Below are 57400 nucleotides of genomic sequence, written 5' to 3'. Positions count from 1 at the left end.
GGGTGCCAATGAAGACCATGTAGAGGATGCCGGCCAGCATGAGCACGAGACCGATCGAGGTCAGCTCAAACATGCCCAGCGGCTCCAGCCCCAGTTTGGTGATGGCACCGCTCACGGCCACGTTGGTGGAGGTGCCGATCAGCGTGCAGGTGCCGCCCATCAGCGAGGCAAAAGCCAGCGGCATCAGCAGGCGTGAGGGTGGGATGCGAAGCTTGCGCGAAAGGCCCATTACCGGGCCGACAAACACCGCCGTGACCGTGGTGTTGTTCATGAAGGCGGATATACCGCCCACGACGGCCATCATGAAGCCCATGAGCCGCTTTGGATGCGTGCCGAAGGTCTGCGCTAGGAAACCGCCCATCGTGTCCAGCACGCCGGTCTCACGCAAAGCAGCACCGATGACAAAAATCGCCGCCAGCAGGATGATCACACGGTCGCCAAATCTGCCAAAGGCCTGCTCCGCATTCAGAATGCCGCACATCACCAGCACACAGAGCAATGACAATGTGACGAGATCCACGGAGATTTTCTCCGTGGCAAAAGCGATGACGGCTACGATGAGCAGTCCGATAACGATCCAAGCATCCATTTTCGCCGCACCAGTGGCGCAGGGACTTACACTGCTCAAGGAACAAGCCGCGCAAACCATGCCTGCCTGCCGCTTTTGTGGAAGCAGCACCTGATCCTATGAGGCGGCAGGGCGTTTGAGGCGCAGGATCATGACGGACGAGACCAAAATCGTGCCGCAGAACACCAGGCGAATGGCGCTGAAGACAAAGCCTTTGCTGAATGCCGCATCGCCATGCAGCACATCGAGCAGAAAACCGCCGATGTGGTAAGTGGCTGCAAGGCTGGCGAGGATCAGCAAGGGGCAGGCGATGTGGAGCGCCCTGGCTCCGCCGACCAGATAGCCACCGCCCGCAAAAGCCGCCGCGCAGAGCGCCGAGACGGTGAATTCGAGCTGGCCTGAACCGTATTTTAGAAAGTTGGGCAGCAGCAAGGAAACCCCGAAAAGGCACCAGAGCGTCATCAGTATGGCTGGAATGAGCAGCCGGGTTTGCCACACACCCAGTTCAGTCTGCCAGCGTTTCTTGTCATTCACAGCGGCGAGCTGCTTCTCGCACGTGGCGATCTGCTCGTCGGTCAGCACCTTTCCCTTGGTGCGGTGGCTCCAGCAGGCGGTGCAGAAGTCATCGTGAAAATCCACGAGTTTCCCGCAGTGGGAACACTTTTGTCGTGGATTCATGAGCCCTTTTTCGAGGTATTGGATAAAGAGTCAAGCAACGCTCTGTCATGGGGAATGGAAAACAGGCGGCATTTTCGTCTCCGCTGCTTTCCACCCTTGCCATCCAGCCTCTGTCTCCATACTCTCGCGCCCACTATGAGCGAAAAATCACCTGTGAACTGGGAAGCCCTCGAGGCGAAACCCGAATTCCGTGCACTGCTGGCGCAAAAAAAAGCCTTCATCATTCCGGCTTTTATCTTCTGCATGCTCTACTACCTCGCGCTGCCGGTGCTGGTGGGTTACTACCCTGAGATGATGAAAACGAAGGTCTGGGGAGAGGTCAATGTGGCCTACGTGTTCGCCCTGTCGCAGTTCATCATGGCCTGGGTCCTGGCCTTTCTCTATGTACGTGTCGCCGCTAAGTGGGACAAAGCTGCCGCCTCAGTGATCCACGGTCTGGAATAAGCCCCCTGCAGTTGCACCTCCCGTCTTAAATTCGACTCCCTTTCCTTTTCGATGAACAATGTACCTTTGATCATGTTCCTGGCCTTCGTCGGCCTCACGCTCCTCATCACCTTCTGGGCGGCCAAGAAGAACACCGGAGCCAGCGCCTACTTCGCTGCTGGCCGCAGCATCACCGGCTGGCAGAACGGCCTCGCCGTAGCTGGTGACTACATGAGCGCCGCGTCCTTCCTCGGTATTTCCGGCATGATCTATGTCGCAGGTTATGACGGCTTCATGTACTCCGTGGGCTTTCTGGTCGCCTACATCACAGTCCTGCTCATCGTCGCCGAACCGCTGCGCAACGCGGGTAAGTACACCATGGCCGATTTGCTGGCCTACCGCCTCAAGCCGCGCCCGGTGCGTGCCCTCGCCTCGCTCAGCACGCTGGTGGTCTCCACCTTTTACATGATCGCGCAGATGGTCGGTGCAGGTGCCATCATCAAGCAGTTGATCGGAGTCAGCTTCGAACCGGCAGTGGTTGGCGTAGGCGTGCTCATGCTCGTGTATGTCGTCTTCGGCGGCATGCTGGCCACCACCTGGGTGCAGATCGTCAAGGCGCTCCTGCTCATGGTCGGCGCGGTGATGCTCAGCTACCTTGTCCTAAAGTTTCACCATTTCAGCTTCACTGAATTCTTCAACTCCGTCGCTCATGCCGACTACGGCGGCACTGAGACGCCGAAAAACCTCATGGAGCCGGGTCTCAAATTCGGTGTCGCTGTGGCGGGGCCATGGGGGCCAATCGATCTCATATCGCTATGCCTCGGCCTCGTGCTCGGCACCGCCGGTCTGCCGCACATCCTCGTGCGCTTTTACACTGTTCCTGACGCGAAAACCGCACGCTCCAGCGTGGTCTGGGCCATGGCCATCATCGGTGCCTTCTACATCATGACGACCCTCTTTGGATTCGGTGCCGCGACCATCATCAAAAAAGCCCTGCTCACCAGCGACGGCAAAATGGATGCCAACTTGGTCGCCCCGGTCCTGGCCCAGGTGCTTGGCGGCGAGTTCTTCTTCGCCTTCATCAGCGCGGTGGCCTTCGCCACCATCCTCGCCGTCGTCGCCGGTCTCACCATGAGCGCCAGTGCGTCGTTTGCGCATGACTTCTATTCCAACGTCATTCATCACGGCAAAGAGAACCGCCCCGGCAAGGAAATCCGCGTCGCCCGCATCACCGCCTTCGTCGTCGGCGCAGTGTCGATCTTTCTCGCGATCAAACTGCAAGACGTGAACGTCGCCTTCCTCGTCGGTCTCGCGTTCTCCGTCGCCGCATCGGCCAATCTGCCCGTCATCGTGATGAGTGTGTTTTGGAAACGCTTCAACACCACCGGAGCCGTCGCCGGTCTGGCGGTCGGTCTGGTGGCTTCCATCGTTCTCATTCTGCTCAGCCCCAGCGGCATCTACGGCAAGGAAGGCGCTCCTTTCCCGTTGAGCAATCCTGGCATCGTCAGCATTCCCATCGGTTTCCTTGCCGCCTGGCTGGGCACGATCTTCAGCGCCCGTGATTCTGAAGGCGAAGCCAAATTTGCCGAGCTCAAAGTCCGCGCCCACACCGGCCTAGGTGCGGAGAAGGCGACTTCGCATTGATGCTTACTTGCGGAAGAGGTCCGCTTGCAATTCGCTTTGCGTGATGATCGATTTCAATGTGCCCACCGCAGTCTCGCGATGGTTGGGGACAGAAACCGTTCGTCCGCTCATGTGAAGATCATTTCACAGGATGTCCCGTTCGACATCGAGTTTTTTACGTGCAGCACGGACAGGGCTGCACGAAATGTCCCGGCGCGATTTCCTTCAGCGTCAGATCCATGCCCACACTTTGCTCCCACTTCGGATGCTTCATGCGGTGGCCGAAGGCGCAGCCGGGGGGCGGGTTGATCGGCGAAGGCACGTCGCCACGCAGAAGCTGACGTTCACGGCGCTGCGTCGGATCAGCGATGGGGATCGCATCGAGCAAGGCTTTCGTGTACGCATGGCGCGGGTTTTGATAGAGCTCTGTGGCAGGCGCGAGTTCGACGATCTTGCCGAGATACATCACTGCCACGCGGTCACTCATGTGTTTTACGACGTTGAGGCCGTGGGCGATGAAGAGGTAGCTGAGGCCCATGTCGCGCTGCAGATCGAGCAGCAGATTGAGCACCTGGCTCTGCACCGAGACATCGAGCGCGGAGACGGGTTCGTCGCAGATGATGAGTTTGGGCTTCAACGCGATGGCGCGTGCAATGCCGATGCGCTGGCGCTGACCGCCGCTGAATTCGAAGGGGAAACGATCGGAAGAAGCCGCGCTGAGACCGACTTTGTCGAGCAGCTCGGCCACCCACTTTTTGCGTTCGGGCGGCGTGCCGATCTTCTGCACGATGAAGGGCTCCTCCAAAATATCGCGCACGGTGTGGCGTGGATTGAGCGACTCGGCCGGATCTTGGAAGATCATCTGAATATGCCGCCGCATAGGCCGCAGAGTTCGCATGCTGGCATGCGTGATGTCCTGGCCTTCAAAATGAATGCTGCCAGCGGTTGGATTGAGCAGACGCACGATGGCTTTGCCGAGCGTGGTCTTGCCGCAGCCGGATTCACCGACGAGGCCGAGCGTCTCGCCTTCACCGAGGGAAAAACTCACGCCGTCCACAGCTTTGCAGGAGGCCACGGAACGCCGCAGCAGACCGCCGCGTACGGGGAAATGCTGCTGGAGGTTTTGGACGGTGAGGAGGCTCATGCGACGCAGATGGGGCAGTTCTCCACCCAGTGGTTGGCGGAAATTTCGACAAAAGGCGGGCGTGTGTTCAGGTGCTCGGCGCTGTGCGCACGACCTGAGCGCTCGCCAAAACGGCAGCCGGGTTTGAAGTCGGCGATGCCGGGTACGTTGCCCGGAATGGCCTTCAATTGGGTCTTCGGCATGCTGTCGATGCGTGGGATGCTTTCCAGCAGGCCCTGGGTGTAGGCGTGGCGCGGCTGTGCGAAGAGTTCAAATACTCCGGCACGCTCAATGATGCGTCCTGCATACATCACCGCCACTTCATCACACACCTGGGCGATGACGCCGAGATCATGGGTGATGAGGATGACGCTCATGCCCATCTCTTGCTGTAAATCAGCGATGAGTTCGAGAATCTGCGCCTGCACGGTGACATCCAGCGCCGTGGTCGGCTCGTCGGCAATGAGGAGCTTCGGCTTGTTGATCAGCGCCATGGCGATCATCACCCGCTGGCGCATGCCGCCGCTGAGCTGATGGGGGTATTCATTCAGGCGCTGAACTGGTGCCGGGATGCGCACCTTCTGCATCATGTCGATGCTGCGGGCCAGCACATCGGCTGTGCTGCATTCCGTGTGCAGCAAAATGGCCTCAGCAAGCTGACGGCCCACAGTCTGCACAGGATTCAATGCCGTCATGGGCTCCTGAAAGATCATGCTGATGTCGTTGCCGCGTACCCGCTGCATTTCCTCGATGGGCAGAGACGCCAGATCACGGCCTTCAAAGTGGATGCTGCCACCGAGAATCTTGCCGTGCGGCTGTGGCAGCAGGCGGGTGATGGAAAAAGCAGTGACGCTTTTGCCGCAGCCTGATTCACCGACGATGCCGAAGGTCTTGCCACGCGGCACATCAAAGCGAATGCCATCGACCGCCGTCATGCGGCCCGCGTCGGTGTCAAACGCGGTGACGAGGTCTCTGACTTCGAGGATGGGGGCGGTGTTGCTCATGGCTTGTCCTGATACTGGTCGAAGACACGACTCGTCTCGCCGAAGCTGCGTCCTACGCGCATGGCCTCAAGGGTTTCCTTCTTGATGTCCTCGTCGATCCACCACACGAAGCTATCCTGTCCCTCGCGGCTGTATTTGCAGTTGCCGTCGGCGGGCCAGCGCAACCATCGGGTGTGGAAGTAGCGATAGAGAGGCACCTCCCAGGTGGGGATCTCAGTGGCGCGCCGTTGCGCCTCCTCCTCAATGATCCAGCTCAGCCGCTGCACCTCGTCCTCATTGGGCGCTTCACGGCACTGGATGATGAGCTTGTCCAGCTCAGGGTCGGCGGTCTGGGTGAAGTTGTTGGTGTCCGTCTTCGGCTTGCGCGTGCCGTCTGGCAGGATCTCATAAGCGTTGTCACTGTGATAGAACTGCCAAAACTCAGGATACGGCGGCCCGGCCCCGAAACCCGCGAGGATCAGGTCGTGCTTTTTCTCGCCGCCTTTCTTGAAAAGCTGCGTGAAGTCCAGCGACTCGATCTGTAGATCCAGCCCGGCTTTCAGCGCGCCTTCTTTCCAGATCAGCCCCGCCTGGGTGTAGAGCGGCATGGCACCAAGCGAGAGCACAAAGGAGAGACGCTTGCCCTCTGCGTTCATCAGCACGCCGTCGCGCCCCGACTTGGTAAAGCCCGCCTTGGCAAACGCCTCCCGCGCCTTGGCCGGGTCATACGTGCGTGCGTGCAGATTGGGGCTGGTGAAACGGCCAAAACCTGCAAAGGCACTTTGCATGCGCAAGGCGTCATCACGCAGCACGACGGCGATGACCTTCTCCATGTCAAAGGCGTGATGCACGCCTACGCGTACGTCCAGATTGTCCAGCAACGGCTTGCCCGTGTTGATGTAAATGCAGCGTGGGTTGCGAGGATATTGGTTGTAGAAAGTGTAGCGTTCGAGGTAGCCGTTTAGCAGCTCGGGGACATCGCCACGATCATACCAGAAAGTCGGCGGCAGCATTTGGGCGCTGCTTGAAAACAGGTCCAGCTTTCCCTGCCGCAGCAGTTCGAAGCTCTTGTCAATCGTGCTGACCATCCGGTACACAAGGCGGTCGGCGTTGAAGCGGTGCTTGTAGTACTTCTTGTCTTTGGCCCACCAGTTTTCCACCCGGTGGAGGGTGATGCTGCGGCCGAATTTCACATCCTCGGGGAGGATGTCGTAGGCACCTGTGGTCGGCATCTTGCGCCACTGGTAGCGGGCTGGGAAGTCCTCGGCAAACTCACGAAAGAAGTGGCGCGGCAGAGGCATGAGCGTCGCGATCAGCACCGGGTCGGGGTTCACCTTGGTCAGCGTGATGGACATCGTGTGCTCGTCGTATTTCGTGACCGCAGCAAACTCACGCGGGAAGTAGTCCGCCTTGTACGGATCCTTCGCGTACTTTGACATCGAGACATAGAAGAACATGAAATAATCCTCCACCGTCACCTTCACGCCGTCGGAATAGGTGGCGTCCGGGTCGAGCCGGAAGAACACCGTCTTGCGATCCTCGCTGATGGCCCACTCCTTGGCCAGGCACGGCATCCACTTGTCCACGTTGGGGTGCCGCACCACGTGGTTCATTTCGATGTTGTCGTAATGCTGGCCGCGGAAGGTGTTGCCGCCCTCCGGTCCGATGAAACGCAGCGTAGGCGGGAAATTCGGCATGTCGTAGTTGAAGGTGCCGCCCTTCTTTGCCGCCGGGTCACCGATCTCCGGCAGGTCCATGCCATTCTCCCACTTCAGGTTCGCCGGCACGTCGGCAAGCGTCTTGAATTGGTAAAAATTCGGCTTCGACTTCCAGTCCGCCTCCACCTCTACGGTGTTGTCATAGGGTGGGAAACGGACGTCTTCGCTGCGCTTGCAGGCGGACAGCACGACACATGCCGCCGTGGCAATCAGCATGAAGGTCGCCGTGCGACGAATGCTGGAACCTGCTGTTCCTTCCACTGTGATCTCTTGCTTCATTCGTAGATGGTGAACTTCTTCGGATCGAACGCCTCACGCACGGCCTCACCGACAAAGGTGATCAGGACCAGCACGGAGGCCATGGCGGCGAAGGCGCTGCTCACGATCCAGGGATAGGAGAAATTATCCACGCCTTCGTGAAGCAGGCGGCCCCAGCTCGGCTCGTCTGGCGGCAGGCCGAAGCCCAAGAAGTCCAGTGCGGCCAATGAAGTGATGACCCCGGACACCTCGAAGGGTGCCAGCGTGACGAGGATGGCGATGACGTTTGGCAGCACCTGGCGGAAGATAATGCGCGGCGTACTGGCACCCAGCAGGCGCGCGGCAGCCACATAGTCACGCGTCTTCTCTTTATAGACCGCTGTGCGCAGGTAGCTCGTGGTGCTCATCCAGCCAAACGCGGCGATCAACATCACCAGCACCGTCAGACTGGGACTGACCAAGGCGCTGACAATGGACACCAAAAAAAGGAACGGCAGAACCGACCACACCTCAATCAGCCGCTGGCCAACAATGTCCACCACACCGCCAAAATAGCCCAGCGCCCCGCCCACGATGATGCCCACACCGAAAACAAGCGTCACAAACAGCACGGACGCCACCAGCACTTGCTGCCAGCCGCCATAAAGCATGGCCAGCACGTCCTGCCCGGTGCCGTTGGTGCCCAGGTAGTGCTTGTGAATGGCGGACGGCTCTGAGGGGGGATAGACCAGCCTCTTCCACTCCGCATGAGCCATCGGCTCCAGGGCTGCCGCCTTGCCCTCGCTGAAGTCGGTGTAAGCCACACGTTTGCCATTTTCATAGCGGCCTTTCTCGACCTGCTCGCCCGCCTCGTTCCAGCCGCGGAAGTCGCCATGCTTCACCCCCTTGCGGAATTGGAACTCCCGGCGCTTCTGCTCCATGTTGCTGGCGAACACCGTGTAGGCTGTGCCGTCCAACGGACGGGAGGAGCCTGGCAGGTACAGCACTTCTCCGCGCAGGTCCAATATTTCGATGGTTGGAGGCGAGTCGAGCTTGGGCGAGTAAGGAACCAGTGGCATCAGCACCCAGTTGCCCTTTTTTTCCAACCGGCAGAGTTCCTGGAGCTCGCGGTAGTCCACCTCGGCGGAGGAGGCGAAGCCGAAGGTTTTGCCCTGGAGGAAGTCGCTGCGGAGGAAGGGAAAATAATAATGACCTGCGTGCTTCACCACGAGCGCGCGTTTGCCCACGATCAGATTGTCCAACGAGGCCAGCCCTGAGAGCACCAACAGCAACACGAAAGACACGTAACCCCGCCGCAGCGAGCGGAAACGCCGCAGCTGCTTCAAGGTCAGCGGGCTGAACTGCCACTCGTTCCGAGCGCGCAATATCAAGCGAAGGCCAAAGGCCCCCACCACTGCCAGCAGGATAAAGCCCAGTACGTCTCCTCCTAAAAACGGCGCTTTGAACACCGGCACCAGCACACGCAACAGCCGGAAGACTGCGGATAAAACCGCGAACACAAGAAGACAGATGCCGGTGGTGCGTGGGGTCATGCGGCGTGTGGGTTCATTCAAAACGGACGCGTGGATCAGTGAGCGCCACCAGGTAGTCAGACAGGATGTTGCCCAGCATGATCAGCACAACGTCGACGGTGAGAATCCCCATCACCAGCGGGTAGTCGCGGTCGGAGATGCTCTGCACCATCAGCAGGCCAAAGCCGTCGATCTGGAAGATTTTCTCGATCAGCATGGAGCCCGCCACAAAAATAGTCGTGATGCTCCCCAACGTGGTGACAATGGGGATGAGCGAGTTCCGCAGCGCGTGGCCAATCACTGCCCGGCGGAAGCTGGCACCCTTCGCAATGGCCGTGCGCACATAATCCGCCGCCAGATTGTCCATGAGGTTGTTCTTCATGAGCATGGTCATGAAGGCAAAGCTCCCGATCATGTAGCAAATGAGCGGTAAAATCGCGTGATGGATGACGTCCCACACCTTTCCGAAAAAACCCAGAGAGGCGAAGTTTTCACCCGTAAAGCCTTCCGTGGGAAACCAGCCATGACGTGCGGCAAGGTACACCACCAGCAGACTGCCCAGCAAGAAGCCCGGAATGGAGTAGCCGATAAAAATCAGCATCGAGGTGACGTTGTCGATCATCGTGCGATGCTTGATGGCCTTCAGCACGCCCAGAGGAATGCAAACCAGATAGCTCAGGATGAAACTGGTCAGGCCGTAAAAGATGGAAACCGGCATCTTGGACAGCATCATCTCCAGCACTGGCTGGTTGTAGCTGGTGGAGAGGTGGAAGTAGCCATGGAACATTCCCTTGAATACCGGCCGGTAAACCACCACATGCTGTTTCTCTGGTTCCACCCTTGTCTTCCAGCCCTCTAATGTCGTGGGGTCTGACGCAGTGAGGTTCCCATCGCGGGAAAGCGTGGCCGGGGTGACCTTGTAAGCATTGGTGGCAGTCCACTGCTCCCGGGGCAGCAGCACCTTCAGGCTGACCGGCATTTCCTTCACGTCCTTTTCAAACTTTACAAACTGCGGTGTGTTCTCACGCGGCAGGACGCCCAGCCACATGCCGTAAGCGTACAGGAAGGATTTGTCGAAGCCATAGTAGGAGGCCAGATCGGCAAGCTGCTCTTCGGAAAGCGAGGCACCTGCGTTTTTGCCCCCGCCCTTCTCATTCATCATCGCCATCTGCATCGTCCGCTCCATCGGACCACCCGGGGTTACCCGTGTGATTCCGAACACCACCAGCGTCGCCCCGATCAATGTCGGAATGATGAGCAAGAAGCGGCGGATGAAGTAGTCGCGCATGAGGCGTTTGGCAGAAAGAAAAAGAAGTCTCCGACAATACGCCGCTGCGCACAAGGTTTTGTGTGTGATTTGAAGGAATCGTCATCTCACTTCGCAAAACCACCGGATGCGTCTGCGTGGAATGGAGGTAGTCATGCTTCAGTCGCATGAAAACACCCTTCGCAGTTCTGATCGTATGTCTGATGTCATCTTGTGGGGTGCCGTTTTTGGCGGTGGCACCGCAGAATCCTATGGCGGATGTGGCGGTGCCCATGCAGCTCCGTGCGGGGACGCCGCATGTCATGGCCAGCATCAACGGCCAGCGCGCCATCCTGCTGCTGTTGGACACCGGCGCTACTCTGAGCGTGTTCGAGCCTGACGTGGCGACCGCCTGCGGTCTTCTCCCCTCCGGTGGGCGCAGACTGCAGATTCGCGGCGTTCATGGGACAGCGGATGCCAGCCAGGCGGTGATGAGCACGCTGGACCTCGGCCAATGGCACACCACCAATGTGCGGTGCCTGGTGCGCGGCATTTCCAACTTTCGACCCGACGGGCTTGGCAGCGCCATCCTTGGCATGGATCATTTGCGCCGGCATTGCAGCTTCATGACTCTTGATTACCAGCGCAACACGGTTGAGCTGGGTTTTTCACGCACGTTTCAACCCACGCGCAGCAGGGTGACGCGCACGCCGCTGCGCTGGTCGATGGGCATGCCCGTCATTCGTGTCAGCTCCGGCGGCATCTCCTGGGACGCGGTGGTGGATTCGGGTTCAACTTGGGGCATCGTGATCAATCAAAGCACCGCCGCACGGCTGGGACATGCCCACGACGGCGTGGGCATGGGCCGAGGTCTGATCCTGAGTGGTGTGGGTGGCAGTGTGCAGGCGGATCAGGTGGGTGCGCGCACGATTCAAGTGCCTGCGGCCACGCTGTGCGGGGAGACTCACCCAAGGGCAACTTTGTACGTCATGCCGGGGCCCATGCGCATCGGGTCACGCTTTTGGCAGGGTACACGTCTGACCGTGGATTTTCGTGGCAATGCGCTCTGGCTGGAGCGTTGACCGCAACTCTTGTGCGCAGCGCCGGTTGACAGTGGCAACCCTTCCATGGATGACTTGCGCATCATGAATCGTACGCACTTCACCATCGTCTTAAGAATGGCTCTGGTGCTCAACGCCTTGATAAGTCTCACGGGATGCGCCGACTCGTTTGCGGTGAAAAATGAGGCGCTGCCAGATGAGATGCAGAAACAGTTGCAGGCCCAGGCGATTTCGGCATCTGAGGTCAAGTTGACAGAAAAGGGCGGCATGAACATCCGAACGCACAGCGTGCCGCCGCCGGAGGGTGTGCTCAAGGTGCCCATGAATTATGAGAATGGCGTTCCGTACCTCAAAGTCAGTCTCAACGGCCACAAACCAAAAAAGTTCATGCTCGACACCGGGGCGGCCAGCAGTGTTTTCGATGCGGAACAGGCGGTGGAATACGGCCTGCGCACCGTGCCGCAGATACGTCCCACCATGGTGGGCGTGTTGGGAAAAGAACCGGGCATGGCGGCGATCATTCCTACCCTGCAGATCGGCACGTGGCGGCTGGAGAACCTCCCCTGCATCATCCGCATGCAGCGCACGGCCATAGGCAGCGGCATGCTGAAGGAGCACTTGGGGATCTCCTTGCTGGGCGTGAACATGCTGGCCAAAAACTGCAAGTACGCGACGCTCGATTTTTTAGAGGAGGAGTTTGAGTTTGGCCTGACCCGCAGTTTTCCCGGTCCTGTTCGCAAGCACATGCACAAGGCCAGCCTGAGCATGAAGCACGGGGTGCCGACGACGCTGCTCAAATGCCGCGGGCTTTCCTGGGAGGGTGTGGTCGATTCCGGTTCTGTTTTCGGTGTGCAGCTGGACCGCCGTGTCGCTGAAGTACTTGGCTATAAAAATGGCGGTTGGGATGTGGGCGGAAACTACCTGATCACGGGTGTCGGCGGTGCGCAGACTCCTAAGGAGGCCAATGTGCGGGTCCTGGAGTTCAGGTCCCTCGGCCTGTTTGGGTCTTATTACCCCTTCGCGCAGGTGGATGTGATGCCTGGTCCGTCACGTCTTGGCACTTACCTGCTTGAGGACTATCGAGTGACCTTGGATTTCGAGCACAATGTGCTCTGGGTCGAATGGGGTTGAAGCACTCCTCAGTATTTTTTTGAGACAGAATCGCAATAGACAAGCATTGCGCATAAAAGTTCAAAAAAATCAAGATGACGGTTGCAAACCTGCTCTCGTCTCCCTATTCTAAAATCCCTTGTGAAATTTTTCACAAGCTCATCTTTCCGACACTTTCTATGGCTAACTTTTTTCCGCGTTGGAGCAACTGGCTGCCGCTCAAGCTCGCCATTGCCGTCGTGTTCATTGCCTTCGGCGTGAGTGTCGGCATTGCCTACTACTTCACACCAAAATACACTCGCGTAGGTTATGAACCGACGCAGCCTGTGCCCTTTTCGCACAAGATCCATGCGGGACAGCTCGCGCTCGACTGCCGGTACTGCCACAGCTTCGTTGAGTCCTCCAGCCACTCGAATGTGCCGACGAATCAGACCTGCTTCAACTGCCATGGCCCGGGCAAAGGCAATATCCGCAGCAACTCTCCCAAGCTGGAGATGGTGATCAAAGCCAACGAAACCGGCAGCTCGATCCCTTGGGTCAAAGTCCACAAGGCGCCTGACTACGTCTATTTCAATCACAGCGCCCATCTCAACCGCGGCATCTCCTGCGTGAACTGCCACGGCAAGATCAACGAGATGGAAGTCGTCCGCCACGATCAGCCCCAGTCCATGGGCTGGTGCCTTGACTGCCACCGCAATCCCGAGAAGAGCCTGCGCCCTCTCGAGTTCGTCACCAAGTTGGACTACAAGCCTGATGATTTGAAGCGTGACGAGTTTTATAAGACTCTCCTCGACAAGAAGGTTCCGGCAGGCGAGATCGCCACTACGATCGGCGGTGAAGGCGCCAAGGCTGACAGCCTTGAACAGATCGTCGCTCTCGCGGAGAAAACTTACGGCAAAAAAGTGACCCAGACTGAAGTGGGCACCCAGATTAAGAAGCACTGGCAGATTCAGCCGCCGGAATCCTGCACCACCTGCCATCGCTAACCCGCCGCCCCTTTTTCTGACACATGAAAAAAATTTGGAAGCATCCTGAGGAGCCGCAGAACGCTAAGCGTTACTGGCGCAGTGTCGCCGAACTGGACCGTCGTGAAGATTTCTTGAAGAATCTGGGCCGTGAATTCCCTGAGGGGGACACCCTGAACGAGGAAGAGCGTGAGAACAGCCGCCGCGAGTTTTTGAAGATCATGGGTGCCAGCGTGGGCATGATGGGTCTGGCCAGCTGCCGCCGTCCGCTCATCAACATCCTGCCTTACACCCAGCACGTCGAATGGATGGTGCCGGGCAAGTCGCTGATGTACGCCACATCCATGCCGCAAAACGGCGGTGCTGTGCCCCTGGTGGTCACTACCCACGAAGGTCGTCCGACTCATCTTTCCCCGAATCCGCTGCACCCGCTGGGTGGCGGTCTTAGCAGTTTTGCACAGGCTTCCGTGCTGGATCTTTACGATCCTGAGCGCTCCCAGAAGCCGATGGGCGCTGGCAAGGAACTCTCCTGGGCCAAGGCGAACGAACTGCTCTCTGCAGCCATTGCTGAAGCGAAAAAGTCCTCAGGTGCCAGCCTTGGCATCGTGATGGGCGGCTCCACTTCTCCGACCTACCAGCGTCTGCTGGGCGAGGTGAAGGCTGCTTTTCCCCAGATTAAACTGTTCCAATACGAAGCAGTGGGTGGCGAAGGCCAGTCCGCAGCGAGCAAGCAAGTGCTGGGCGCTGATGTGAAGTCCTTCGTGAAGCTCGGCTCCGCGATGCGCATTCTCTCACTGGACTGCGATTTCCTCGGGGTGGACCCTGTGGCAGGCGAGCCCATCTCTGCCTTCACCAAGCATCGTGCTAAGGACAAGGCGACGGCGGACATGAACCGTCTCTACGTCTTGGAAAATCGTTACACGCTGACCGGTGGCATGGCCGATCATCGCAAGCCGCTCGCGGCAAGTCTCATCCCTGTGGCCGCAGCCTTGATCGCTGCTCAGCTTGGAGACGCCTCCGCCAAGGCATTGGCTGATACGGCACCCGCAAGCCTCAAAGACTGGATCGCTCCTGCGGTGCGTGATTTGATCGACAACAAAGGCAAGGCCGTCGTGCTCGCTGGTACCCGCTATGGCGCGGAAGTGCATGCACTGGTCGCTTCGATCAACAACGCCTTGGGCGCTTACGGTTCAACCATCGACCTCCTTCAAGCACCTGCGGCTCCTGAGCTCGGCACCTTCGCCGATTTGCAGACTGCAATCGGTGGTGGTCAGGTGAAAACACTCATTTCGCTGACTCCTGCCAGCCTCTACTATGATGCACCGGATGCTGCGGCACTGGCCAAGCTTGTGGCAGACAAAGGCGTGAAGCTCATTCACTTCGGCACTCAGGCAAACGTCACGTCACGTCAGGCTGCGCTGCATATTCCAGCCGCTCATTATCTTGAAGTCTGGGGAGACGTGCGTGCCGCTGATGGTACATACTCGATCGTCCAGCCGATGATCGCACCGTTGTTTGACGGTGCCAGCCGTGTGGAAATCCTGCTGGCTCTCCTCGACCGCAAAAAGCTCGGCCCGGTCGAAGCAGCTGCGCCTGCCGCCGCTGGTGCCGCCGCCGCTCCTGCTGCCCCGGCCGAAGACGCCGCTTACACCGCTGTGCGCGACACTTTCGCCACCGTGGCTGGCAGCCTCGACGAAACGAAATGGAATTTCACCCTGCGTGACGGTTTCCTCAAAGGTTCCGCCTACGCCAAGGCCGCCGGAGCCCCGAATGTCGCCGCAGTCGCTGACTTCGTCGCGAAAGCCACGCCAGTCGTCGCTCCGACGGACGATGCTCTCGAAGTCGTCCTCGTGCCTGACTCCAGCGTCTATGATGGCCGCTACGTCAACAACGCCTGGCTTCAAGAAGCGCCCGATCCAGTGACGAAACTCACCTGGGAAAATGCGGCTTGGATTGGCTCCTTCACCTTCCGTCGTCTGGGTCTCAAAGAAGGCCAGCACGTCAAAATCACCGTCGGCGGCGCCGAAATTGAAATCCCCGCCATCGAAGCTCCCGGGCATGTCTCCAATTCCATCACCCTGCCTCTCGGCTACGGTCAGATTGGCGTTGGCATGGTCAGTGGCGACCGCGGTGTGAACGCCTATGCCCTGCGCAAGCAGCCCGGCACGTTCGTCCTGAGCGGTGCCAAGATCGAAGTCCTCTCCACCGTCGCTGAACTCGCCATCACGCAGTCGCAGAACACGATGGAAGGCCGCGCTGTGTACCGTGAAGGTACGCTCGACACCTTCAACAAGGATGTCGCCTTTGCCCAGAAGACCGGCATGGACGGCCATATCCCGGAAAATATTTCCCTCTACAAAGGGCAGGTCGGTGTCAAATCCGAGACGAATCCAGACGGCTTCGACTACGAGAAGCAGCACCAGTGGGGCATGACGATCGATCTCAGCAAGTGCCTTGGTTGCACGGCTTGCATCATCGCCTGCCAGAGCGAAAACAACATTCCAGTTGTCGGTAAAGATCAGGTGCGCAAAGGCCGTGTGATGCATTGGATCCGCATGGACCGCTACTTCGCCGTGTCCAAATGGGGCACGCACAAGAATGAAGACGGCTCCGTGGGTGTGGATCAGGAAAGTACCTTCGCTGAAGACAACGCCACGCCGGAGCAGCTTGAGAACGCCGAAATGGTGCAGCAGCCTGTGGCCTGCCAGCAGTGTGAATCCGCCCCGTGCGAAACCGTCTGCCCTGTGAACGCTACCGTTCACACCCCCGATGGTCTCAACGCGATGGCCTACAATCGCTGCATCGGCACGCGCTACTGCGCGAACAACTGCCCTTACACCGCCCGCCGCTTCAACTTTTTCGATTACAACAAGCGCAATCCGCTCATCGAAACTTCCGTGCTCGGCCTGAAAGTCGGCAACCTCTACGCCGGCCCTCTGGGCGAGAAGCGCGAGGACGAAAGCCTCCGCCTCCAGCGCAACCCGAACGTCACCGTTCGTATGCGTGGTGTCATCGAGAAGTGCACCTACTGCGTGCAGCGCCTCGAATCCGCCAAAATCCTGCAGAAGCAGGTGCAGCGCGACTCCAAGGACTTCCGCGTGCCGACCGACACTGTGAAAACCGCCTGCCAGCAGTCCTGCTCGGCCGACGCCATCATCTTCGGTGATTTGGCCGATCCGAATTCCGCCGTCACCAAATCGAAGGCATCACCTCGCGATTATCAGGTGCTCAAATACATCGGTACCCGCCCGCGCACGAGTTACCTCGCCCGCCTGCGCAATCCGAACAAGGACATGCCCGGCGCAGAAAACATCGCCGTGTGGAGCAACAACCAATTCTAAACCGGACACATGGACGCCTCCGCTACAGCAAATAACACACCGCGCATCCTCGAACGCGAGCCGTTGGTGTTGAACAACCGCTCCTATTCGTGGATCACGAACCGCATTTGCGGCATCGTTGAAAATAAGCAGCCCGCCCTCTGGTGGGTCCTGTTCGTCCCTTCCGTCTTGCTGACGGGACTGATGGTGTTCTGCTTTACCTACCTCATCTCCACCGGCGTCGGAGTCTGGGGCCAGAAGCAGCCGGTCGCCTGGGCTTGGGATATCACGAACTTCGTGTTCTGGATTGGTATCGGTCACGCGGGCACGCTCATTTCCGCCATCTTGTTCCTCACGCGCCAGCGGTGGCGTACCTCGGTGAACCGTGCTGCGGAAGCCATGACGATCTTCGCCGTGATGTGCGCCGGTTTGTTCCCGGCCTTCCACGTCGGTCGTGTTTGGATGGTGTGGTTCCTCGCTCCGATCCCGAACGCCAACGCCATCTGGCAGAACTTCAAGTCTCCCCTCCTCTGGGACGTGTTCGCTGTTTCGACCTACTTCTCCGTCTCCCTTGTGTTCTGGTTCCTGGGTCTCGTGCCCGACCTTGCCACCCTGCGTGACCGCTGCCGTCCGGGCCTGAAGAAGTTCCTCTACGGCCTGTTTGCACTCGGCTGGCGCGGTGGCAACCGCCACTGGAGCCACTATGAGACTGCCTACCTGCTGCTGGCCGCTCTCTCGACGCCACTGGTGCTCTCCGTGCACTCCGTCGTGTCCTTCGACTTCGCCACTTCCGTCGTTCCCGGCTGGCACACCACGATCTTCCCGCCCTACTTCGTCGCAGGTGCCATCTTCGGTGGTTTCGCGATGGTGCTGACCCTCATGCTTCCCGTGCGCCGCATCTACGGCTTGGATGACCTCATCACAGCGAAGCACATCGACAACATGGCCAAGATCATCCTGCTCACGGGCACGATCGTTGGTTACGCCTACTGCATGGAGCTCTTCGTGGCCTACTACAGCGCCAATCCGTATGAAGCCGCTGCCTTCACGCTGCGTGGTCTCACCGGTCCTTCCACCTGGGCCTACTACTGGATGTTCAGCTGCAACGTGTTTGCCCCGCAGCTCTTCTGGAGCCGCTGGTGCCGCCACAATATCTGGGTCGTCATGATCGTCTGCATGTTCGTGAACGCCGGCATGTGGTTTGAGCGCTACGTCATCATCGCCACCACCTTGGAGCGCCACATGACACCGGGCTCTTGGGGCGTCTATCAGGCCACCTGGGTCGATAAGTACACCTTCCTCGGCACCTTCGGCTTCTTCATGATGCTCTTCCTGCTCTTCCTGCGTTTCCTGCCTGTCATCGCCATTGGTGAAGTCAAAGGAGTCTGCGCCCAGTCGAACCCGCACCAGGACGACCATGCTGAGAAGGGCATCCAGGAGGAAGACCTCATGGACTACGCCGACCGTCATGTCGCCAAACCCGTTGTCGCCTAACATTTTAACTGCACCCCGACTGTGAGCACCACCCTCAAACGAGTCCACGGCTACCTCGCTGAATTTGACAGCGTGAAGGATCTCTACCATGCCGCCGAGCATGTGCGCGATGCCGGCTACCAGCGCTGGGACGTCCATTCGCCCTTCCCGATTCACGGGATGGATGACGCGATGGGCAATCCACGCTCGAAACTCCCCATCCTCGTCTTCTGCGGTGGCATCACCGGCACCATGGTCGCTTTCACCTTGGAAACGATCACGCAGACCAACTTCTGGAGCAGCATCGGCCTCGGCTTCCTGCAAAAGATCGTCGAAACTTACCCGACCGTCGTGCAGGGCAAGCCTACCGACATCTGGACTCTGCCAGCATTCTTCCCGGTGATGTTTGAGCTGACGATTCTCTTCAGCGCCTTCACCACGCTGTTCGGCCTGCTGGCGCTCATCGGCCTGCCCCGTTGGAATCACCCGCTGTTTGTTTCCAAGAACTTCGGCAAATTCTCTGACGACGGTTTCTTCGTCTGCATCGAAGCCCGTGACCCCAAATTCTCCCAGGAAGGCACCAAGAGCCTTCTCGAAAAAGCCGGCGGCAAGAACATCGAACTCGTGGAGGACGAAATCTAAGCCTCGCTTACCCGCACCATGAAGTACTTCTTTCTCAGCTATCTCTTTGTTATCGCGATCGTCGTGAGCGCGTTTGGTTTCCGTGGCAGCAAATCTGAATTGCCGCCGCTCGAAATCATTCCTGACATGGATCAACAGGCCAAGGTGAAATACCAGGCCAGCAGCGAATTCTTTGCGGACGGCCGCGGCGCTCGCCTGCCGGTCAAAGGCACCCTGCCCATGGGTTTTGAAGTCCCCGCGCAACCAGCGTCGGCGACGGAGATTGCCAAGCCTGCCCGTATCGCTTTCACCAGCGGTCTGGGTTACTATGACACCGGTAAAGTCGGCGACTTCTACGGCGACGGTCTGCCAGTCGAAATCACCAACGACAAGACCGTCTTCAACGCTGAATTCATCAAGCGCGGCGAGCAGCGTTATAACATCAACTGCGCCATCTGCCACGGCACCTCCGGCAACGGCAAAGGTGTGACCTCCAAATACGGCATCCTCACCTCCTTCAACTTTCAGCAGGCTGGCAATTTGGACCCTGCCAATGCCGCAGCCTACCGCGCGGATGGTGCCATCTTTGATGTCATCACTCACGGCAAAGGCCTGATGGGCGGCTACGGCGGCAACATCACTTTGCGCGACCGCTGGGCTATTGTGGCCTACATCCGCTCCCTGCAAATCGCCGCTAAAGAGTCTGGCGCCACCCTTCCCCTCCAGTAACGGCACGATCACGCGAATCCCGGCATGAGTCACCACGTCACCTTCAAAGATCTGCCCCAGGGCGGAGAAAAATTCGAACCGGCCAAGGGCGGCAAGCTCATCGGCACATTCGGGCTTTTCGGCCTGATCGGCCTCGCAGCTTCAGCCTTCTTCTTCTTCAAGAACACGGACACTTTCGCCTACTCCTGGCTGTTTGCGGTCTTCTTCAGCTTTACCTTCGTGGCCGGCGGCTGCTTCTGGATCCTGCTCCACAGCGCCTCCAATTCGAGCTGGGGTGTCGCCGTGCGTCGTATCTGGGAAAACATGGCCAACATGGTTATCCCCTTGGCCATCCTTGCCTCCCCGTTGCTGCTGCCAGCCGTGAACCGGCCTCTTTATGAGTGGATGCAGCACCACGACCACGCGAAGACTTTGGCGGAGCATCATCACACTTCGGTCAAGGCAGCGCTTCACCATCTCGTGGTTGAAGGAGATCCTGATCAGCACCTGGCAGCCAACCCACACCTGCACGTGCTGGTCGCCAAGTTTGGCTACATGAACGTGAACGGCTGGTACATCCGCTTCGGGCTTTACTTCCTCATCCTCTGGTTCATCGCCCGCACCCTGCGCGGCAAGTCCGTCAAGCAGGATCAGGATGGCGACATCAAGCACACGATCAAAGCGCGGCAGTTCTCCTGCATTGTGCTGCTCTTCTACGCCCTGACCGTCACCTTCGCTGCCTATGACTGGCTTGTGGGTCTCGACTACACCTGGTTCTCCACCATGTGGGGAGTTTACATCTTCGCAGGCTGCGCCTGGTCCTCCATGGCGGCGTCAATTCTGATCGTCATCTGGCTGCGCAGTCTGGGCTACCTGCAGAAGGTTGTCACGGACGAGCACTACCATCTCATGGGTAAGCTGCTCTTCGCCTTCACGGTGTTCTGGGCTTACATCTCCTTCAGCCAGTATTTCCTGATCTGGTATGCCAACATCACGGAAGAAACCCGCTTCTACCTCACCCGTAACACGGAAGGCTGGCGCGATGTGTCCATCTTCATCCTCATCGGACATTTCGTCGTTCCCTTCCTCTTCCTGCTCTCGCAACAGAAAAAGAAGAACACCACCTACATCAGCATCGGCTGCCTCTGGATTCTGTTCATGCACCTGGTGGACATGTACTGGAATGTCATTCCTGAGCGCGGTCCCTCCCTGGGCCAGGGCGTCTTGGTTCCCTACGCATGGGTGCAGGACATTGCCGCTCTGTGCGCTGTTTTTGGCACTATGGGCTTCCTCTACCTTCGTGGTCTGGCCAAATACAGTCTGTATCCATGGCGTGACCCGCGCCTCATTGAGTCCGTGAACGTCATCAACTGATTCCCCGTTTTTCCATGTCGCAGCCTGATCCATCTAAAAAAGCCGGTGCCACCTTTGTGTGGGTGCTCGGAGCCTTCGCTGGCTTCGCCGTGCTCTTCGTCCTCATCCAAGCCCTCAATGACTCGAAAGAAGGTTTTGACCCACGTGCGCAAGAGCGTAGTGACAACACCGCTGAGATCCTGAAGGCGCAGAATGAAAACATCGCCAAGCTCGGTCTGAACGACGACGCCAAGAAGAAAGCGGTCTTTGAAAAGACGATCGCCGAACTCGGTGCAAAAAAAGCCGGTCTGAGCACTCAGGTTGTCCCCGGATCACCTACCCAGCTCAAACAGGCCGCTGCAGCTACTGCCCCTGCCCCTACCGCTCCTGCACCAGCAGCGCCTGCTGCCCCGGCGGTGCCTGCTACTCAGGCCCCAGCGACCCCCGCACCTGCTGCCCCGGCAGCTCCGATGGCTCCTCCTCCTTCTATTTCTGGAACGCCAGCTCCGCCGATTCCTACCACGTTTGTCCCGACTACTCCCGCAACGCCGGCTCCTCCGATTCCTGCAGTTCCAGCCCCAGCCCCTGCCGCACCCGCTTCGCCCCAGTAAGCCATGCAGACCACTCCCGCTATTCCTGACACAGAGCTTCAGGCCGACAATCTTCGCCGCGCGGCGATCGACAAGTCGGTGAAAGGCCCTGTGCTCTTTCTCTTCACCAACGGAGCCTTCTGGCTCATGCTTTCCACCCTGCTCGGCGTCCTCGCCGCGATCAAGCTGGTGGAACCTGAGTTTCTTGGAGACTGCCAGTATCTCACCTATGGCAGACTGCAGCCTGCGCACATCAATGCCCTCGTTTATGGCTGGGGAGTTCAGGCCGCTCTGGGCGTCATGCTGTGGATCATGGCACGTCGCTCCGGTCAGGAATTGAAGGGTGGCAAGAGCCTCCTCATCACCGCTGGCGTGTTTTGGAACATCACCATCACCTTTGGTATCATCGCCGTTCTCATGGGCAAGAGCACCTCGATCGAGTGGCTGGAGATGCCCAAGTTTGTCTGGCCCGTGCTGCTGGTCTGCTTCCTTTGCTACGCCTGGCCCATCGTCCGCATGTTTAGCCGTGCTTTCCGTCCTGAGGGCTTCATGGTCAGCACCTGGTACATCCTTGGTGCCTGCTTCTGGTTCCCTTGGATCTTCATCACCGCCAACGTCGCTCTGCATTGCCTGCCGGGCCTGGGTGCCATTGGTGCCGGTATTGACGCTTGGTACATCCACGGAGTGATCCTTCTGTTCTTCGTCCCCGTCGGTGTCGGCTCCGCTTATTACTTCATTCCAAAGATCACCGGCCAGCCCATTGCTTCGGCACAGCTTGCATCCGCCGGTTTCTGGAGCCTCGCCATCCTTGGCGGTTGGACGGGTATGCAGAAATACATGGGTGGCCCGCTACCAGCGTGGATGTCCTCGGTAGGCGCATGCGCCGGTGTGCTGCTGCTGATTCCAGTGTGTCTTGTCGGCCTCAATCACCACCTCACGACCCTTGGCAAGCACAGTGCTGTGGCCGCCAGCCCCACCCTTCGCTTCATCTTCTTCGGAGCACTCTTCTACCCCGTGTCGGGCTTGGTTCTCGCCCTGAATTCCGCGTTCTGGACTGGTGCCAATCTGCAGTTCACCCAGTCCTGGTACGCTTTCCAGACAGTCAGCGTGTACGGCTTCTTCAGCATGTGCATCTTTGGTGCCATCTACTACATTGTCCCCCGTCTCTCCGGCTGTGAATGGCTCAGCGTCCGCCTGATCCGCAACCACTTCTGGTTCTCGGTCTATGGCATCGGCACCATTGTCATCATGAGTCTTGTGGCCGGCTGGCAGCAGGGTGTGGATCTGAACGATCCCGACCATTGGGACCAGACCTTCATGAATCACGTCATCAATTCCCGCCCCTACGTGGTCTCTCGTGCGGTGGCCTGGGCGCTCATCAGTTTCTCCAACCTCATGTTCCTTCTTCACCTTCTGCTCATGGTCGCAGGTCTGGGTCGCCGCAGTTCGGCACCCACCTTGCTTGAACACGACCACGACGATCACGCTCTTCCCCACGAAGCCCACGCATGACGAACTTCCGCACATTCATTCTCGGTCTCGCCGCCTCCTTCGGGTTGCCTTGGCTGTGTCTCATCGTTCTCCCGGCGATGCAGTACGAGCAGCTCACCCCTGTCGCTTATGACAAGGACAAGGACGGCGTCGAAGGATTCTTCCCGCCTGCTCCCGTCAATGGCCAGGGCCAGCTCGTTTACATCCGTGAAGGCTGCAATCAGTGCCACACACAGATGATTCGTCCGGTTCAGCTCGGCCTCGACGGCTGGTACAAAGGCTGGGGCCAGGATCAGGAAGCCCGCCCCACCACTCCGGCGCGTCCCAACGTTCTGGGTGACTACCTCGGCGAGAAATACGCCCTGCTCGGCATTCAGCGTGTCGGCCCAGACCTCGCCAATTTCGGCTGGCGTGCTCCTTCCAAGGCCGCTCTCTACCAGCACCTCTACTCACCGCGTTCCGTCCATGACTGGAGCACGATGCCCGCCTACACCGGCCTCTTTAAGCTGCAGAAAATCCAGGGACCCATCTCCGAGGGTGCCGTGAAGCTGCCAAGAAAATTCGCGGCACCTGCCGGTTATGAAGTCGTTCCGACTCAAGAAGCCAAGCAACTCGTCGAATACCTTCTCTCCCTGAAAAAGGATTATCCCGTTCCCGGACAGGCTGCAGCCGTTGCTGCCGCTCCCGCCAAAAAGTAGCCCCCTCTCGCGACCCGCACGCCCCCATGAGCGCCCCCGCCCATCCAGACAGCACCGATCTCGACCGCCTTCACAATGCTGTGAAGCGCGAGAAAGTAGATCTCGCTCCCGAAAGCCAGCCTGCGCCCCTCTGGGCCATGTTTTTGCTCATGATCGTCGCCATCATCGCCGGCGGCCAGCTTGGCCCCATGACCGGCGGCTGGAGCTTCAATGTCAGCAATCCCTTCGCCACCGCGGGTGGTGGTGATCCACGTCCAGGCGGAGCCGGAGTAGGAGATGCGCTGGATCCCTTTGCGCTTGCCATGAAAAAAGGCTCCAGCGGCTATGCCGTTTGCGGTGGTTGCCATCAGGGCAACGGTGGCGGCCTTCCCGGCCAGTTCCCCCCTCTTGCTAAGTCTGAATATGTTGTGGGTGGCACCGAGCGTCTGATCCGCATCGTTCAGCACGGCCTTATCGGACCTGTCACTGTCAATGGCCAGGGCTTCAACACCCCCGGCGGCATGCAGCCCTTTGGTGGCACGATGTCCTCCCAAGACCTTGCCAACGTGCTGACCTTCATCCGCAATTCCTGGGGCAACGAGGCCACCATGATCACCAAAGACATGGTGCAGAAGGTGCGCGATGAAGAGAAACGCACCTCCCAGTGGACCATCTCCGAACTGGAGCCTTTTGCTGACAAGAATGTTCCCGGCGACATCCCCGCTGGTCCCGGCGCTACCGCTGCCGCTGCACCCGCACCTGCCGCCAAGTAATCTTAACTGCAATGACCCGTGTGAAGCAAACCGTCTCCCGCCAGGCACCTTGGGCTGCCTTCGGAGTCGTCATGCTGATCGCGAACGTAAGCTGCGGCAAGTTGCCTGAAGCCGTCGCCGAAGTGAAACTCCCGCCCGCTGTGGAGATCGCTGAAACTCCCAGCATCACTGGCAAAGTGACGCTCAAAGGTGCCGATGCCACCGCACTGCGCAAAGTCGTCAATGTCGGAGGCAATCCATTTTGCACCGGTCATGGCGACATCATTGACTCCACTTGGAAAGTGGCTGCTGACGGCTCCCTTGCTGACGCCGTGATCACCGTGCGTGGCAGCCAGCGCGCCAGCAATCTCTCCAGTGCGCCTTTGGTGGATCAGACAAACTGCGAATTCGTCCCGCACACCGTGGCGATCCAAGCCGGGCAGAATATCCGCTTTCACAACAGCGACCTGACCTTCCACAACATCCGCGTCTCGCGTTACGAAGCTCAGGGCAAAAGCACCAACATTGACAACTTCGGCCAGCCCTCCCGAGGCGACGAAAACCTGAAGACCTTCAACACACCAGGCATCTATCGTCTTGAATGCGACGTACATCGTTGGATGAACGCATGGGTGGTGGTGCATGAAGGTGCCCACGCCGCAGTTTCCACCTCCGATGGCCGTTTCTCCATCTCCCGTGCGCTGGCTGACGGCGACTACGTCGTCGAAGCCTGGCATCCGCAATTTTCGCAAAGCATCACCCACACCGTCACAGTACGTGATGGCAAGGCCACCGCTGATTTCGAGTTCGACTTCGCGAACGCCCACCCCCTCTGACCCTTTTTTGACCCCTAGCCTATGAGCGCCGCCGCCACCACTCACGATCACGCCCACGATCATTCGCATGACGATCATGCACACGGGCATCATGAACAGAGCTTCATCTGGAAGTACTTCTTCTCCAGTGATCACAAAACCATCGGGATCCAGTATGGCATCACCGGCTTGCTCTTTCTGCTCTTTGGTTTCTTCCTCATGCTGCTCATGCGCTGGAGCATCGCCTATCCGGGGGTGCCAGTGCCCGCGCTCGACCTGATCCGTCAGATTCCTGTTATCAACGGTCTTTTTGACAGCATGTTTGGCCGCTGGTTGAACGCTGACGGCTCGCTGAACGGCGAACTGTACAACATGCTCGGTGCCATGCACGGTACGATCATGGTGTTCTTCGGCATTGTGCCGCTCGGTTTCGCCGCCTTCGGCAACTTCGTCATGCCGCTGCAGATTGGCACCATCGACATGGCCTTCCCCCGCCTGAACATGGCGAGCTACTGGCTCTTCTTCATCAGCTGCATTCTGATGATGACCAGCTTCTTCGTCGGCACCGGTCCGGTGCAGACCGGCTGGACGATGTACTCGCCGCTTGCCTCCACTGCGAACATGGGTGTGACGAGCGTCTGGGGCCACGGCCACACTTGGTGGCTCTCGGCGATGGTGTTCAACATCTCCGCTTCCCTCCTCGGTTCCGTCAACTTCATCGCCACTCTCATCAACCTCCGCACCAAAGGCATGTCCTGGATGAAGATGCCCTTCTTCTGCTGGGCGATGTTCGTCATCGGCTTCCTGCTTCTGCTGGCCTTCCCGCCGCTCGAAGTGGCCTCCATCCTGCAGCTCTCAGACCGCTTGTTCGGTTCCTCGTTCTACCTGCCCACGGGCCTGATGGAAGGCGGCAAGCACCTCGACATCTCCGGTGGTGGCAGCCCCCTGCTCTATCAGCATCTGTTCTGGTTCCTCGCCCATCCTGAGGTGTACGTGCTCATCCTGCCAGCGTTTGCCATTCTCACCGAAGTCATTCCCTGCAATGCCCGCCGTCCGCTGTGGGGCTACAAGTCGATGGTGTATTCCGTGCTCACACTCGGCTTCCTGAGCTTCCTCGTCTGGGCGCATCACATGTACCTGACCGGCATGGGCACTATGATGTCCACCTACTTCCAGATCACCACGGTACTCATTTCGGTGCCATCGGTGGTGCTGCTGACCTGCTTGATGGTGTCGCTCTGGGGTGGTTCCATCCGCTTCAATACGCAGATGCTCTTCGCTTCAGCTTTCCTGCCCATGTTCGGCATCGGGGGTCTCACCGGTCTGCCGCTGGCGTTCTCGTTCATCGATCTTGCCATGCACGACACGTATTACGTGATCGGCCATTTCCACTACGTCGTCGCTCCCGGAACGATCTTTGCGCTCTTCGCCGGCATCTATCACTGGTTCCCGAAAATCACGGGTCGTTTCATGAACGACAAGCTCGGCAAGCTGCACTTCTGGCCTTCGCTCATCGGCATGAACCTCGTTTTTGGTCCCATGTTGATCCAGGGCATGGCCGGCTTCCACCGCCGCTGGTATGACGGCGGCAAGTACTTCGAAAACACCAGCAGCATGTCCCATTGGACCACGACGCTGACCCATAAAATCGGTGCCTTCTTCGGCTTGAACATCCCAGACAACATGCTGTCCCTCAACATCGTCATGTCTGTCGGTGCCTTCATCCTCGCGCTCGGCCAGGTCCCCTTCATCATCAATTTCTGGTTCAGCATTAAAGGCGGCAAAAAAGTCACCAACGACAATCCTTGGGACGCCACCACGCTGGACTGGGCCACGCCTACCCCGCCGCCGCATGGCAATTTCCTGTTTGACCCGGTCGCCCATCGTGGCCCCTACGAGTACAGCCTTCCCGGCCACAATACTGACTTCTATCCGCAGTGGGAGTCCGAACCCGGCAAACCCGACCTCAAAGCCCTCGCAGAAAAAGCGCAGGCGCATCACTAATCCGCGAACTTCGAACCGCGCACCGCGACTACTTCAATGGACATCCCCTACACAGTTCACGCCCGTCCAGACACCGGTCTTTACAATGCGAAGATCGGCATCTGGCTCTTCCTCGCCTCGGAAGTCATGCTCTTCGGCGGCTTGTTTTCTGCCTACATCTTCCTTCGCGTCGGCGCCGACTATCCGTGGCCGGTGCATGATCTGGATGTGAGGCTCGGCTTCATCAACACCGTCGTCCTCATTGCCTCCTCGGTGACCGTGCTCATGGCCCTGGCCATGCTCAAGCTGCGCAAGTTCGGCTGGTATCGCATCAACATGGCCCTCACCGTGCTTTGCGCCGGTGTCTTCATGTTCAACAAGACGCTCGAGTACAAGGCCAAGTTCGCCCACTACGCCGTGAAGCTTACAGACGGCACCCTGCTCACCGGCCATCTTCCCCATGGCTACCAAGTGAAGTTCGACGGTGTCACCGAGCTCGCGCTTTCGGTTCCTGTCAAACACACTGCTGTGACCGCGGATCCCGTCGGTTACGTTCTGCCGTTCATCGAAGGCACCGCTCCTAAGTTCAAAACCGAAAGCGGCCAGGAAATCACCTTGGACGAGGCATCAATTGAGGCCCTCATCGCAGAGGCGCTTAAAAAGGCCAAAGCAGAAAACAAGGGCACCGCTTCCATCAAGCTCGTTGCCACCGCACCGATTAAACTTGCAGCCAAGCCTTCCGAGATTTTTGGCTACACCGAAACGACCATCACCTTCCGTGACGGCACCACCGCCACCGGCAAGCTGACCGATGACAAAATGACCCTCGAAGTCGATGGCGTCGATGCACGTGGCGTGGCGCAGTCGGAAAAGTCCCTCGCCTTTGATCACCGCTACCTTGGCGACGCCTGGCAGAAGGCCTTCGTCGAGAATCGTGATCATCACATCAGTGAGTTTGAAAAGGATTACCCGACCCGTGATAAGTCCCGCTCTGCCACGCTGCAGAAAGACGCGCTCTACTTTAAACTGAACTCCGCCGAGCCTCCTGCTGAAGGTGCCGCCCATGGCGATGCTCATGGTGCTGAAGCTCACGCCCCGGCCGCAGGTCATGGCGAAGGACACGCCCATCACCCCACCGTGGTGCTGGAAAAGAAGGATTTCACTTTCTTCTCCAACTTCACGCCAAAGCTGAACACCTACTACGCCATCTACTTCACACTCACCGGTCTTCACGGTTTGCATGTGGTCGCCGGTGCCGGGGTGCTGCTCTACTTCTTGGTGTTTGACGGCAAGCGCCTGCGTCAGGACCCTGAGCATCTCGCCAATCGCGTCGAAGTCGGCGGCCTGTTCTGGCACTTCGTCGATCTCGTCTGGATCTTCCTCTTCCCTCTCCTTTACCTCCTCTAATCCCGCAATCCTTTAACCGTCATGGCTGACAACGTCGAAGCAATCCAAAAATCGATCAAGTGGTACTTCATCATCGGGGGTGCCCTGATGATTCTGAGCGGTGCCACCGTGGGACTTTCCTATGTAGAGCTTCCCACCCACAGCCTGAACATCCTCGTCGGCATGATTCTGGCGACGATCAAAGCCTCGATGGTGGCTCTGATCTTCATGCATCTTAACCATGAGAGCAGTCTGATTTACAAGATCCTCGCCTTCACCGTGGTCTTTGCGATTGTTCTCTTCACACTTTTCATCCTGGCCCACGAAGACCCGCTCGTTTTCCCCGGCTTCTACGCCCCTGTCGAACAGCAGTAGTCCTCCTTACTTCCCTTATGTCTCTCAAGCACTTCCACCTTGTCTTTCTCGTCTTCGCCATCTTGTGCGACGCCGGGTTCTGGCTGTGGATGCATTTCATGCCTGAGGAAGCCGCCAAGGCGGGAGCCGCGCCCCTCAAAAACTACGCTGGGCTGCTCTGTCTTACCCTCTTGGTCTATGCCGTGTGGTACATCGGCAAAAAAATGCGCACCATCATCTGAGTTCATGATTCCTGCACTTCCATCTTCCGTTCTCGCCTGCGCCACCTGCATGGCCGACAAAGGCAGCCTTGTCGGACAGGCCCAAGGATTCGCCATTCTATTCATGCTGGGCATGCTTGCCTTCATGTTCCTCTGCGCCGCCGGCTTCGTTTATTCTTTTGTGCGTCGTCAGCGTGCGCATCAAGACCTCACCACCGTCTCAGCTTGACCTCTCTTTTCTAGCATATGACCCTTAAACTCGATTCTATCAATGTCTGGATGGGCCAGACCGTAAACGCCTCTGAACACGGTGCCCTTGTTGACCACATGCTGGGCTTTGTCCACTGGTTCATGGTCGTGCTGGGCGCGGGCTGGTCCATTTATCTGGCCATCGCCTTCTATCGTTTCCGTCAGAAGAAGACCGCCCGGGCCGACTACTATGGCTTCCGTGGCCATGCGACCACCCACATCGAAATCGGCGTGGTCATCGTGGAAGCCATTCTCCTTCTCGGCTTCGCCTTCCCGCTCTGGTCCCGCCAGGCGGATGACTACCCCACCTCCCCCGACACCATTCGCATGCGCGCCTTGGGCGAGAAGTTCCTCTGGAACTTCCAATATCCCGGGACCGACATGATGCTCAGCACGTGGGACCTGCGCAATGTTGATGGCGCCACCAACACCATGGGTAAAGACCTGCACGACCCGAACGGCAAGGACGACTTCGTCAATCCCGGCACCATGAAACTCCCTGTGGGCCGTCCAGTCATCGTTGACGTCGCCAGCAAGGACGTGATTCACAATCTCGCGCTCGTGCCGATGCGTGCTGCTCAGGATGCCACCCCTGGTGTGAAGAGCCACATGTGGTTCAAGCCGATCAAGGAAGGCAGTTGGGACATCATCTGCGGTCAGCTTTGCGGCCCGGGCCACGCCCAGATGAAAGCCATTCTCGAAGTGGTGCCCGCCGCCGAATATGACGCCTGGGCCAAGGAGCAGTCCGACGCCGCGAAAAAGAAGATCGAGGCCGCCGAAGCCGCCGCGCCGAAGCCTGTTGCTGCTCACTAATTTCCATCCTCTCGGATGGCAGAACCGAAGGGCAAAATAATGACCTCATTATTTTGCCCTTCTGCTTTTACCATACGTTCCTGATCTGTGACATAATGCACTCCCGCGCCTTTCATCGCTATGCCCTGTTCACGCTCGCCGTTGGCGTAGTGCTAATCTGGTGGGGCGCAGCGGTGACCACGGAAGACGTCGGCCTCTCCGTGCCCGACTGGCCGCTGTGTTACGGCAAGCTCAACCCCGAGGGCTGGTACAAGGTGCCTGCGCTGCTGCTTGAGCACGGGCACCGCTGGATCGCCACCACCATTGGTTTTCTGGTGCTGGGCATGTACTTCTGGCAGTTTGCCAAGTTTAAACCCGGCTCCATGGAGGGTGTCGGTATCATTCTCTGTTCCTTCGGCTTTCTGGTGCTGATCTTCATGGGGGCAGTGGGCACCGCTGCATTTATCGGGATTCTCGGTTTATGCTGGCTGGTCTTGAAATGGTACAGTCAGCGCTGGCCCTTGCTGCGCGGCCTGACCACGCTCGCTTTGATGTTGGTCGTGGTGCAGGCCTCCCTCGGTGGTTTGCGGGTCTTGAAAATGTCTGACCCGCTGGGCATCACGCATGGGACGCTCGGTCAGTTGTTCTACTGCCTGCTGGTCTTCATCGCTTTCGCCTCCTCCCGCACTTGGACGGAAGGCCGTCTTGTGCTCAACCTTAAACAAGCCGCTCGCGCACGCTTTTGGTCGCTGGCGTTGTTTCTATGCATCTTCGGCCAGCTCATTCTGGGGGCCAGCCTGCGCCACACACAGCGCACCTATCTCGCCGCCAGTGACATCCTCACCACCAAAGGCCAGTGGTTGCCGCCGGTGCACCCGCCGGATGTGTTTCTGCTCTTCGCGCACAAATACTGGGGCTTCACCGTCGCATTGCTGATCATTTTTGTTGCTGTTCGTGCGCGGCGCTGGCTCATCACGCTGCCGCGGATGCGCCCTGTTGCTACGCTGCTGCTGTTCATGCCCACCGTGCAGGTGGCGCTGGGCATCTTCGTGATCCTGACCGGCAAAAGCTTCTGGGTCACCAACTTCCACGTGCTCAACGGACTGGGACTTCTCGCGCTCAGCAGCCTGCTCGTCGCCACCTTCTGGGGAGACAGGCTGTGCCGTCGGGAAGTGACTGAGGAGTGAGGGAAGTTGACCGCTGTTTGCGGGTCGCCCTTGGAAGGCCATTGGCCTTCAGTCCCTGCTCGTACGACTCGAAGACCCTTGGGCTGCCGCCCTGATGCCCACAACCATCAACCATCGTCAACTTCCTCTACTGCGTGCTCATGCTGAGTGTCGGAGCTTCTGCGACAACGCGCGGCTCATCAAACTCGGTGAGCTTCTGACGCCAATGGGCCGCTTGGCCGGTATTGCCTGTGGCAACGTTGAACTGAGCCAGGCGCTTGATGGCGTCGCGAAGCCGAAAGCGGTCCTGCTGCGCAAGCAAGGCGGCGCGCGCGTTGAGTCCCTCGTAGCCGGATTGCAGCAGGGCTCCTGACTCAGTGTATCTTTTCTGATTCAGCAGAACTCCTCCCAGCAGGCTCTCGGCATTGAAGCGCTGCCAGTGTTCAGGCTGCTGTTGTATGCTCTGTGCCAGACAATCACGGAGCAGCGGCTCGGCCTTGGTCCATTGTCCAGTTTGCAGCAACAAGCCGCCTAGGTCAGCGGCCGCGGCGGCAACCGCTGCCGTGTCTGCAGGCGTGTGCTCGCGTCGCACATCCAGCACCTGCTGGTAGATCGCTTCCGCTTCTTCGACCTTGCCGGCATGCCAGTGGGTCTCGGCCAGTCCGGTCAGAGTTGCCAGGGTCTCGGCATGCTCGGCACCGAGGACGCGCTGCTGAATTTGCAGCAGATTGAGGTACATTTTTTCAGCCCGTGCATGGTCCCCATGGCGGTCATGCATGGCCGCCATCGCAAGCATCTGCGCGAGCACGTCAGGGTCTCCCGGGCCGTAGGCCATCGTCATAGATTCGATGGTTTGGAGCTGCAGCGTGGTGGCCTGCACATGCTGGCCCGCTGCATCCAGCGAGGCGGCCAGTTGCTGCATCGAGCGCAGAGTTTGGGCATGACTGGCACCCAGCACCCGCTGCCGTACCACCAGCGATTCCTTTCGCAGCTTCGTGGCTTTCGAGTAGCAACCGTGGTCGTCATACATCTGGGCGACGGTGTCCATCTGCGCCAGGATTTCAGGATGCTCCGGGGGTAAGGCCACCTTCAAGGTTTCTAGCACTTGCATCTGCGCAGCCTCGGCGTCGGTGCGCCTGCCCTGCGCCTCATACTCGTTCGCCAGATTTTTCAGCGAAAGCAGGGTCTGCGGGTCTCTGGGGCCGAGCACGCGTTGTTTGGCGTCCAGACTTTGATGGTGCAGCTTCAGAGCTTCATCATGCCTGCCCCTCCGCCCCAGCATCAGAGCCACGCGGTCCGCCTGCTTCAGCGTGTCGGGGTGTTCCGCGCCGCGCGATTTTCTCAAAATTTCCAGCGCGCCGAAATACAATTTCTCCGCGTCCGCAGACATGCCAGCCTTTTCGGAGGCTTGGGCGGCGATGTTCATCGTGATGAGCGTGCGTGGATCATTGGCACCCAGCACGCGGCGCAGTCCTTCCAACTGTTCGCCACGTCGTTTCAGGGCGTCGGCATGTCTGCCCTGCACGGTGTCTGAATGCGCCAGATGCCCGAGGGTCTCTAGCGTGTCGAGGTGGTCCGGCCCCAGCACGCGTTTCTGCACGTACCAAAGATTGAGAAACAAGGTCTCCGCCTCCTGGTGCTTCGACTGCGCGGCACAAACGGCCGCCAGAACTGAGATCGTCACAAAGGTGTCCGGGTGGTCTGGACCCAGAGACTTTTGCTGGGCGCTCAGGGTCCGGTGGAGCAGTGTCTCTGCATCCACCAGCCGGCCTTCAGCCTGCATGGCGGTCGCCAGCAGCCGCATGGAGCGCAGGGTATCCCGGTGCCCTCTCCCAAGCACCAGCTTGCGCTTCTGCAGGGAGCCCTGCAGCTGCTTCTGCGCATCCACCGGCTGCGACAGCGCCAGATAGGTCAGGCCGATCGTCTCCTGCATCCGCGCCCCGGCCTCAGGGTTCTCAGCCAGAGTGTCCAAATTTTCGATGCCCACCGCTAGCATGTGCTGCAACAGTGCGGCATCCTTTCCCTTCACTGAATCCGGCGTCAGCGTGGCAAACATGTCCTCTAGAAACCGGGCGCTCATGGAATAGGACTCCGACCTCTGTCTGGCTGAAACGCGGGCCTCTTCGCGCTTATCCTTCAAGAACAGCCAGCCCATGGTCGTCATGCCCCCTGCCAGCAGCAGCACAAGCGCTGCTGCGAGAGAGAACATTCCCCGGTGCTCGCTGATGAATCCGCCCAGCGTCGAACCATGGAGCATCGGCATTTTTTCCGTGGCTGCTGCTTCGGTGAGGTAGCGTAGGAAATCGTTCACCAGCACATCTACCGTCGGGTACCGGCTCTCAGGCCTCTTTTCCAGAGCACGCATCACGACCCAGTCGAAATGCTCCTCCATGAGTTCGACGTAGGTGGCAGCCTCCAGCTTGCGGTTCACAGCCAGTCCGGTGAGTTGTGTCCTGGGCAGCGTGCGAAGCAGGGCGGAGGGCTTCTCCACGAGTGTGTCGCACACGACCCTCTTCACCTCATCCAGATGTCCCGCCGCGTTCTTGGGGGTGGGAATCGGTAGTTGCCCGGTGATCAGCTCATAGAGCAGCATGCCCAGCGCGTAAATATCGCTACGTGCATCGATCCCCTTCTCGGCCACATGCTCTGGAGACAGGTAGGCGGCAGGTGCACGCAACTGTCCCGTGGATGCGACGAGGGAGTGGTTCATCGCCGCAGCGATGCCAAAGTCCGTTACCTTCAGCGTCGGCAGCCCTTGATCACCCCATTTGACGAGCAGGTTCGAAGGTTTGAGATCACCATGCACCACGCCTTTCTGGTGCGCATGATGGATGGCACTGCAGGCTTGGATGAACAACCGGACGCGTAGCAGCAGCGACACTTTCTGCTCCTCACAAAACTGGGTCATGGGTGTCCCGTGCAGCAACTCGGTGACGAGATAGGGCTTGCCCCCCGTGGTCATGCCAGAGGCGTGCGGCCTGGCAATATCGGGGTGGTCCAGCAGCGCCAGCGCATGCTTTTGCGCTTCATAGCGGAACAAAAAGTCGTTGGCGGCTGCCGCCACGATCCTGATTGCCACGAACTCTGCCACTCGCGGGTTTCGCTCGGCCATCCACAAGATGCTGCTCGAACTGTCGTCAATCATTTGCAACAGCCGGTACGGGCCGATCGTGTCTCCCGGCTGCTCTTCCAACGTGCCATGCACTGGGGATTTCGACACGCGGATCCCCCGTGTCCGTCCTTCTTCGCCGGGGTGATTACGCAGCCGCTCCCAGACCTCATTCCACAGCACCTTATCCTTCCCACAGGCAGATGTGAGAAAGACATGGCGCTCAATGTGATTTGCACGTTCGAGCGCTTCAGCGAAGAGCTGCTCGACGCGGGCAGGGTCTCGACTCATAGGAAAAAGGACATACTATTATTTCCATAATAGTAATCCTCCTCCTGTTCTGTGGTAATGAATCAGGCTTCAATCGCTCCTTAACACCGGTTCACGGCACCAGCTCGCCTACTAGTAAAATAGCACCCGGGTAGAAGGCCGTACCATCGAAGCGTTCCGGCTTGTCGATCTTGTTGCTGTTCTTCGCCAGAATGACCGCCTTGTCGGGTTGCTTGGCATCGATCTCGATCATTACGCTGTGCACCTTGTCTTCAAGATCACTGCCAATAACCAATGCGCTGAGGCGGTGGTAGGTGCAGTGCGCATCAAAACGCGGAACGATCTTCGCCGGTTGATCATCCAGCGTGACAATGACCTGCCCGCAGTCTGGGCCGATGATGTCATAGATGGAGCAGCGCGTGCCTTTGAAGTTAAACGTGATCGTGTCACCCGCCTGCGAACCTTTGTGCAGCGTGGTCATGCGGTTGGCCCAGCGTTTGCCGAAGTCATCCGACTTTGGATCAAGCAGCGTGAAGCCTTTTGAGAGTGTAGCGGCGGAGATGGGCAGCAGCTTGGCCTGCTCGTAATTCGTGGCGATGAAAGGTGCGCCCAGTACATGCGGGCCGGGAGTTTTGGAAGCAGCCTTGATCGGCTCCTGCGAGCGCACAATGGCTGCCAGGTACAACTCATGGCCGGTTTCCACATGCGGATGCACGCTGTCAGGCGCGAAGACGAATTTCCCTTCCAGCGCCTTTTTCTCCTCGTCCGTCTTCGGCAGTTTCGCCTTCCACACCAGCTTGCCTTCCTTCGCCAGCTTCGCCACTTCCATGCCCATGTGAATCGTCGGGATGCCATAGTGATCGGCGATCTTTTCCATCGCGCTTGCAGAGCGCTGGAACTTCCCTTCGAGCATCGCGGGCACGAGCGCTTCGGTCACCGTGTATACAAAGCAGATGTCGCACTCCGGCAGCGCTTTCCAGGTCTGGCGCACGATGCCTTCCATGCAGCGGAAGATTTGCTCCGGCGATGCCCCTCCATCATTCACCGCAAACTCCACGAACATCAGGTCCGGCTTGTGATCCAGCACATCCTGCTTCACCCGAAACACCCCAAGGTCTGAGCCCGTGCCACCGATGGCTGCATTGATCTCGCTGAACTTCGCCTTCGGATAAGTCTGCTGGAAATACGCCAGCGTCTTTGGCCGCCACCCAGTCTGCGCCGTGATGGAGCCGCCGAGGTAGCCAATCTTGATCTCGGCACCCGGCGTGTTGGCCTTGGCAAAGAAGTTCGGCAGCCCCTTGCGTGGGTGGCACTCCTGCGCGGGCACGAGCGGGAATTCATCCGCAGCAAAAGTGGCGGTGGCAAAAAGCAGAAAGAGGCAGTGGCGCAGCATAAGGACTCGGTTGAAAGGTTGAGCCGTCAGCATGCGAAGCAAATTTTCATGAACAACTTCGACTTTCGCTCCTCGCTTCAACACGGCCTGGCCATCCCCGCGCATCCGCTCGCACTCACCGCGCAGCGCAAGCTCGACGAACGCCGGCAACGCGCCTTGGCACGCTACTACATCGCCGCAGGTGTCGGCGGGCTCGCCGTCGGAGTGCATACCACGCAGTTTGCTATTCGCGATCCTCAAGTCGGTTTGTTCAAGCCCGTGCTGGAACTCGCGAAGGAGGAAATGGACCGCGCGGCCAAACCCCTCGTCCGCATCGGCGGCATTTGCGGAGTCACAGCGCAGGCCACCGCTGAAGCGGAGATGCTGCACGACCTCGGCTACCACGCCGGCCTCCTCAGCCTAGGCGCGCTGCGCACCGCTACCGAAGATGAACTCATCGCGCACTGTCGCGCCGTGGCGGATGTCCTGCCCATCGTCGGTTTTTATCTCCAACCCAGCGTCGGTGGCCGCGTGCTGCCCTACTCATTCTGGCGTCGCTTTGCCGAAATCGAAAACGTGGTTGCCATCAAGATGGCCCCGTTCAACCGCTATCAAACGATAGATGTCGTGCGCGCCGTCATCGAAGCCGGACGCGACGACATCACCCTCTACACCGGCAACGACGACAGCATCGTGACCGACTTCCTCACGCCCTTCCGCTTCGCAGGAAAAGAACGCCGCATCATCGGCGGCCTCCTCGGCCACTGGTCCGTCTGGACCCAGCGCGCCGTGCAGCTTCTGGAACAATGCCGCAACGCCGAAGCCACCTCCGAGTTGCTGCGCCTCGGCATCGAAGTCACCGACAGCAACGCCGCCTTCTTCGACGCCGCCAACGCCTTCCACGGCTGCATCGCCGGCCTCCACGAAGTCCTCCGCCGCCAGGGCCTCCTCGAAGGTCTCTGGTGCCTCGACGAAAACGAATCACTCAGCCCCGGCCAGCTTGAAGAAATCGACCGCGTATATGCCGCTTACCCGCACTTGAACGATGATGCGTTTGTGGAGACGCATCGGGATGAGTGGTTGAGGTGAGGCAGAGGTTCATGAGCAAGCGTCTCCCCGGCCGGGGTCCCGGAGGGACCAGAGAAATTAGCCGGTGATGAAGCGAAACCGCGGAGCGGTGCAGCGAGAATCACCGGATCGATGGCCCACCCCCCCCACAACAGAAGGTTGCGCCCCGGTAGGGGCACGAGAAGCTGCCGCATGCCCTCTACGCATCTCTCGCTGCATTATCATTTGGTGTTCAGCACCAAGAACCGCGAGCCTTGGCTGGCTCCTACCGCACGAAAGCGCGTGCATAAATACATCGGCGGCATCCTGCGCAACATGAACGGCGTCGCGCATGCCGTGGGTGGCACGGGAGATCACATCCACATTGCAGCGATTTTGCGCGCAACCCATTGCCTGGCGGATGTGATGCGCGAGATCAAAAGCGAATCATCCGGCTGGATTCACGAAGAGCTTCGCCTGGCCGGTTCACGTGGCAGGAAGGCTACGGCGCGTTCACCTTTGCAGCCCCAGACCTGGAGGCGGTGCGCACGTATGTACTGAACCAGGAGGAACACCATCGCGTGAAGACATTTCAGGAGTAATACCTGGGAATGCTGAAGCGCGGCATGGTGGAGCATGACGAACGGTTTCTGTGGTGAATGGGAGCGCAATGGGGTGCGGGTACTTCTCGCGCCCTTCCAGGGCGCAACGAATGACCACGAAGGGTATTCATACAGATCCGGTGATTCCCGGTCGTTACGCTCCCTTCATCACCGGCTAATTTCTTGCGAGCCTCCGGCTCGCGGAGCAGGCATAACAAGCGTGACGTTTAACCACGCGCTACGGCGGAATAAAACCGCCCGTCCCATCACCGCTGAAAAAAACGCTGCACTGAACTGACGGTTCGATCGACTCTTTGCTGGAAGGCGCTTTTCTGTGGAGCTGGAGGCGTGCGGCGTTTGGGCATGCTTGCGACGGTGGCAGTGCGTTTCTTGGTCGCCGTTGTTTTGGGTTTGGAGGAGGTGGTGGATTTGGAGGGGGCGTCAGCCACGACGGTCTTCTTCACTGCAGGTTTTGCATCGTCGTCGGATGCGCTGGTCTTGGCTTCTGCGATGTCGGCTTTGGTGCTCACAGGCTCCGAAGGAGCCACGGTCTCAGCGCCCACGGCTTTGCGCACTTCTTCCTTGGGTGCGGATGATTCTTTGGGGGGGCGGGAATTCTCGGGCGCAGGGGTTTCTTTGGTCACGGATGCTACCGGCTTGGGGGTGGGCGATTTCTTGGCTGCCACCACTTCCTTCACCATCGTCGTTTCCTTCGACGCGGGAGTTTCTTTGGAAACTGCGGATTCTTTCGGCGCAGGCGGCGGTGTCACGGCGGCGATTGCGGGGCGCTCGGGTTCCACAGGCATCAGACCCGGAGTCGGGCCGTAGCCGTAGAAGTGCTTGGTGCTGTCGGGCTTGGGCAGGCTGAAGTCGAAGACGCTGACGCCGCTGCGGCGTTCGCCATTGAAACTGCGGCCGTCGCTGGAGCCGAAGACGACGTGTTTGCCGCTCTTTTTGAGTTTGCCCAGGTAGATCATGACGTGGGTCACGGGCAGCTTGCGGGTGGTCTCGAGGCTGTTGGTCCAGAAGAGCAGGTCGCCGGGTTTGAGGGCGGCGAATTCCTCGCTGTCGAAGCTGGTGGCGGTGGGGGTGAGATAGAGCTGGCTTTTTTTGTCCACCCAGTTGCACATCTCGTCGGACTGACGCGGCACGCCTTTCAGACCCTGAAAGTGCAGCACGTGGTAAATGGTGCCGGAGCAGTCCATACCGCCCTTGCTGGGTTCATGGGAGCCGTAGAGGTAGCCGAGATCCAATCGCGTGAGCGCCATGGAACTCTGCACCAGGCTTTGGATCTGCTTCGGGTACTTGTCGAAGTCACGGATGTCCTCGACGCTGATCGTGGAGACAGCCGCCGGAGTCATCACGGGGGTGGTTGGATGTTCGTCCACGGGCTCGGCAGGCGCTGTCTTTTTGGCCGTGGTTTCAGTGCTGGCAGGGGCGGTCTTTTTCGCGGATGTTTCCGATTTGGAGGACTTTTTCCCCTTGGTCGAAGTCGTGGCTGCAAGCAGCGGAGGGCCGGTGCCTGCTGCCATAAGGATGGCCAGCAGGAGTCGCAGTGAAGTGTGCATGAATTTCGGGGTCTGAGAGTTGATGACGCTTGTTAGACGCCCTAGAGGCCTAAACTGATCAAATCAATTCGGGCACTCCTGTGTATGGAGAATACGGCTGGGCTTGAAAATCAGCCTTGTTGCACTGCAATATACACTCCTGATCCAAAGAAATAGCGCTATTTTGTCACTTCTGCATGCGGGAAATCACCGCGCAGATGACCCCCGCCATAAGGAGGATGGCGGCAAGGATGCGGATGCCGTACGCTTTGCCGGATTCGTGGCGTTCGCGATTTCCCAACAGCGGCCCGAGCAGCGCGACGACGGCGAGGCTCCACATGCCGCGTGTGGCATAGACGACGTTCACCCCCACGGCGTCATTGAAGTAGGCGAGCGAGAGGCCCAGGGTCATCGACTGCGCGGCAATCAAGGTGCTGCCGCCGAGGGACCATCGCGTGGCGCGGTTCCATGGAATCGGCGGGCGGTTGGGCAGCAGCGTCATGGAGATGAGTGAGAGCACCCCGGTGGTCCCGGCTAGGATGGCGAGGAAGGTCTTCGGGCCAAATGAGGGCGCCCACTTTTGCAGAAACACATCCGCAAACGCGTACAGCGCCGCGCTGATGAGCGCCATGACCACCGGGCCCGCGAGCCGTGCGCCCTTCGGGGTTTTGAAATCGGTGACGCTCATGAGGAAGATGCCGCCCGTGGTGATGATGGCGGCGAGCCACATCAGCGGCTTCATGCTGTCCGTGATGAACAAACTGGCCCCCAGAGCGACGAAGACGACCTTGGACCCGAGCACCGGAGTGACGAGCGAGACATCCCCGCGCTGCATGGCGATGAAGGTGAACCAGCCCCCGATGAAAAACAGCACGCCGAGTCCGACTGGCAGGTACCATTGCTGCCAGTTGACGGGCTGGGTCTCAAAGAAAGCGAGCGGGAGAAACGCGAGCGTGCTGGTCCAGTTGTTGATGTGAAAGCAGGCCATCGGCCGCGCTCCTTCCGTGAGCGCTTTTTTCAGCAGCAAGGACGCGATGGCGTAGCCGATGGCGGCGACGAGCGGGAAGAGCAGGTACCAGGGCAGATTCATACGCCGACCAGTTTTAACCCCCAGGCGATAACAAGCGGCGTGGTGATGCAACTCACCACGGTGGTGGCGATCACGACCTGCACGGCAGTGGTGGCATGACCGCCGTAGAGACGTGCGATCATGATGTTAAACACGGCGGAAGGCATGGCCGCCTGAACGACGATCACGCGCTTCAATTCCAAGCTGATCGGCAGATGGTAGGCCACCAGCAGAAAGGCAATGGGGATGATGCCCAGGCGTAAAATGGGACTGACGATGGCGACCTTCCACTGCATGGCTCCCTGCCCCCACAGATCCGCAATGGAGGCACCGATGAGCAGCACGGCCAGCGGCACCGCGCAGGCACCGAGCATGGCAAAGGTGTTGTGCGCGAGCAGCGGCACATGGGCATGCAGACCGGTGAAATTCAGCAGCAGCGAGATCAAAATGGTGATCACCGGCGCATTCAGCGCGAGCCGCCATGGGGCTTTGTCCAGACCTGTCAGCAGTCCCACACCAACGGTCCAGCAGGCCAGCTCCACGCCGAGGGTGAAGGTGAAGAGCACCCCCAGCGTGCCTTGGTCTGGAAACAGCGCGGTGACGATGGGGATGGCCACAAAGCCATAATTTTGCAGGCCGCAGGCCACACTGAAGGTGCGGCGGCCCTCGCCTCGCTTCAGGCCGACCAGCGGTGCCACAAGATATGTGAGCGCGATGCCGAGTGCGACGAGTCCATAGCCCAGCCCGGCGGCAACCAGCACCGGCGGCAGGCTCATCACGGCGGGATTTCCCACCACACGCTCGATGATCAGCGCGGGCGTGAGCATCATCACGGAAAGCTTCATCAGGCTGACGTCCGCCTCGGCTTTCAGCAGTCCCGTCTTCCGCGCCAGCGCCCCGGCACCCATCGTGAGATAGACCGGCACGGCTACGGAGAGGATGCTGAGATAGTCGAGGTTGGCCATGCGCGGGGCTCCCAGCTAGGCGGAGATGGGGGGCTTCGCAAGTACGACGGGGCAGGGGATCGCCTGAGGCACACAATCGTATCTGTACTTTTCTGCGTCTTGCTCTTCCTCCCGGAATTCCGGAGCGGGGAGGTGGAGTAAGGAAGATTGGCAGAGATTGAATCTCCGGCGGCAATGCCGCAGTTCAGAAGTACGACTGGCACTCCTGCCTGTCGATCAGCGCGCCGCCAATACCTATGGCGTGCGCGTCAGTTTTCGCTGTCGCCCCAGCAGGTGGACGTTTTTGTCGGTCAGTGTGGAATTGGGTGTGCGCCAGGGCGGTTGCGGTGACGCTGATCGACGGGCAAGAGTGCCCATCGTACTTCCTTCAGCCGCGCTTCCACACCACCCAGAGCTCGGGCGGAGACGCCGCGCGATTGATCGGGCGCAGGTGCTGCACTTCGTAGCGCCGCGACTCCAACGCTGCTGCCCAGACCGCGATGCTGCGACCCTCTTCGGCCCCGCCTTCGTGGCCGGGATACACCGCGATGGTGAGGAGTCCCCCCGGCCTCAGCAGCTCCAGCGCCGCCTGCACGGCGACCATCGTCGTTTCCGTATGGGTGATGAGCGTTTTGTCCGTGCCCGGCAGGTAGCCGAGATTGAACATGATCGCGCTGATCTTCCCGTGTTGCTCCGCCGGCACCTGCTCGCGCATGGTTTCGTGCCCGGAATGGATCAAGGTCGTCATCTCCGCCGGCACTCGCTTCGCCGTTTCCACCAAGGCAGTGGCCTGGACATCGAAGGCAAACACATGACCGCCGGGGCTCACGCACTGGGTCAGGAAGAGGGTGTCATGGCCGTTCCCCATCGTCGCATCCACCGCGATGTCGCCGGGCCGCAGGCGGTCCTTCAGCATGAGCTGCGCCCACAGCACGGAGGAGGGCAGGCCGCCATTGGGGCTGGCGAGGTGGGGTTGGGGTGGGGGAGTCGTCATGGGTGAAGGGGGGCATCCTTGCGGAGAAATCCGGGGTTTGCATCTGGTGTGTTGGCGGCGGCAGACGTGGCTGCTGGACTTGCCGCTCCGGATGGCGGATGAGGGTCGTATTCCCTGCATGTCTGAATCTGTGATTTCATCCTCTGCTCCCACCACATCCGGCCCCTCCGGCTGGAATTTGGAAAACTCCTATGCGCACCTGCCCGCGATGCTCCATGAGCACCTGGACCCTACGCCGGTAAAAGAGCCGCGCATGGTGGTGTTTAATCACGCGCTGGCGCAGACGCTGGGATTGAACGGTGCCTCATTGGCGGATCAGGCAGCGATCTTTGCCGGCAATGAACTGCCGGACGGTGCCGAGCCCCTGGCCCAGGCCTATGCAGGGCATCAGTACGGAAATTTCACCGGCCTGGGCGATGGTCGGGCGATCCTGCTGGGGGAACAAATCACGCCCACAGGTGAGCGCTTTGACGTGCAGCTCAAAGGCTCGGGCCCCACGCCCTATTCACGTCGCGGAGACGGCCGTGCGGCACTGGGACCAATGCTGCGCGAATACATCATCAGCGAGGCCATGCACGCGCTCGGCATTCCCACCACACGCAGTCTCGCGGTGGTGACGACGGGGGAGAAAGTCTTCCGCCAGGAGTCGCTGCCGGGAGCCGTGCTCACCCGCATCGCCGCCAGCCACATCCGCGTGGGCACGTTTGAGTGGGCGACTGCGCATGGGGATAAGGAGGCGCTGCGGGCGCTGGCGGACTACACGCTGAAGAGACATTATCCCGAGCGCGCCACCGCAGAGGCACCGTATCTGGCGCTGCTCGAAGGCGTGATGGAGCGGCAGGCACGGCTCATCGCCCAATGGCAGTGCGTCGGCTTTATCCACGGCGTCATGAACACGGACAACGTGGCGCTCAGCGGTGAGACCATCGACTATGGCCCCTGCGCGTTCATGGATGCCTTTGACCCGGCCACCGTGTTTAGCTCCATTGATCGCAATGGCCGCTACGCCTATGGCAACCAGCCGCAGATTGCGCAGTGGAATCTCGCCCGTCTGGCGGAGGCCCTGCTGCCGCTGCTTCACGCCGATGAAAAGCAGGCCGTGGAAATCGCGAATGCGGCGATTGAGGGTTTTAAGGTGACGTTTGAGAAGCACTGGCTCGCCGGCATGCGGGCGAAGCTGGGATTGTTCACGGAGGAGGCAGAGGACCGTGCGCTGATTGAAAGTCTGCTGGTGTGGATGCGCGAACAAAAGGCTGATTTCACCAACACCTTCCGCAGTCTGAGTGAGGCTGGTAATACAATGTTTAACGACGATCCCGCTTTCGCTGTCTGGCAGGCCCAGTGGCAGGCACGGTTGAAGCTGCAGCATCAATCGGCGGACGAGGTGCAGGAGCACATGCGTGCGCACAATCCGGCGGTGATTCCGCGCAATCACAAGGTGGAGGAGGCACTGGCGGCAGCGTCGGAGCGCGGAGATTTGAGCGTGATGCAGCGCCTGCTGGAAGCGCTGGCGCAGCCGTATAAGGATCGCGAAGCACAGGCTGCGTACCGTGCGCCCTCGGGTCTGGCACCGGGTGCCTACCAGACGTTTTGCGGGACGTAATGTAGCCTTGTTGCTGTGCAACAAGGGAGGGCTCTCGCGACATCCATGATTCTCGTTGAACGGTGGCTGTAGGCTTCGTTCATGCGCTGGGCTACTTCATATGCCGTTCCGCTGCAGATCGAGCTCCGGGTCCAGCGCGGTACCATCGAGCAAATGCTCGATGAGGTGCTTTGCGAGCCAAGGGCTGCGAAGGGAGCCTTTGGAGCCGAGGCCGTTGAGGAAGGCGACGCGGGGGTGCGCGGGGTGCGTGCCCATGAGGGCCTGCTGGTTCTTGATGATGGGCCGCACGGCGGTCTGCATGCCGGTGACGGTGGCGGGCACTTTGAGCAGGCTGCGCAGATTCGCCTCAAGCTGCGCCACCTGATCGGCGGCGGGTGTGTGGGGTCCGTCAAACTTCCACTCGTAGGTGGAGCCTGCGCGCAGGGTGCCATCGGGGTGGGGGAGGAGCCAGCAGCCCCGGTTGAGGACGCGCTGCTCGCCCCGCATGTCGGCTTCTACGGTGAGGACGGTGCCGCGTGCGGACTGAAAGGGGACCCAGTGCAGTAGCGGGTGTTTTTCTGCACTCCACCCCTGCGCCCAGATGACGTGGGAGAAGCGCTGGCCGTTCCACTCGACGCCTGCGGCATCGTCCCGCACGTCAGCGGGTTGTACATCGGCCTGGGTCCATGTGCCGAGCGTGGCGAAGAAGTCACGGCTGGTCTGCAGGTAGGTGGGGGTGTCCAGCCAGGCGGCGTGGCGTTGCTGGAAGCCGTTGGCGGGTTCGTGAATGACCTCCGCATCCAGCTCCGGCGGCTGCGGGTGCAGGAAGGGCTGCATGTCGGGGTCGCGGCGGCGTTTGTGCCATTTGGCGATTTCCGCCTCGTTTTTGAGCAGGCGCACGTAGCCGCGCGGGAAGAAGCAGCGCTGCCCTAGGCGCTGGCCGCAGCGGCGGTAGAAGCGCAGGGCCTCGCGGTAAAACATTGCATAACGCCAGCTCACTGTAAGCCGCATCCCGGTGATTGGAGTGATCAAACCTGCCGCTACCTTGGAGCAGGTGACGGCTTCGTCGCGGTCTACGATGACAAAGGGCACCCCGCGCTCCCACAAGCGCCAGGCCAGCGCCGTGCCGGCGAGTCCTTGGCCGATGATGAGAATGGGTGTGGCGGGCATGGCGCGGAGGGTGGCAGTTGCCATCTCAGGGCTACTTCTCCTCCAGCGCCTGCAAAATTTCCTGCAGCTTGTCGTGGGTCTTGGTGACCTGCTCTGCGGAGGGAATGATTTGATTGGGGCCTCTCCAGAGGACGCTGATTTCTTCGATGGCGGTGCCGATGTGCTTGATCAGGGGCTCGTCCTTTTTCGGGAGGCTGAGGCGGTTGAAGTCATCGCGGATCTCCTGGAGGATCACGGGGGAGCCGATGCACAGCGGGCGCACATCGACGGTGGCATTTTCCACGACCACGGTGGAGACGATCTCCAGCAGCCGGAGCCAGAGGCCCAGATCGATCAAGACCGCGAGGTCGTCGTCCTTCTGCTCCCGCAGCATGCGGATCAGCACCTGGTGGCTGTCCACGATCTCGTGGCGCAGCTCCTTCCACTCGTTGCTTTCGGCCATTTTTCCCTGCGCCATGAGGCGGGGCAGGAGTTTCTCACCCAGACCCAGCGTGCGGCAGTAGCTGAGCACTTCCTGGTTGTTGTTGCGGAACTGCTGGGAGTCCCCCGCCTGCCAGATGAGGAAGCTGTCTGCCATCAGACTGCCGAGAATCAGAGCGGCACGGCCGCGATCCGTTGGCGGCGTGGGTGGCGGCCCGCGGAACAGCAGACGCCAGCGTGCCTTGGTGCGCTGGCCGATGATGTCGAGAAAATCCGCCGGTGTCTGGTCGCCCCGGATGAGGGATGGCGTGACGTCGCCCAGAGCTTGTTCATCTGCCCCGGCCGTCATCCCACCCAGGCACAACCCCAGCGCTACGAGGCAAATCGTACGGCGGTTGCGTGACGGGGAATCGGACATGGTGGGGAGCGAACGACATTACTTTACTCCACTGTAACACTTTTGGCGAGATTTCTTGGTTTATCGACATCGCACCCCCGCGCCACGGCGGTGTAGTAGGACAGGAGCTGTAGCGGGATGACGTTCAAAATGGGCGTCAGGTAGGACGGACAGTCCGGCACGTAGATGACGTCATCGGTGATGCGCTCCAGCTCGGTGCGGCCTTCGGTGGTCACGGCGATCACGGGGCCTTTGCGGGCACGCACTTCTTCGATGTTGCTGACGTTTTTGTCGAAAACGGCATCCCCAGGGGCGATGAAGACGGAGGGCATGTCCGGCTTCACTAGGGCGATGACGCCGTGCTTTAGTTCCGCGCTGGGGTGGCCGCTGGCGTAGATATAGCTGATTTCCTTCATCTTCAGCGCGCCCTCCAGCGCCACCGGGTAGTTCATCTGGCGGCCCATGAAGAGCATGCCCTCGGCATTGCAGTGCTTTTCGGCGATGGCTTTGATCTTGTCCGCCTGCTTGAGGATCTGCGAGATCTTGTCCGGCATGGCTTCGAGCTGGTCGATCATTTCCAAGCCATCGACGCTGGAAAGATGGTGGATGCGGCCGAGCAGCATGCTCAGCAGGGTAAGGATGGTGACCTGGGAGGTGAAGGTCTTGGTGGCGGCCACGCCAATTTCTGGCCCGGCATGGATGTAAACGCCGCCGTCGCTCTCGCGGGCGATGGTGCTGCCCACGGTGTTGACGATGCCGAGGCAGTGGAGGCCTTTGCGCTGGCCTTCACGCATGGCCGCGAGGGTGTCGATGGTCTCGCCGCTCTGGCTCATGACGAACTGCAGCGTATTCTTGTTCGTGGGTACGTTGCGGTAGCGGAACTCGCTGGCGATCTCCACTTCCGTCGGCACGCGGGCGAGGGATTCAATCAAGTACTCGCCCACCATGGCGGCGTGGTAGGCCGTGCCGCAGCCGGCGAGGATGATGCGGTCAATCTGCACCAGTTCCTTCGGGCTCATGTTTAGCCCGCCCATGATGGCAGTGCATTCATCGCGCGAAAGGCGGCCGCGCATGGCATTGCGCATGGAATTGGGCTGCTCGTAGATTTCCTTGAGCATGAAGTGCGGGAACTCGCCCTTCTCGGCGTCATCTGCGCTGAATTCCACGCGGCTGACCTTCACCTCGGCGGGCACACCTTGGTGGGACTGCACGTCGTAGCGGTCTTTGGTGATGGTGACGATGTCGTAGTCGTTCAGGTAAACGACGTCCCGGGTGTGGGCCACGACGGCTGACACGTCGCTGGCCAGGAAATGCTCGTGGTCTCCGAGACCGATGATCAAGGGGCTGCCCAGACGCGCGCCGACGATGACGCCCGGGAGATCCCCATGCATGACGGCGATGCCGTAGGTACCCTTCACGCGGGCCAGCGCGGCTTTGACCGCATTCACCAGCCGCAGCGTGCCGTCTTTCTCCACGGAAGCGTCAAAGTAGGTGCCGACCAAGTGCGACAGCACCTCAGTGTCCGTTTGCGAATGAAAGGTGTGCCCTTTGGCGATCAATTGATCCCGCAGCGTCTGGTAGTTTTCGATCACCCCATTGTGGACGAGCACCAGCTTGCCGGACTGATCCGGGTGTGGGTGCGCATTCTCGTCCGTGGCTGGGCCGTGGGTGGCCCAGCGGGTGTGGGAAATGCCCATGGTGCCGAGCGGATTCGCCTCGGTGACGGCCACGCGCAGGTTGTCGATGCGACCGGCGCGTTTCACGATCCGGAGTTCTTCGCCACCGCCGTTCAGGGCCATGCCAGCCGAGTCATAGCCGCGATATTCCAGACGACGCAGCCCGTCCAAAAGGATTGAACTGGCCTGACGATTGCCGATGTATCCAACGATTCCGCACATGAGAAGATAAAAAAGGGGGGTAAAAAAAGTCCTGCCGAATTTGGCAAGATAATATGATACCTCCTCGCAGAAACCACGCCAGCAGTTCGTGTCTCCGGCTGTTTTTGTTTATTGGAAGGAAGTCCGCCCCGTGAGGATGTTCGCACCTGCGGCGCGAGGCAGGGTGGCACGCTGCCGCCTGCGTTCAGGCTTGCACGGGTTCGCATCGTGTTTCACATACAGTCTTGTCCAAAGACTTCACAGCGCCTCACACCTTCGCCCCGGCAGCCCCGCGGCACAGTCCCCCGTAGCCGCCAAGGAGCGTTGTTGATGCAACTCGTCGCGAACGAGGCGAAGTCTTCCGCCGGATCACATCCGGCACCTCTCCATGAGTGGTTCTGTACACGGGCAGATTCCACGGCTGTTATCCTTTCCCGTCCCCCCTTTAAAAACAGTGTTTTCCAAAAATCTCTCTCAAGAATGGTTCTCCAATGTCCGTGGCGATCTGCTCGCCGGAATGGTCGTCGCTCTCGCCCTCATACCCGAAGCGATTGCCTTCTCCATCATCGCGGGTGTTGACCCCAAGGTCGGCCTTTACGCCTCCTTCTGCATCGCCGTCGTCACCGCGTTCTTTGGCGGCAGGCCCGGCATGATCTCTGCGGCCACCGGCGCCATGGCCCTGCTGATGGTGACGCTGGTGAAGGAGCATGGCCTGCAGTACTTGCTGGTCGCCACGCTGCTCACCGGAGTCATACAGATCATCGCCGGATTTGCCCGCATCGGCGACGTCATGCGGTTTGTTTCCAAGTCGGTGATGACCGGCTTTGTGAACGCCCTCGCCATTCTCATCTTTATGGCGCAGCTGCCGGAGTTCAAAGGGGCGGGTCTGACCATGTATGCGATGGTGGCAGGGGCGCTGTTCATCATTTATCTGTTTCCGCGCATCACCAAGGCCGTGCCCTCCCCCCTGGTGGCCATCATCGTCATGACGGTGCTCGCCATCGTGTTCAAGCTGGACGTGCGGCGTGTTGGGGATCTCGGCGCGCTGCCGGATGCGCTGCCCATCTTCCTCTGGCCGCAGGTGCCGCTGACTTTGGACACCTTGCTGATCGTGCTGCCCTACTCCGTGGGTCTGGCTGCGGTGGGCCTTTTGGAGTCGTGGATGACGGCGCAGATCGTGGATGAAATGACGGACACCACCAGCGACAAAAACCGCGAGTCCAAAGGCCAGGGAGTGGCCAATATCGTGGCGGGGCTTTTCGGTGGCATGGCTGGCTGCGCCATGATCGGCCAGTCGGTTATCAATGTGAAATCCGGCGGGCGTGGGCGGCTTTCCACCCTGCTGGCGGGGATCTTTCTGCTCATCTTGCTCGTCGTGCTTGGCCCTTGGGTGAAGCAGATCCCCATGCCGGCGCTGGTGGCCGTGATGGTCATGGTTTCCATCGGCACCTTCTCCTGGGCATCCTTCAAGAACCTGCATCTGCACCCGAAGAGCTCCAGCATCGTGATGGTTTCCACGGTGCTCGTCGTCGTCTTCACGCACAACCTCGCCATCGGCGTCGGTGTCGGTGTGCTGCTTAGCGGCATCTTCTTTGCGCGGAAGGTCTCGCAGGTGCTGCGCGTGCAGAGTGTGCTGGAGGGCGAGTGCCGCAGCTACACTGTCACCGGGCAGCTCTTCTTTGCTTCTGCGGATGCCTTTGTGAAGCAGTATGATTTTAAGGAGGTGCTGCCAAAGGTTCGCATCGATGTGACCCATGCGCATTTCTGGGATCTGACCGCCGTGGGCGCGCTGGACAAGGTGGTGCTGAAGTTCCGCCGCGAAGGCACGGAGGTGGAGATCACCGGCCTCAATGAAGCCAGCGCCACGCTGGTGGACCGCCTTGGCATTCACGACAAACCAAACGCTCTGGAGCGCCTGCTCGCCCATTAAAAACCACCCGCCACCATGTCACCCATTCTCACTTGTACCGACGGCTCTCTCTACGCACCCAGCGTCTATGCCCACAGCGCCTGGGCCGCCGGCCGCATGGGCGCAGGCATCCAGGTCCTGCATGTTTTAGACGCCCACCGCGAGCGCGCCCAGGGCGGCGACCTCACCGGGGCCATCGGGTTCGACGCCAGTACTGAACTGACGGAAGAACTCGCCCGGCTTGAAGAAACGCAGGGCCGTGTGGCCCGCATCAAAGGCAAGGCCATTCTCGAAGATGCTGAAAAGCAGCTCCGCGCCGCAGGCGTAGCGCAGGTGGGAACCCTGCAGCGGCATGGCTCCCTGGCAGACACGCTTGAGGAGCTGGAACCCACTGCGAGTCTTGTCGTCATCGGCAAGCGCGGAGAGCACGCCGACTTCGCCAAAGGGCACCTCGGCGGGCAGTTGCAGCGGGTGATCCGCACCAGCGTACGCCCCGTGCTGGTGGCCGCGCGTGCGTTCAAGCCCATTCAGCGTTTCCTCGTGGCGTTTGACGGTGGGCCGAGTGTGATGAAGGCCGTGGAGTTTGCTCTGACCCATCCCTTGTTGCAGGGGCTGGAATGCCACCTCCTGCGAGTGGGGCATCCGGACGATCAAGCGATGGCGGTGATGGACGAAGCCGCCGCCAAACTGCGCGCCAGCGGGTACACGGTGACGTCTTCGGTGCAGCCGGGAGTGCCGGAGGAAGTGATCGCCAGCGTGGTGAATTCCGGCGGGGTGGATCTCCTCGTCATGGGTGCCTACGGGCACAGCCCGGTCCGCCATCTCATCCTTGGCAGCACCACGACCACCATGGCCCGCACCTGCTTGGTGCCGCTGTTGATGTTCCGCTGATCGCATGGACCCATGCGATGGGTTCAGGTGGAAACGTTTTCGTTGGGCTTGTGGCGGTTCGGGGAATGGGTGGCGGGGTCAAGAATTGGCATGGCCATTTTTGCGACAGAAGGGGGCTTTGGTGTGTCGGATTCGGCAATTCTGCACGTTGTTTGCGTTTTGAGAGGTCGTGCTTTGGCTGGCCGGCGATGAATGGGCGATCCCATCGGGTAGGGACTTGGTGGAAAGACCAACTTTCCTGCGAGCAGGGTGGGTGCAGCGGAAGGGGTTGCGGGATTCAGGGGAGTTTGGGGTTGTTGAGCGTGCTTTTTCGCTTTTCCACTAATGGGTTTCGGGAAACGGTGTTGATGCAATGAATTTGCACCGCAGAGGCTGGAACTCCGCAGAGATTTTCTAGAATCGGTTCAGAGCCAATCTGCGATTTAGTTATTCGGGAGGGGCGGAGGGAGCGGAGAAATTGAGCTTGTTGATGATGGGTCTGCTTCATCGGCCTCTTCGGTCAGGCTGACTTCCTCACATCCGCTTTAGCGGTAATGAGTTTTGTGAATCGGTCGAGATGTGGGGTGCTGAGCGATGCGTGATTAGATCGGGCTCGGAGGTAGCGAGTGCGCGGTGGTGGGCTGTAACGCCTGAACACGCGCCCAAGAGCTGTTTTTCAATCTCACACCACCCATTATGGATCAGTAGTTTGTGAAGGTGATGCTCACAAAATGCCTGGCATCTTTTCTTTTCTTTCAAATAAGATCGCCATGGCAGTTCCTTACTGGTTGAAGATGAACTGCCGGGTATTGACCAGTGCGTAGATCAGGTCCTCCACGGTGCTGAGGCCATTGTCCTGGGCCTGAAGGCAAAGGTCTTTTTCCCTGGCGGTGGGCTTGCGGGAAAGCACGGCCATATAAACGGCGTCAATTTTTTCGTCGGAAAACCGGGCCCTGCCCACGGTAAGCATGAGCTGGCTGTAGCGGTCAACGATTTGCGGGAGGAGCTCACTATTCATCAATGCCAGAGCCTGGGGAACCGAGGCTTCACTGTTGCTGTTCTCAATGAATTCCCGGTCGCTCTGGCCAAATTCGCGCAGGAAATGACCGCGCGGGGCGGGGCTTTCGATTTCCGCTGCGCGCAGCCATTGCTTGGACTGCCTGGACCGAGAACGGAAGTAGTCCCGCCACTGCGTCCGGGGGATGGCATAGTACGTGGCCTCTTCGCTCCAAGCCCTTGTCTCAGCTTCGGCGACTTCCGCCTTGGTCATCTTGATCTTGCCATCCCCGGCAGCGGCCATCGCGCGCCCGACGTTGGCTGCGCCGGCCGTCTGCATGCCGGCACTGGGGGCGGCTTCAACCGGAACCTCCCGACTGGGTTCATAAGCGATGGTCTCGAAGGGTTTGCCGGTGACCTTCTCGAACAGCTTTTTTTGGCCGGGAATGATCACTTCCGTCATGACGTTGTGGCGGGCATTGTTATAGAGGGCGGTGATCTCACGGCTGATAGATTTAATTTTCGCATTGCACTCAGCAGCGCGGGTGAGGGCAGCCTTTTTTTCAGGGCCCGTGACTTTGGCGGCGATGGATTGGTATTTTTTGGCCTCATCGCGGGCCTCCGCCATCAGCTTCTGCATGGCCTCCAGACCTTCCGGCTGCTCCTGATACTTCTTGGCGGCCGCTTGCATGCTCTTGAGCGTCTCAGCCGGACCGGCGACCTTTTCCACAGCCAGCCGACGCTGATCCAAGTACTCGAGGGCGGTCATGTTTAGCATGTCGGGATCCGGGTTGATGAGTGTCACAAAGCTGTCCCACAACTGCTCGGCGGTCATGCGGCGCAGCAGCGGGCCGGTGAAGTGGCAGGCAGTCCCGGGCGCCACCTCCTCGTGGGAGGCCTGACGCTGGTAGGTGCTCGTGTTGAAAAGGATGCGCAGATACGCCTTCATGTCGTAATTCAGGCTCACCATCAGCTTTTCAAGATGGCTCAACAATTCGGGATTCACCGCCACGGTATTGTCCGTGAGATCGTCTAGCGGCTCGATCAGGGCGAGGCCGAAGGCCTTTTTCCACAGGCGATTGACCACGACCCTGTTGAAGCGGTCGTTGTCTGGATTCGCCAGCCAGCGTGCGTAAGCCTGGACCCGTGTTTCACCTGGCAGAGGTGTACATGCATGGCCCGTCATGAAAGCCGCTTCCACGACGGATCTGGGCTTCGCATCGTCATACTGGTAATTCGGTGGCAGAGTGATCTTGCGCTTCTCGTCAAAGGTCACCTTGGGATAGTGAGGGTTGCCACGAGGCAGGGCCTGATTGTAGAGACGCTCAGCCTGGTGCAAGGCCTCCTCAGCCTCCCGGCGTGCCCGCCCTACTTTCTCCATCTCCGTCCAGTACGCGAGGCGGTCGGCCTCAGTGGCCGGGTTTTTGGGCCATGCAGGCTGTTTGAACGTGGTGCGAATGGCCATGTCTTGATCACGCACAAGGTCGCTGATGCCGCCGACGATACCGCCGCCGAAGTCTCTGATTTGCACGCCAAAGGTGAAGGCCGCCATCCCGTAGAACTGCTTCTGTGTCCACTTGTCAAAGGGGTGATTGTGGCACTGGGCGCATTCGATGCGGGTGCCCAGGAAGACGCGCACCGTGCTGGCCATGTTGTCCAAGGGCATGCCACGATCACGTGTGTAGTAGCCGATCGCACCATCGGACCAGGCCCTGCCCTCTCCGGCGACCATCTCCCGCACGAACATGTCGTACGGCTTGTTGCTGCGCAGCGCATCCTTGACGAAATGAACATACGCGGGGCCTGTTCGCTGGCCCTTGGATTGCACGCGCAGCACATCGGCCCAGTAATGGAAGTAGTTCTGAACATAGCCCTCGGAATCGAGGAGCTTGTCGATGAGTGCCGCCCGCCATCCCTCTTCTCTGGAGGCCAGAAACTCCTCAGCCTCACGCGTGGTGGGAATGCGGCCCACCACATCCAGATAGATGCGGCGCACGAAAACGCTGTCATCCGCCGGGGCGTTGGGCGTCAAGTTGTTAGCCGCCCAGTCCTTTGCCAGAAGCGCGTCAATTTCAGCGGCGGCGGCGGCGGAAACTTCGGTGTCGGCCCGGGCGAGCGACCCCAGCCAAAACGTGAAGATCATTGAACATGCCAGGAGGCTTTTCATGCGAGGTGAAACGCGGGATCAAGCCCTGCTGTTGCAGACGGACAAAGATGCCCGGCATCTTTTCTGTGGCATCTTTTCGGTGTGTGTTGGTGGGTCGATGAGGCGTTCGATCCATCATCACACGAGGGTACTGAATGCTTGGCAGGAATGGTACTCGGTTAAGGAGTGTTATCGTGGATTTCGGTGGTGCTGGGCGCAGGCGTTCGGCGGGGCTTTTTGCAGACGCTGCTGGCACCCGGCAGACATCAGCGAAGCGATGGGTTTGCTTCCCCGGAATTGCCTGCAAAACCCCGGGTAGCCTCGCCGAGGCTCGGCAACCCGGGGCTCTACTCCGCAGCCCCTTCAGGGCTGATGTGTGGCGGAGTGAAGTGATATAAGTGAGCGGCATTCCGGCAAAAACACGCGGGGTTTCTGGCACCATGAAATAGGCGAGAAGCTGCCTTAACTGCTGAGCAGGTGGTCAATCTCGTCAGACACGAAATTGACGCCGCGGGTCTGATAGACCTCAGCGGGTAGATTGACGCCGTGGAGGTAAATGCCGAAGCCTTCGCGATGGCCGAAGGGAAGCACCTGCTCGGTGCCTTCTAAAAGTCGTTTTCCGGCAACGGCGGGCGCATGAGGTAGAAGAGCGAGGAGGAGAGCAGCTCCTGATGTGTCTCTGGATGGCGCGGCATGTGCAAACCAAAGGCATGCCGGCAGTATCGAAAATTTCAGCCCTGCGCACCGTGGCCCATTGATGGGCCGCGCGGAGACCGGGTGCTGATTAGAGCGTCACCCGAGCTGGAGAATGTTCCAGATGATTCTGGCCGCAGCACGGTGAGTGGGACTCAAACCAAGCCCATAGGGCTGAGCTGTGTCTGAAATCATGCCGGGAAGAGACTGGCGAAGTCCGATGCTGAAGACAATGATAAGCGATAGATGCCCTGAAGGCCGACGGTGGTGGTGAGGCGGCCTTCAGCCACGCCACTGACGGGCCAGTCGGCCTTGTTGAAACGGAAGGTCAGCCGCGTCAGCATCTCGGGTGGAAGGACGGTATCGAGGCTGAACGGAGTGGATCTCTCTGCCAGCAGGACATGATCTGACCCGGTCCAGTTTAAGGCGCGCAGCCATGGGTGTAATTCGACCCCCTTGTCGAGCGTCTCGAAAGCGCGTGGCCCATGACTCTCGGGGGGATAGAGATCGGGATGAGCCGCGATGAAGTCGTCCACCGTCAGGATCGCCCTCACGCGTATCTGCGAGAGAATGTGAACTGCACCGTCTCGAACCGAAACCGGATATACGATCTCTCCCGCCTTCACGCCAGCTTTGATGAAACTTGGCTGCGTGGTGTGAGGGCCGCCAAAGAGAAAGTCAATGCTCCTGCCGATGAGGCCGTGCTTTTTGGCGATCCGGACCCGGTCACTGTTCCAAAGCACTGTGTAGGCATTGCTCATAACATCAAGCCAAGCGGCATCTTTAGATCATGGTTCGCACTTTTGCCAGAGCTTCGCGATACTTCGGCATGAGGAAGGAGAATGGCACATGGGAGATAGCGTCTTCGATCTCGTCGTATGTGACCAGTCCTGCGTGGAGCATCCTGGAGAGATGCTGGAAATCTTTGGGACGCGCAGCATCGAGCTTGTTGATGGCGATATCGACAGGGGCGAGGCAGAGCACGGATACTTCCTCGATGGTGAAGCGTGCAGCCCGCTCGCGCCAGCCGACGGGGAGGAGATCGGTGAGCAGGGATTCGCCGACATGCTCGACGTAGAAGCCGTGAGATTCTACGAATTCGGATTGTTTGCCGAGCTTTGAGTCAAAGTCTTTGACGCCCTGGAGGGTGCCTTCCTGGGTGATGCCGATGTCGAAGTCCACGGTCCGCAGCAAATCACCGGCGCGGGTTCCAAGGGCTACCAAGGCACCGGAGCCGCCTACGACGAGCTCGAGGCATCCCGTCACACGACGGACCTCGCGAACAGCGACGGTCAGATCAGCGATGCCGAGCTGACGATGAGACTGGGACATGGGCTTGATAGAACTGGTTTTCCGGCAGAGGGGGGCGCATGAGATAGAAGGGGGAGGACGAGAGCAGCTCCTGGTGTTCCGCTGGTTGGGCCAGCATCTGCAAAACGAGTGGCAGGCCGCCGGTGTCGAAAATTTCGGCCCATTGAACCATCGCCCAGCGGAGGTCGGGGCGCTCTGCGTGCCTGACGAGCAGCTCTTTGTTTCGGGCTACGGCGGCAGAATAGTAGCCGGGGTGTTTTTGCAGATCGGCGGCGATTGCTGTGGCGGTGGCTGATTCCTGAAGGCGGAGCGACTGGACTTGGGCCTCGTATCGAGCCCGACGCTGCTGGAGGCTGTTGTCGCTGGCGGGGCTTTCTGCGAAGGCAGGAGCCGAGCTGGGATGGTCAGTGATGGGCAGCGCAGAAACCATGGCTGATTTTAGCCTAACTTTAAAAGGCTTGTGGAGGCGAGGGCGGGAATTGAACCCGCGCATAGGTTCACCCATCTTTGCGAGGCTGCAACCGTTGATTTTACAGGGATTGACACACCTTGACACAGGGGGGCACGTTGTTACTCTCGTTGTTACCAAAATCAGTTCTCCATGGCATCCCTCCGCAAGCGTTCGAAAAGTCCTTTTTACGTGGCCTGCTATTATGATGCCAACGGCCAGCGCACGCAACGCAGTACTGCCACCACCAAACGAGCGGAGGCCATGCGAATAGCATTGGAATGGGAGCAGGCAGCACGCGAGGGCAGGGCCGGGACTTTCACCATAGATCGTGCGAGGCGCGTCCTGAATGAGATTCTAGGCGTCACAGGGCAGGGCATCGACAAGGAGAGCGTGGGAGCCTTTGGGAAGCGCTGGCTTGCCACGAAACTGAGCACACGGGCCAAAGGCACATCCAAGACCTACGGCCCCATGATTCAGGGCTTTTTAACCGCACTCGGCAAAAAGGCAGATGTGCCGCTCTCCGCCATCACACCGGCAGACGTGGAAAAGCACCGCGACGCGCTCACAAAGGCAGGGCGCAAGCCTTCCACCATTCGGCAGCATTTGAAGGTTATCGGCGCGATGTTCGCTGGCGCACAAAGGCAGGGAATGATTCAGACGAACCCGGTTAAATCCGTGGAGGTTGACGATGTGAAGCAGGAGACACGCGAACCCTTTGAGCAAAAAGAACTCGCCGCCCTGCTCCATGAAGCCAAGGGCGATTGGAAAACTGCCATCCTGCTAGGCGCATTCGCTGGCGTGCGCATTGGAGACGTGACGGCGCTCCGCTGGGATGCCATCGACCTTGCAGAGGGCACCATCACATTCACGCCGCAAAAGACCTCACGCATGGGGCGCACGCTCAAGCTGCCGTTGCATCCATCCCTGATGGAGCACTTGATGAACATCGCTGGCGACGATGCGCACGGCTTTCTTTGTCCATCACTCGCAGGCCGCAGCACCGGAGGCAAGACGGGTATCTCCCGCCAGTTCATTGCACTCATGGCACAGGCGGGCGTGGATAACCTGCCACGCGCTACGGCACGCGGAGCAGGCCGCACACAGAGCGCCAAGAGCTTCCACAGTCTCCGCCACTACTTCAACACCGCGCTGCTCTCCGCTGGTGTTGATGAAAAATTGCGCATGGCTCTATCCGCTCACACCAGCGCTCAAGTGAACCGCAAATACTCACACGCCGCCGCTGCTTCACTGCGTGATGCAGTCGCCAAACTTCCCGCGCCATGAACATCGAAAATACCCTCGCTAAGGCTTTGGGTTTAGAAGTCTGGGAGTTTCACCTTATGTTACTTATGGAGCAGCTGCAACGCGTCATTGATCGTGACGAAGATAGAGGCGGGCAGGCGGAG

Annotated in this window: 49 protein-coding genes (1 of these 49 cut by a window edge); 28 read left to right on the top strand and 21 right to left on the bottom strand. The window is 59.6% G+C overall.

Annotation, left to right across the window (positions count from 1 at the left end):
- Both PSV43_RS04350 and PSV43_RS04345 read right to left on the bottom strand, forming a co-directional pair.
- On the bottom strand, window positions 1-589 hold the 5' portion of the coding sequence (locus PSV43_RS04350) for an SLC13 family permease (protein ID WP_300194155.1). Its footprint begins 1175 nt before the window's first position; the window shows 589 of its 1764 coding nt (coding positions 1-589); the start codon lies at window positions 587-589; its stop codon lies off the left edge, out of view.
- A 96-nt stretch (window positions 590-685) separates the two neighbouring features.
- Window positions 686-1246: a hypothetical protein gene (locus PSV43_RS04345; protein ID WP_300194153.1), complete on the bottom strand. Its 561-nt coding sequence runs from the start codon at window positions 1244-1246 to the stop codon at window positions 686-688.
- Between the two features lie 135 nt (window positions 1247-1381).
- Between PSV43_RS04345 and PSV43_RS04340 the strand changes: the two genes are divergently transcribed.
- Entirely contained in the window at window positions 1382-1690 is a 309-nt protein-coding gene (locus tag PSV43_RS04340) for a DUF485 domain-containing protein (protein WP_300194151.1), read from the top strand.
- 51 nt (window positions 1691-1741) lie between these two features.
- Window positions 1742-3313: a sodium/solute symporter gene (locus PSV43_RS04335; protein WP_300194150.1), complete on the top strand. Its 1572-nt coding sequence runs from the start codon at window positions 1742-1744 to the stop codon at window positions 3311-3313.
- 154 nt (window positions 3314-3467) lie between these two features.
- On the opposite strand, the gene PSV43_RS04330 is transcribed toward PSV43_RS04335, so the two are convergent.
- Genes PSV43_RS04330 through PSV43_RS04310 form a run of 5 tightly spaced genes read right to left on the bottom strand, consistent with a single transcriptional unit; the run spans window position 3468 to window position 10173 of the window.
- A complete protein-coding gene (locus tag PSV43_RS04330) occupies window positions 3468-4436 on the bottom strand; it encodes an oligopeptide/dipeptide ABC transporter ATP-binding protein (protein WP_300194148.1) in 969 nt (322 codons plus the stop codon).
- A complete protein-coding gene (locus tag PSV43_RS04325; protein WP_300194146.1) occupies window positions 4433-5419 on the bottom strand; it encodes an ABC transporter ATP-binding protein in 987 nt (328 codons plus the stop codon). Before PSV43_RS04325 ends, PSV43_RS04330 begins: the two co-directional genes overlap by 4 nt.
- A complete protein-coding gene (locus tag PSV43_RS04320) occupies window positions 5416-7395 on the bottom strand; it encodes an ABC transporter substrate-binding protein (protein WP_300194144.1) in 1980 nt (659 codons plus the stop codon). Before PSV43_RS04320 ends, PSV43_RS04325 begins: the two co-directional genes overlap by 4 nt.
- Window positions 7392-8906, bottom strand: coding sequence for an ABC transporter permease subunit (locus tag PSV43_RS04315; protein ID WP_300194142.1), 1515 nt, complete (start codon window positions 8904-8906; stop codon window positions 7392-7394). Before PSV43_RS04315 ends, PSV43_RS04320 begins: the two co-directional genes overlap by 4 nt.
- Before the next feature lie 13 nt (window positions 8907-8919).
- Window positions 8920-10173: an ABC transporter permease gene (locus PSV43_RS04310; protein ID WP_300194140.1), complete on the bottom strand. Its 1254-nt coding sequence runs from the start codon at window positions 10171-10173 to the stop codon at window positions 8920-8922.
- 146 nt (window positions 10174-10319) lie between these two features.
- Here PSV43_RS04310 and PSV43_RS04305 point away from each other — a divergent pair, with 146 nt between their 5' ends.
- The 20 genes from PSV43_RS04305 to PSV43_RS04210 all read left to right on the top strand — a co-directional run bounded on the left by PSV43_RS04305 (window position 10320) and on the right by PSV43_RS04210 (window position 31239).
- Window positions 10320-11213 (top strand): aspartyl protease family protein, encoded by an 894-nt coding sequence (locus PSV43_RS04305; RefSeq protein ID WP_300194138.1) that lies wholly within the window; start codon window positions 10320-10322, stop codon window positions 11211-11213.
- Window positions 11214-11276: 63 nt separating this feature from the next.
- Window positions 11277-12323: a retropepsin-like aspartic protease gene (locus tag PSV43_RS04300; protein WP_300194136.1), complete on the top strand. Its 1047-nt coding sequence runs from the start codon at window positions 11277-11279 to the stop codon at window positions 12321-12323.
- 158 nt (window positions 12324-12481) lie between these two features.
- Window positions 12482-13288, top strand: a complete 807-nt coding sequence (locus PSV43_RS04295) for a cytochrome c3 family protein (RefSeq protein ID WP_300194134.1) — start codon at window positions 12482-12484, stop codon at window positions 13286-13288.
- 23 nt (window positions 13289-13311) lie between these two features.
- Window positions 13312-16608: a TAT-variant-translocated molybdopterin oxidoreductase gene (locus tag PSV43_RS04290; protein ID WP_300194132.1), complete on the top strand. Its 3297-nt coding sequence runs from the start codon at window positions 13312-13314 to the stop codon at window positions 16606-16608.
- Between the two features lie 9 nt (window positions 16609-16617).
- The gene (nrfD, locus tag PSV43_RS04285) at window positions 16618-18081 is read left to right on the top strand and encodes an NrfD/PsrC family molybdoenzyme membrane anchor subunit (RefSeq protein WP_300194129.1); all 1464 of its coding nucleotides are present in this window, start codon (window positions 16618-16620) and stop codon (window positions 18079-18081) included.
- A gap of 21 nt (window positions 18082-18102) precedes the next feature.
- Window positions 18103-18702: a DUF3341 domain-containing protein gene (locus PSV43_RS04280; RefSeq protein ID WP_300194127.1), complete on the top strand. Its 600-nt coding sequence runs from the start codon at window positions 18103-18105 to the stop codon at window positions 18700-18702.
- Window positions 18703-18720: 18 nt separating this feature from the next.
- Entirely contained in the window at window positions 18721-19410 is a 690-nt protein-coding gene (locus PSV43_RS04275) for a cytochrome c (RefSeq protein WP_300194125.1), read from the top strand.
- 24 nt (window positions 19411-19434) lie between these two features.
- Window positions 19435-20763, top strand: a complete 1329-nt coding sequence (locus PSV43_RS04270) for a hypothetical protein (RefSeq protein ID WP_300194123.1) — start codon at window positions 19435-19437, stop codon at window positions 20761-20763.
- Window positions 20764-20777: 14 nt separating this feature from the next.
- Window positions 20778-21353 (top strand): hypothetical protein, encoded by a 576-nt coding sequence (locus PSV43_RS04265; protein ID WP_300194121.1) that lies wholly within the window; start codon window positions 20778-20780, stop codon window positions 21351-21353.
- A gap of 3 nt (window positions 21354-21356) precedes the next feature.
- Window positions 21357-22844 carry a cbb3-type cytochrome c oxidase subunit I gene (locus PSV43_RS04260; RefSeq protein ID WP_300194119.1) on the top strand — a complete coding sequence of 496 codons (1488 nt, stop codon included), beginning with the start codon at window positions 21357-21359 and terminating at the stop codon, window positions 22842-22844.
- Window positions 22841-23521, top strand: a complete 681-nt coding sequence (locus PSV43_RS04255; protein ID WP_300194117.1) for a cbb3-type cytochrome c oxidase subunit II — start codon at window positions 22841-22843, stop codon at window positions 23519-23521. Before PSV43_RS04260 ends, PSV43_RS04255 begins: the two co-directional genes overlap by 4 nt.
- 26 nt (window positions 23522-23547) lie before the next feature.
- A complete protein-coding gene (locus tag PSV43_RS04250) occupies window positions 23548-24273 on the top strand; it encodes a c-type cytochrome (RefSeq protein WP_300194115.1) in 726 nt (241 codons plus the stop codon).
- An 11-nt stretch (window positions 24274-24284) separates the two neighbouring features.
- Complete coding sequence (locus PSV43_RS04245) at window positions 24285-25088, top strand: carboxypeptidase regulatory-like domain-containing protein (RefSeq protein ID WP_300194113.1); 804 nt, start codon at window positions 24285-24287, stop codon at window positions 25086-25088.
- 21 nt (window positions 25089-25109) lie between these two features.
- Window positions 25110-27071, top strand: a complete 1962-nt coding sequence (locus PSV43_RS04240) for a cbb3-type cytochrome c oxidase subunit I (protein WP_300194111.1) — start codon at window positions 25110-25112, stop codon at window positions 27069-27071.
- 36 nt (window positions 27072-27107) lie between these two features.
- Window positions 27108-28457 (top strand): cytochrome c oxidase subunit 3, encoded by a 1350-nt coding sequence (locus tag PSV43_RS04235; protein ID WP_300194109.1) that lies wholly within the window; start codon window positions 27108-27110, stop codon window positions 28455-28457.
- A 21-nt stretch (window positions 28458-28478) separates the two neighbouring features.
- Window positions 28479-28811 carry a cytochrome C oxidase subunit IV family protein gene (locus PSV43_RS04230; protein WP_300194107.1) on the top strand — a complete coding sequence of 111 codons (333 nt, stop codon included), beginning with the start codon at window positions 28479-28481 and terminating at the stop codon, window positions 28809-28811.
- Between the two features lie 17 nt (window positions 28812-28828).
- On the top strand, window positions 28829-29032 hold the full coding sequence (locus tag PSV43_RS04225; RefSeq protein ID WP_300194105.1) for a hypothetical protein: 204 nt from the start codon (window positions 28829-28831) through the stop codon (window positions 29030-29032).
- Window positions 29033-29036: 4 nt separating this feature from the next.
- On the top strand, window positions 29037-29240 hold the full coding sequence (locus tag PSV43_RS04220; protein ID WP_300194103.1) for a hypothetical protein: 204 nt from the start codon (window positions 29037-29039) through the stop codon (window positions 29238-29240).
- A 17-nt stretch (window positions 29241-29257) separates the two neighbouring features.
- A complete protein-coding gene (locus PSV43_RS04215; RefSeq protein WP_300194101.1) occupies window positions 29258-30073 on the top strand; it encodes a cytochrome c oxidase subunit II in 816 nt (271 codons plus the stop codon).
- 95 nt (window positions 30074-30168) lie between these two features.
- Window positions 30169-31239, top strand: a complete 1071-nt coding sequence (locus PSV43_RS04210; RefSeq protein ID WP_300194099.1) for a COX15/CtaA family protein — start codon at window positions 30169-30171, stop codon at window positions 31237-31239.
- Window positions 31240-31366: 127 nt separating this feature from the next.
- On the opposite strand, the gene PSV43_RS04205 is transcribed toward PSV43_RS04210, so the two are convergent.
- Together PSV43_RS04205 and PSV43_RS04200 are read right to left on the bottom strand one after the other, a co-directional pair.
- A complete protein-coding gene (locus PSV43_RS04205) occupies window positions 31367-34618 on the bottom strand; it encodes a serine/threonine-protein kinase (protein ID WP_300194097.1) in 3252 nt (1083 codons plus the stop codon).
- 91 nt (window positions 34619-34709) lie between these two features.
- Window positions 34710-36023: an SGNH/GDSL hydrolase family protein gene (locus PSV43_RS04200; RefSeq protein ID WP_300194096.1), complete on the bottom strand. Its 1314-nt coding sequence runs from the start codon at window positions 36021-36023 to the stop codon at window positions 34710-34712.
- Window positions 36024-36038: 15 nt separating this feature from the next.
- Between PSV43_RS04200 and PSV43_RS04195 the strand changes: the two genes are divergently transcribed.
- Window positions 36039-37058: a dihydrodipicolinate synthase family protein gene (locus PSV43_RS04195; protein ID WP_300194095.1), complete on the top strand. Its 1020-nt coding sequence runs from the start codon at window positions 36039-36041 to the stop codon at window positions 37056-37058.
- A 171-nt stretch (window positions 37059-37229) separates the two neighbouring features.
- Entirely contained in the window at window positions 37230-37577 is a 348-nt protein-coding gene (locus PSV43_RS04190; protein WP_300194093.1) for a transposase, read from the top strand.
- 307 nt (window positions 37578-37884) lie between these two features.
- On the opposite strand, the gene PSV43_RS04185 is transcribed toward PSV43_RS04190, so the two are convergent.
- From PSV43_RS04185 to PSV43_RS04170, 4 genes are all read right to left on the bottom strand, one after another.
- A complete protein-coding gene (locus PSV43_RS04185; protein WP_300194091.1) occupies window positions 37885-39186 on the bottom strand; it encodes an NlpC/P60 family protein in 1302 nt (433 codons plus the stop codon).
- Between the two features lie 166 nt (window positions 39187-39352).
- A complete protein-coding gene (locus tag PSV43_RS04180; protein ID WP_300194089.1) occupies window positions 39353-40255 on the bottom strand; it encodes a DMT family transporter in 903 nt (300 codons plus the stop codon).
- Window positions 40252-41199, bottom strand: a complete 948-nt coding sequence (locus PSV43_RS04175) for an AEC family transporter (RefSeq protein ID WP_300194087.1) — start codon at window positions 41197-41199, stop codon at window positions 40252-40254. The genes PSV43_RS04180 and PSV43_RS04175 overlap by 4 nt, the downstream gene beginning before the upstream one ends.
- 367 nt (window positions 41200-41566) lie before the next feature.
- The gene (locus PSV43_RS04170; protein ID WP_300194085.1) at window positions 41567-42172 is read right to left on the bottom strand and encodes a class I SAM-dependent methyltransferase; all 606 of its coding nucleotides are present in this window, start codon (window positions 42170-42172) and stop codon (window positions 41567-41569) included.
- Between the two features lie 118 nt (window positions 42173-42290).
- Here PSV43_RS04170 and PSV43_RS04165 point away from each other — a divergent pair, with 118 nt between their 5' ends.
- Window positions 42291-43775, top strand: coding sequence for a protein adenylyltransferase SelO (locus PSV43_RS04165; RefSeq protein ID WP_300194083.1), 1485 nt, complete (start codon window positions 42291-42293; stop codon window positions 43773-43775).
- 96 nt (window positions 43776-43871) lie between these two features.
- Here PSV43_RS04165 and PSV43_RS04160 read toward each other — a convergent pair whose 3' ends face one another.
- From PSV43_RS04160 to glmS, 3 genes are read right to left on the bottom strand one after another with little or no spacing between them, the layout of a single operon-like run.
- Window positions 43872-44924: an FAD-dependent oxidoreductase gene (locus PSV43_RS04160; RefSeq protein WP_300194081.1), complete on the bottom strand. Its 1053-nt coding sequence runs from the start codon at window positions 44922-44924 to the stop codon at window positions 43872-43874.
- Between the two features lie 31 nt (window positions 44925-44955).
- Window positions 44956-45762 carry a hypothetical protein gene (locus PSV43_RS04155; protein WP_300194080.1) on the bottom strand — a complete coding sequence of 269 codons (807 nt, stop codon included), beginning with the start codon at window positions 45760-45762 and terminating at the stop codon, window positions 44956-44958.
- A 23-nt stretch (window positions 45763-45785) separates the two neighbouring features.
- Window positions 45786-47639, bottom strand: a complete 1854-nt coding sequence (gene glmS, locus PSV43_RS04150) for a glutamine--fructose-6-phosphate transaminase (isomerizing) (protein WP_300194078.1) — start codon at window positions 47637-47639, stop codon at window positions 45786-45788.
- A 433-nt stretch (window positions 47640-48072) separates the two neighbouring features.
- Here glmS and PSV43_RS04145 point away from each other — a divergent pair, with 433 nt between their 5' ends.
- Entirely contained in the window at window positions 48073-49548 is a 1476-nt protein-coding gene (locus tag PSV43_RS04145; RefSeq protein ID WP_300194076.1) for a SulP family inorganic anion transporter, read from the top strand.
- A gap of 15 nt (window positions 49549-49563) precedes the next feature.
- Window positions 49564-50418, top strand: coding sequence for a universal stress protein (locus PSV43_RS04140; protein ID WP_300194074.1), 855 nt, complete (start codon window positions 49564-49566; stop codon window positions 50416-50418).
- A gap of 760 nt (window positions 50419-51178) precedes the next feature.
- Here PSV43_RS04140 and PSV43_RS04135 read toward each other — a convergent pair.
- The 5 genes from PSV43_RS04135 to PSV43_RS04115 all read right to left on the bottom strand — a co-directional run bounded on the left by PSV43_RS04135 (window position 51179) and on the right by PSV43_RS04115 (window position 55973).
- Window positions 51179-53560 (bottom strand): DUF1549 domain-containing protein, encoded by a 2382-nt coding sequence (locus tag PSV43_RS04135; protein ID WP_300194072.1) that lies wholly within the window; start codon window positions 53558-53560, stop codon window positions 51179-51181.
- Window positions 53561-54001: 441 nt separating this feature from the next.
- Window positions 54002-54130, bottom strand: coding sequence for a hypothetical protein (locus PSV43_RS04130; RefSeq protein WP_300194071.1), 129 nt, complete (start codon window positions 54128-54130; stop codon window positions 54002-54004).
- A gap of 293 nt (window positions 54131-54423) precedes the next feature.
- Entirely contained in the window at window positions 54424-54993 is a 570-nt protein-coding gene (locus tag PSV43_RS04125) for a hypothetical protein (protein ID WP_300194069.1), read from the bottom strand.
- 22 nt (window positions 54994-55015) lie between these two features.
- Window positions 55016-55564: a DUF6036 family nucleotidyltransferase gene (locus PSV43_RS04120; RefSeq protein ID WP_300194067.1), complete on the bottom strand. Its 549-nt coding sequence runs from the start codon at window positions 55562-55564 to the stop codon at window positions 55016-55018.
- On the bottom strand, window positions 55530-55973 hold the full coding sequence (locus tag PSV43_RS04115) for a hypothetical protein (RefSeq protein ID WP_300194065.1): 444 nt from the start codon (window positions 55971-55973) through the stop codon (window positions 55530-55532). The genes PSV43_RS04120 and PSV43_RS04115 overlap by 35 nt, the downstream gene beginning before the upstream one ends.
- A gap of 171 nt (window positions 55974-56144) precedes the next feature.
- Here PSV43_RS04115 and PSV43_RS04110 point away from each other — a divergent pair, with 171 nt between their 5' ends.
- Complete coding sequence (locus PSV43_RS04110) at window positions 56145-57278, top strand: tyrosine-type recombinase/integrase (RefSeq protein ID WP_300194063.1); 1134 nt, start codon at window positions 56145-56147, stop codon at window positions 57276-57278.
- Window positions 57279-57400 lie beyond the last annotated feature (122 nt).

This window comes from Prosthecobacter sp. (assembly GCF_029946185.1).
In the GTDB taxonomy this organism is placed as follows: Bacteria; Verrucomicrobiota; Verrucomicrobiia; order Verrucomicrobiales; family Verrucomicrobiaceae; genus Prosthecobacter.
Note: the sequence above shows the minus strand (reverse complement) of the source record. Positions and strands in the feature narration are given on the sequence as shown.

What these genes read in the sequence shown, in the direction of transcription:
- PSV43_RS04345 (WP_300194153.1), bottom strand. Translation starts at nt 1,246, where the DNA reads ATGAATCCACGACAAAAGTGTTCCCACTGCGGGAAACTCGTGGATTTT.
- PSV43_RS04340 (WP_300194151.1), top strand. Translation starts at nt 1,382, where the DNA reads ATGAGCGAAAAATCACCTGTGAACTGGGAAGCCCTCGAGGCGAAACCC.
- PSV43_RS04335 (WP_300194150.1), top strand. Translation starts at nt 1,742, where the DNA reads ATGAACAATGTACCTTTGATCATGTTCCTGGCCTTCGTCGGCCTCACG.
- PSV43_RS04330 (WP_300194148.1), bottom strand. Translation starts at nt 4,436, where the DNA reads ATGAGCCTCCTCACCGTCCAAAACCTCCAGCAGCATTTCCCCGTACGC.
- PSV43_RS04325 (WP_300194146.1), bottom strand. Translation starts at nt 5,419, where the DNA reads ATGAGCAACACCGCCCCCATCCTCGAAGTCAGAGACCTCGTCACCGCG.
- PSV43_RS04320 (WP_300194144.1), bottom strand. Translation starts at nt 7,395, where the DNA reads ATGAAGCAAGAGATCACAGTGGAAGGAACAGCAGGTTCCAGCATTCGT.
- PSV43_RS04315 (WP_300194142.1), bottom strand. Translation starts at nt 8,906, where the DNA reads ATGACCCCACGCACCACCGGCATCTGTCTTCTTGTGTTCGCGGTTTTA.
- PSV43_RS04310 (WP_300194140.1), bottom strand. Translation starts at nt 10,173, where the DNA reads ATGCGCGACTACTTCATCCGCCGCTTCTTGCTCATCATTCCGACATTG.
- PSV43_RS04305 (WP_300194138.1), top strand. Translation starts at nt 10,320, where the DNA reads ATGAAAACACCCTTCGCAGTTCTGATCGTATGTCTGATGTCATCTTGT.
- PSV43_RS04300 (WP_300194136.1), top strand. Translation starts at nt 11,277, where the DNA reads ATGAATCGTACGCACTTCACCATCGTCTTAAGAATGGCTCTGGTGCTC.
- PSV43_RS04295 (WP_300194134.1), top strand. Translation starts at nt 12,482, where the DNA reads ATGGCTAACTTTTTTCCGCGTTGGAGCAACTGGCTGCCGCTCAAGCTC.
- PSV43_RS04290 (WP_300194132.1), top strand. Translation starts at nt 13,312, where the DNA reads ATGAAAAAAATTTGGAAGCATCCTGAGGAGCCGCAGAACGCTAAGCGT.
- nrfD (WP_300194129.1), top strand. Translation starts at nt 16,618, where the DNA reads ATGGACGCCTCCGCTACAGCAAATAACACACCGCGCATCCTCGAACGC.
- PSV43_RS04275 (WP_300194125.1), top strand. Translation starts at nt 18,721, where the DNA reads ATGAAGTACTTCTTTCTCAGCTATCTCTTTGTTATCGCGATCGTCGTG.
- PSV43_RS04270 (WP_300194123.1), top strand. Translation starts at nt 19,435, where the DNA reads ATGAGTCACCACGTCACCTTCAAAGATCTGCCCCAGGGCGGAGAAAAA.
- PSV43_RS04265 (WP_300194121.1), top strand. Translation starts at nt 20,778, where the DNA reads ATGTCGCAGCCTGATCCATCTAAAAAAGCCGGTGCCACCTTTGTGTGG.
- PSV43_RS04260 (WP_300194119.1), top strand. Translation starts at nt 21,357, where the DNA reads ATGCAGACCACTCCCGCTATTCCTGACACAGAGCTTCAGGCCGACAAT.
- PSV43_RS04255 (WP_300194117.1), top strand. Translation starts at nt 22,841, where the DNA reads ATGACGAACTTCCGCACATTCATTCTCGGTCTCGCCGCCTCCTTCGGG.
- PSV43_RS04250 (WP_300194115.1), top strand. Translation starts at nt 23,548, where the DNA reads ATGAGCGCCCCCGCCCATCCAGACAGCACCGATCTCGACCGCCTTCAC.
- PSV43_RS04245 (WP_300194113.1), top strand. Translation starts at nt 24,285, where the DNA reads ATGACCCGTGTGAAGCAAACCGTCTCCCGCCAGGCACCTTGGGCTGCC.
- PSV43_RS04240 (WP_300194111.1), top strand. Translation starts at nt 25,110, where the DNA reads ATGAGCGCCGCCGCCACCACTCACGATCACGCCCACGATCATTCGCAT.
- PSV43_RS04235 (WP_300194109.1), top strand. Translation starts at nt 27,108, where the DNA reads ATGGACATCCCCTACACAGTTCACGCCCGTCCAGACACCGGTCTTTAC.
- PSV43_RS04230 (WP_300194107.1), top strand. Translation starts at nt 28,479, where the DNA reads ATGGCTGACAACGTCGAAGCAATCCAAAAATCGATCAAGTGGTACTTC.
- PSV43_RS04225 (WP_300194105.1), top strand. Translation starts at nt 28,829, where the DNA reads ATGTCTCTCAAGCACTTCCACCTTGTCTTTCTCGTCTTCGCCATCTTG.
- PSV43_RS04220 (WP_300194103.1), top strand. Translation starts at nt 29,037, where the DNA reads ATGATTCCTGCACTTCCATCTTCCGTTCTCGCCTGCGCCACCTGCATG.
- PSV43_RS04215 (WP_300194101.1), top strand. Translation starts at nt 29,258, where the DNA reads ATGACCCTTAAACTCGATTCTATCAATGTCTGGATGGGCCAGACCGTA.
- PSV43_RS04210 (WP_300194099.1), top strand. Translation starts at nt 30,169, where the DNA reads ATGCACTCCCGCGCCTTTCATCGCTATGCCCTGTTCACGCTCGCCGTT.
- PSV43_RS04205 (WP_300194097.1), bottom strand. Translation starts at nt 34,618, where the DNA reads ATGAGTCGAGACCCTGCCCGCGTCGAGCAGCTCTTCGCTGAAGCGCTC.
- PSV43_RS04200 (WP_300194096.1), bottom strand. Translation starts at nt 36,023, where the DNA reads ATGCTGACGGCTCAACCTTTCAACCGAGTCCTTATGCTGCGCCACTGC.
- PSV43_RS04195 (WP_300194095.1), top strand. Translation starts at nt 36,039, where the DNA reads ATGAACAACTTCGACTTTCGCTCCTCGCTTCAACACGGCCTGGCCATC.
- PSV43_RS04190 (WP_300194093.1), top strand. Translation starts at nt 37,230, where the DNA reads ATGCCCTCTACGCATCTCTCGCTGCATTATCATTTGGTGTTCAGCACC.
- PSV43_RS04185 (WP_300194091.1), bottom strand. Translation starts at nt 39,186, where the DNA reads ATGCACACTTCACTGCGACTCCTGCTGGCCATCCTTATGGCAGCAGGC.
- PSV43_RS04180 (WP_300194089.1), bottom strand. Translation starts at nt 40,255, where the DNA reads ATGAATCTGCCCTGGTACCTGCTCTTCCCGCTCGTCGCCGCCATCGGC.
- PSV43_RS04175 (WP_300194087.1), bottom strand. Translation starts at nt 41,199, where the DNA reads ATGGCCAACCTCGACTATCTCAGCATCCTCTCCGTAGCCGTGCCGGTC.
- PSV43_RS04170 (WP_300194085.1), bottom strand. Translation starts at nt 42,172, where the DNA reads ATGACGACTCCCCCACCCCAACCCCACCTCGCCAGCCCCAATGGCGGC.
- PSV43_RS04165 (WP_300194083.1), top strand. Translation starts at nt 42,291, where the DNA reads ATGTCTGAATCTGTGATTTCATCCTCTGCTCCCACCACATCCGGCCCC.
- PSV43_RS04160 (WP_300194081.1), bottom strand. Translation starts at nt 44,924, where the DNA reads ATGCCCGCCACACCCATTCTCATCATCGGCCAAGGACTCGCCGGCACG.
- PSV43_RS04155 (WP_300194080.1), bottom strand. Translation starts at nt 45,762, where the DNA reads ATGTCCGATTCCCCGTCACGCAACCGCCGTACGATTTGCCTCGTAGCG.
- glmS (WP_300194078.1), bottom strand. Translation starts at nt 47,639, where the DNA reads ATGTGCGGAATCGTTGGATACATCGGCAATCGTCAGGCCAGTTCAATC.
- PSV43_RS04140 (WP_300194074.1), top strand. Translation starts at nt 49,564, where the DNA reads ATGTCACCCATTCTCACTTGTACCGACGGCTCTCTCTACGCACCCAGC.
- PSV43_RS04135 (WP_300194072.1), bottom strand. Translation starts at nt 53,560, where the DNA reads ATGAAAAGCCTCCTGGCATGTTCAATGATCTTCACGTTTTGGCTGGGG.
- PSV43_RS04125 (WP_300194069.1), bottom strand. Translation starts at nt 54,993, where the DNA reads ATGAGCAATGCCTACACAGTGCTTTGGAACAGTGACCGGGTCCGGATC.
- PSV43_RS04120 (WP_300194067.1), bottom strand. Translation starts at nt 55,564, where the DNA reads ATGTCCCAGTCTCATCGTCAGCTCGGCATCGCTGATCTGACCGTCGCT.
- PSV43_RS04115 (WP_300194065.1), bottom strand. Translation starts at nt 55,973, where the DNA reads ATGGTTTCTGCGCTGCCCATCACTGACCATCCCAGCTCGGCTCCTGCC.
- PSV43_RS04110 (WP_300194063.1), top strand. Translation starts at nt 56,145, where the DNA reads ATGGCATCCCTCCGCAAGCGTTCGAAAAGTCCTTTTTACGTGGCCTGC.